51 protein-coding genes and 2 pseudogenes (2 of these 53 only partly in view) are annotated in these 57671 nt (G+C 42.1%); 26 read left to right on the top strand and 27 right to left on the bottom strand.

The window, feature by feature from the left end; translation table 11 throughout:
- Window positions 1-290: the 5' portion of a hypothetical protein gene (locus C2M33_RS15990; protein WP_063703015.1), read on the bottom strand. 4 nt of this gene lie to the left of the window's left edge; only the first 290 of its 294 coding nucleotides appear in the window; its start codon is at window positions 288-290; its stop codon lies beyond the left edge, outside the window.
- A 78-nt stretch (window positions 291-368) separates the two neighbouring features.
- On the opposite strand from C2M33_RS15990, the gene C2M33_RS15985 reads away from it, so the two are divergent.
- A complete protein-coding gene (locus C2M33_RS15985) occupies window positions 369-2873 on the top strand; it encodes an EAL domain-containing protein (protein WP_063703017.1) in 2505 nt (834 codons plus the stop codon).
- On the opposite strand, the pseudogene C2M33_RS15980 reads toward C2M33_RS15985, so the two are convergent.
- The 13 genes and pseudogenes from C2M33_RS15980 to rsmD form a co-directional block, all read right to left on the bottom strand.
- Window positions 2870-3678, bottom strand: a pseudogene (locus C2M33_RS15980) (DUF2797 domain-containing protein). The gene C2M33_RS15985 and the pseudogene C2M33_RS15980 sit on opposite strands and share 4 nt — an antisense overlap.
- A gap of 46 nt (window positions 3679-3724) precedes the next feature.
- On the bottom strand, window positions 3725-6223 hold the full coding sequence (locus C2M33_RS15975; RefSeq protein ID WP_063703021.1) for an EAL domain-containing protein: 2499 nt from the start codon (window positions 6221-6223) through the stop codon (window positions 3725-3727).
- 94 nt (window positions 6224-6317) lie between these two features.
- A complete protein-coding gene (gene purD, locus C2M33_RS15970) occupies window positions 6318-7604 on the bottom strand; it encodes a phosphoribosylamine--glycine ligase (RefSeq protein ID WP_063703023.1) in 1287 nt (428 codons plus the stop codon).
- A 15-nt stretch (window positions 7605-7619) separates the two neighbouring features.
- Complete coding sequence (locus C2M33_RS15965) at window positions 7620-8441, bottom strand: class I SAM-dependent methyltransferase (RefSeq protein WP_063703025.1); 822 nt, start codon at window positions 8439-8441, stop codon at window positions 7620-7622.
- Between the two features lie 102 nt (window positions 8442-8543).
- Window positions 8544-10130, bottom strand: a complete 1587-nt coding sequence (gene purH, locus C2M33_RS15960) for a bifunctional phosphoribosylaminoimidazolecarboxamide formyltransferase/IMP cyclohydrolase (RefSeq protein ID WP_063703027.1) — start codon at window positions 10128-10130, stop codon at window positions 8544-8546.
- 229 nt (window positions 10131-10359) lie between these two features.
- Complete coding sequence (gene fis / locus C2M33_RS15955) at window positions 10360-10650, bottom strand: DNA-binding transcriptional regulator Fis (RefSeq protein WP_002957804.1); 291 nt, start codon at window positions 10648-10650, stop codon at window positions 10360-10362.
- 21 nt (window positions 10651-10671) lie between these two features.
- Window positions 10672-11643, bottom strand: coding sequence for a tRNA dihydrouridine synthase DusB (gene dusB / locus C2M33_RS15950; protein ID WP_171038310.1), 972 nt, complete (start codon window positions 11641-11643; stop codon window positions 10672-10674).
- 268 nt (window positions 11644-11911) lie between these two features.
- Window positions 11912-12793, bottom strand: coding sequence for a 50S ribosomal protein L11 methyltransferase (prmA, locus tag C2M33_RS15945; protein WP_063703032.1), 882 nt, complete (start codon window positions 12791-12793; stop codon window positions 11912-11914).
- 64 nt (window positions 12794-12857) lie between these two features.
- Window positions 12858-14726, bottom strand: a complete 1869-nt coding sequence (gene rpoD, locus C2M33_RS15940) for an RNA polymerase sigma factor RpoD (RefSeq protein ID WP_063703034.1) — start codon at window positions 14724-14726, stop codon at window positions 12858-12860.
- Window positions 14727-14849: 123 nt separating this feature from the next.
- Window positions 14850-16601 (bottom strand): DNA primase, encoded by a 1752-nt coding sequence (gene dnaG, locus C2M33_RS15935; protein WP_105174885.1) that lies wholly within the window; start codon window positions 16599-16601, stop codon window positions 14850-14852.
- Window positions 16602-16737: 136 nt separating this feature from the next.
- Window positions 16738-17184: a GatB/YqeY domain-containing protein gene (locus tag C2M33_RS15930; RefSeq protein WP_062568695.1), complete on the bottom strand. Its 447-nt coding sequence runs from the start codon at window positions 17182-17184 to the stop codon at window positions 16738-16740.
- Between the two features lie 21 nt (window positions 17185-17205).
- Window positions 17206-17421 (bottom strand): 30S ribosomal protein S21, encoded by a 216-nt coding sequence (rpsU, locus tag C2M33_RS15925; RefSeq protein ID WP_002957797.1) that lies wholly within the window; start codon window positions 17419-17421, stop codon window positions 17206-17208.
- A gap of 145 nt (window positions 17422-17566) precedes the next feature.
- Window positions 17567-18184, bottom strand: coding sequence for a 16S rRNA (guanine(966)-N(2))-methyltransferase RsmD (rsmD, locus tag C2M33_RS15920; protein ID WP_105174884.1), 618 nt, complete (start codon window positions 18182-18184; stop codon window positions 17567-17569).
- A 209-nt stretch (window positions 18185-18393) separates the two neighbouring features.
- Between rsmD and ftsY the strand changes: the two genes are divergently transcribed.
- From ftsY to glsB, 5 genes are all read left to right on the top strand, one after another.
- On the top strand, window positions 18394-20400 hold the full coding sequence (gene ftsY, locus C2M33_RS15915; RefSeq protein WP_105174922.1) for a signal recognition particle-docking protein FtsY: 2007 nt from the start codon (window positions 18394-18396) through the stop codon (window positions 20398-20400).
- 53 nt (window positions 20401-20453) lie between these two features.
- Window positions 20454-21131: a cell division ATP-binding protein FtsE gene (gene ftsE, locus C2M33_RS15910; protein WP_054560978.1), complete on the top strand. Its 678-nt coding sequence runs from the start codon at window positions 20454-20456 to the stop codon at window positions 21129-21131.
- Complete coding sequence (gene ftsX / locus C2M33_RS15905; RefSeq protein WP_105174883.1) at window positions 21128-22114, top strand: permease-like cell division protein FtsX; 987 nt, start codon at window positions 21128-21130, stop codon at window positions 22112-22114. Before ftsE ends, ftsX begins: the two co-directional genes overlap by 4 nt.
- Before the next feature lie 387 nt (window positions 22115-22501).
- The gene (gene rpoH, locus C2M33_RS15900; protein WP_054551048.1) at window positions 22502-23365 is read left to right on the top strand and encodes an RNA polymerase sigma factor RpoH; all 864 of its coding nucleotides are present in this window, start codon (window positions 22502-22504) and stop codon (window positions 23363-23365) included.
- 80 nt (window positions 23366-23445) lie between these two features.
- On the top strand, window positions 23446-24366 hold the full coding sequence (gene glsB, locus C2M33_RS15895; RefSeq protein ID WP_105174882.1) for a glutaminase B: 921 nt from the start codon (window positions 23446-23448) through the stop codon (window positions 24364-24366).
- A gap of 6 nt (window positions 24367-24372) precedes the next feature.
- Here glsB and C2M33_RS15890 read toward each other — a convergent pair whose 3' ends face one another.
- Window positions 24373-25677, bottom strand: coding sequence for an inosine/guanosine kinase (locus C2M33_RS15890; RefSeq protein ID WP_063703044.1), 1305 nt, complete (start codon window positions 25675-25677; stop codon window positions 24373-24375).
- A 180-nt stretch (window positions 25678-25857) separates the two neighbouring features.
- Here C2M33_RS15890 and tadA point away from each other — a divergent pair, with 180 nt between their 5' ends.
- Entirely contained in the window at window positions 25858-26355 is a 498-nt protein-coding gene (gene tadA, locus C2M33_RS15885; protein WP_105174881.1) for a tRNA adenosine(34) deaminase TadA, read from the top strand.
- On the opposite strand, the gene C2M33_RS21210 is transcribed toward tadA, so the two are convergent.
- Both C2M33_RS21210 and mltF read right to left on the bottom strand, forming a co-directional pair.
- Complete coding sequence (locus tag C2M33_RS21210; protein ID WP_167350237.1) at window positions 26356-26526, bottom strand: hypothetical protein; 171 nt, start codon at window positions 26524-26526, stop codon at window positions 26356-26358.
- Window positions 26527-26628: 102 nt separating this feature from the next.
- On the bottom strand, window positions 26629-28098 hold the full coding sequence (gene mltF / locus C2M33_RS15880) for a membrane-bound lytic murein transglycosylase MltF (RefSeq protein WP_105174880.1): 1470 nt from the start codon (window positions 28096-28098) through the stop codon (window positions 26629-26631).
- A gap of 311 nt (window positions 28099-28409) precedes the next feature.
- Between mltF and purL the strand changes: the two genes are divergently transcribed.
- From purL to C2M33_RS15860, 4 genes are all read left to right on the top strand, one after another.
- On the top strand, window positions 28410-32294 hold the full coding sequence (purL, locus tag C2M33_RS15875; protein WP_105174879.1) for a phosphoribosylformylglycinamidine synthase: 3885 nt from the start codon (window positions 28410-28412) through the stop codon (window positions 32292-32294).
- 141 nt (window positions 32295-32435) lie between these two features.
- Window positions 32436-34904, top strand: a complete 2469-nt coding sequence (locus C2M33_RS15870) for a YdbH domain-containing protein (RefSeq protein WP_158685597.1) — start codon at window positions 32436-32438, stop codon at window positions 34902-34904.
- On the top strand, window positions 34897-35079 hold the full coding sequence (locus C2M33_RS15865) for a YnbE family lipoprotein (RefSeq protein WP_054551055.1): 183 nt from the start codon (window positions 34897-34899) through the stop codon (window positions 35077-35079). The genes C2M33_RS15870 and C2M33_RS15865 overlap by 8 nt, the downstream gene beginning before the upstream one ends.
- Window positions 35080-35088: 9 nt before the next feature.
- A complete protein-coding gene (locus C2M33_RS15860; RefSeq protein WP_054551056.1) occupies window positions 35089-35424 on the top strand; it encodes a YdbL family protein in 336 nt (111 codons plus the stop codon).
- Between the two features lie 75 nt (window positions 35425-35499).
- Here the strand turns inward: C2M33_RS15860 and C2M33_RS15855 are convergent, their stop codons facing one another.
- Together C2M33_RS15855 and waaA are read right to left on the bottom strand one after the other, a co-directional pair.
- On the bottom strand, window positions 35500-36042 hold the full coding sequence (locus C2M33_RS15855) for a DUF1415 domain-containing protein (RefSeq protein WP_105174921.1): 543 nt from the start codon (window positions 36040-36042) through the stop codon (window positions 35500-35502).
- Between the two features lie 50 nt (window positions 36043-36092).
- Window positions 36093-37351: pseudogene (gene waaA, locus C2M33_RS15850) on the bottom strand (lipid IV(A) 3-deoxy-D-manno-octulosonic acid transferase).
- 188 nt (window positions 37352-37539) lie between these two features.
- Here waaA and C2M33_RS15845 point away from each other — a divergent pair.
- Both C2M33_RS15845 and hldE read left to right on the top strand, forming a co-directional pair.
- A complete protein-coding gene (locus C2M33_RS15845) occupies window positions 37540-38130 on the top strand; it encodes a D-sedoheptulose-7-phosphate isomerase (protein ID WP_063703058.1) in 591 nt (196 codons plus the stop codon).
- Window positions 38130-39569: a bifunctional D-glycero-beta-D-manno-heptose-7-phosphate kinase/D-glycero-beta-D-manno-heptose 1-phosphate adenylyltransferase HldE gene (gene hldE / locus C2M33_RS15840; RefSeq protein WP_105174877.1), complete on the top strand. Its 1440-nt coding sequence runs from the start codon at window positions 38130-38132 to the stop codon at window positions 39567-39569. Before C2M33_RS15845 ends, hldE begins: the two co-directional genes overlap by 1 nt.
- A 33-nt stretch (window positions 39570-39602) precedes the next feature.
- Here hldE and C2M33_RS15835 read toward each other — a convergent pair whose 3' ends face one another.
- Window positions 39603-41177: a capsule assembly Wzi family protein gene (locus C2M33_RS15835; protein WP_105174876.1), complete on the bottom strand. Its 1575-nt coding sequence runs from the start codon at window positions 41175-41177 to the stop codon at window positions 39603-39605.
- A gap of 212 nt (window positions 41178-41389) precedes the next feature.
- On the opposite strand from C2M33_RS15835, the gene C2M33_RS15830 reads away from it, so the two are divergent.
- Together C2M33_RS15830 and C2M33_RS15825 are read left to right on the top strand one after the other, a co-directional pair.
- On the top strand, window positions 41390-42403 hold the full coding sequence (locus tag C2M33_RS15830) for a glycosyltransferase family 1 protein (protein WP_233999225.1): 1014 nt from the start codon (window positions 41390-41392) through the stop codon (window positions 42401-42403).
- Window positions 42400-43491, top strand: a complete 1092-nt coding sequence (locus tag C2M33_RS15825) for a glycosyltransferase (protein WP_105174874.1) — start codon at window positions 42400-42402, stop codon at window positions 43489-43491. Before C2M33_RS15830 ends, C2M33_RS15825 begins: the two co-directional genes overlap by 4 nt.
- On the opposite strand, the gene C2M33_RS15820 is transcribed toward C2M33_RS15825, so the two are convergent.
- The gene (locus C2M33_RS15820; protein ID WP_063703068.1) at window positions 43492-44211 is read right to left on the bottom strand and encodes a 3-deoxy-D-manno-octulosonic acid kinase; all 720 of its coding nucleotides are present in this window, start codon (window positions 44209-44211) and stop codon (window positions 43492-43494) included. It lies immediately after the preceding gene.
- A 124-nt stretch (window positions 44212-44335) separates the two neighbouring features.
- Here C2M33_RS15820 and C2M33_RS15815 point away from each other — a divergent pair, with 124 nt between their 5' ends.
- From C2M33_RS15815 to glpG, 6 genes are all read left to right on the top strand, one after another.
- Window positions 44336-45394, top strand: coding sequence for a glycosyltransferase family 9 protein (locus C2M33_RS15815; RefSeq protein WP_105174873.1), 1059 nt, complete (start codon window positions 44336-44338; stop codon window positions 45392-45394).
- Window positions 45394-45945 (top strand): D-glycero-beta-D-manno-heptose 1,7-bisphosphate 7-phosphatase, encoded by a 552-nt coding sequence (gene gmhB / locus C2M33_RS15810; protein WP_063703072.1) that lies wholly within the window; start codon window positions 45394-45396, stop codon window positions 45943-45945. Before C2M33_RS15815 ends, gmhB begins: the two co-directional genes overlap by 1 nt.
- Window positions 45946-46093: 148 nt before the next feature.
- Window positions 46094-47290: a glycine C-acetyltransferase gene (locus tag C2M33_RS15805; protein WP_063703074.1), complete on the top strand. Its 1197-nt coding sequence runs from the start codon at window positions 46094-46096 to the stop codon at window positions 47288-47290.
- Window positions 47291-47345: 55 nt separating this feature from the next.
- A complete protein-coding gene (gene tdh / locus C2M33_RS15800) occupies window positions 47346-48371 on the top strand; it encodes an L-threonine 3-dehydrogenase (RefSeq protein ID WP_063703076.1) in 1026 nt (341 codons plus the stop codon).
- A gap of 54 nt (window positions 48372-48425) precedes the next feature.
- Window positions 48426-48743: a thiosulfate sulfurtransferase GlpE gene (glpE, locus tag C2M33_RS15795; protein WP_063703079.1), complete on the top strand. Its 318-nt coding sequence runs from the start codon at window positions 48426-48428 to the stop codon at window positions 48741-48743.
- Window positions 48740-49555 carry a rhomboid family intramembrane serine protease GlpG gene (gene glpG, locus C2M33_RS15790; RefSeq protein ID WP_105174872.1) on the top strand — a complete coding sequence of 272 codons (816 nt, stop codon included), beginning with the start codon at window positions 48740-48742 and terminating at the stop codon, window positions 49553-49555. Before glpE ends, glpG begins: the two co-directional genes overlap by 4 nt.
- Window positions 49556-49596: 41 nt before the next feature.
- On the opposite strand, the gene C2M33_RS15785 is transcribed toward glpG, so the two are convergent.
- Complete coding sequence (locus tag C2M33_RS15785) at window positions 49597-49968, bottom strand: flagellar basal body-associated protein FliL (protein ID WP_370626054.1); 372 nt, start codon at window positions 49966-49968, stop codon at window positions 49597-49599.
- Between the two features lie 201 nt (window positions 49969-50169).
- On the opposite strand from C2M33_RS15785, the gene C2M33_RS15780 reads away from it, so the two are divergent.
- Entirely contained in the window at window positions 50170-50715 is a 546-nt protein-coding gene (locus C2M33_RS15780) for a chorismate--pyruvate lyase family protein (protein ID WP_105174871.1), read from the top strand.
- Entirely contained in the window at window positions 50712-51590 is an 879-nt protein-coding gene (gene ubiA / locus C2M33_RS15775) for a 4-hydroxybenzoate octaprenyltransferase (RefSeq protein WP_105174870.1), read from the top strand. Before C2M33_RS15780 ends, ubiA begins: the two co-directional genes overlap by 4 nt.
- On the opposite strand, the gene C2M33_RS15770 is transcribed toward ubiA, so the two are convergent.
- From C2M33_RS15770 to C2M33_RS15755, 4 genes are all read right to left on the bottom strand, one after another.
- A complete protein-coding gene (locus C2M33_RS15770; protein ID WP_063703090.1) occupies window positions 51591-52211 on the bottom strand; it encodes a 2OG-Fe(II) oxygenase in 621 nt (206 codons plus the stop codon).
- A gap of 141 nt (window positions 52212-52352) precedes the next feature.
- The gene (locus C2M33_RS15765) at window positions 52353-53240 is read right to left on the bottom strand and encodes a LysR family transcriptional regulator (RefSeq protein ID WP_063703094.1); all 888 of its coding nucleotides are present in this window, start codon (window positions 53238-53240) and stop codon (window positions 52353-52355) included.
- Between the two features lie 122 nt (window positions 53241-53362).
- Complete coding sequence (locus C2M33_RS15760) at window positions 53363-54889, bottom strand: response regulator (protein WP_063703096.1); 1527 nt, start codon at window positions 54887-54889, stop codon at window positions 53363-53365.
- A 51-nt stretch (window positions 54890-54940) separates the two neighbouring features.
- On the bottom strand, window positions 54941-55348 hold the full coding sequence (locus C2M33_RS15755) for a DUF2721 domain-containing protein (RefSeq protein ID WP_054560956.1): 408 nt from the start codon (window positions 55346-55348) through the stop codon (window positions 54941-54943).
- Between the two features lie 86 nt (window positions 55349-55434).
- Here C2M33_RS15755 and C2M33_RS15750 point away from each other — a divergent pair, with 86 nt between their 5' ends.
- The 3 genes from C2M33_RS15750 to tsaD all read left to right on the top strand — a co-directional run bounded on the left by C2M33_RS15750 (window position 55435) and on the right by tsaD (window position 57450).
- Complete coding sequence (locus C2M33_RS15750; protein ID WP_054560955.1) at window positions 55435-55800, top strand: putative signal transducing protein; 366 nt, start codon at window positions 55435-55437, stop codon at window positions 55798-55800.
- Window positions 55784-56374, top strand: coding sequence for a YjaG family protein (locus C2M33_RS15745; RefSeq protein WP_063703099.1), 591 nt, complete (start codon window positions 55784-55786; stop codon window positions 56372-56374). Before C2M33_RS15750 ends, C2M33_RS15745 begins: the two co-directional genes overlap by 17 nt.
- A gap of 62 nt (window positions 56375-56436) precedes the next feature.
- On the top strand, window positions 56437-57450 hold the full coding sequence (tsaD, locus tag C2M33_RS15740; RefSeq protein WP_063703101.1) for a tRNA (adenosine(37)-N6)-threonylcarbamoyltransferase complex transferase subunit TsaD: 1014 nt from the start codon (window positions 56437-56439) through the stop codon (window positions 57448-57450).
- A 7-nt stretch (window positions 57451-57457) separates the two neighbouring features.
- Here the strand turns inward: tsaD and plsY are convergent, their stop codons facing one another.
- Window positions 57458-57671 carry the end of a glycerol-3-phosphate 1-O-acyltransferase PlsY gene (gene plsY, locus C2M33_RS15735; protein WP_063703103.1) on the bottom strand. 389 nt of this gene lie beyond the right edge of the window, so the window shows 214 of its 603 coding nt (coding positions 390-603); its start codon lies off the right edge, out of view — the gene reads right to left on this strand; its stop codon occupies window positions 57458-57460.

Genomic DNA, 57671 nt, shown 5'->3' with positions numbered 1-57671 from the left:
TCTACCAGCATCGCAAAGGCTTGCGGTGGTGCAAGCCGAGTAACCTTACTTAAGCAGCACACTCCTTCTTGTGCTAGATATTCTGTCACTCTATTCGCAAGTTCAACGTCACTTAACGCTTTCACGCTTTCTCCCTGCAAGTTGACATACTGCCCTGTTGTTAAAAGCAAGATAGCTTCTTGCTGCTGCTCTTCACTCAAACCATATACAAAGCTTTCTATATCGGCTTCATCTTCTACTAATGCTATTTCATGAGCAGAAAAGATAATCTTAGGAAATGATGAGTGCATTTATTGTCCTGTGTCAAAGTTGCCAAGGTTGAAATGATTATAATTGCCAATTCATGTAAGAACTAGGAAAGTCGACTTATGAATCAACCAAGACGACATCAAAAGGTCAGTGATGTCTTTTCGCAAAAGCTGGTATCGTGTCCTGCGCATACGCCTTTGGTCGATGCGGTGAGGTTGATGCATGTTCACAATGTGACGGCGATTTTTATCAAGCATGAGCAATCCGTGGTTGGGATTTGGACGGAAGCTGATTGTTTGAAAATTGACATCAGTAGCCCGCTTTATAAAAACCTAGCCATTCACGAGGTCATGTCAGCGCCTGTTATTACGGTGCCAAATCAATGCTCAGTCAGTGATGCAACCTTGCGTTTTCAACAGCATGGCATTCGCCATTTATTGGTGATGGATAGCGAGAACCAGCCTGCAGGTATGTTAAACCTTTCAGATATTGTGCATAACCAAGGTTTGGACCACTACCTACAATTTCGGCCTATTCATGAGCAGTATCGCACTGACCTAAAGATAGTTGATGCGCAAACACCGATAGAAGAGGTTGTGCAACTGATGCGGGCAGGCCGCCTTGATAGTGTACTGGTTTATAACCAAGAGCTTGAACTGCACGGTATTATTACTCAGCGTGATATTGTTGAGCTGATCATTCAAACCGAGTGGCTAAATCCTTGTTGGCAATATGCTAGCTACCCGCTCATTGAAATTGATTGTGAAAGCAGTTTATTTGATGCGTATCGCACTATGACAGAGCGTAATGTGCGTCATTTGGTGGTCAGAGATGATGAAATTTGCGGGGTGATTTCATTTGCTGATTTGATCACTGAGATTGAATCAGCTTATTGCTGCGAACTTGAGCGGGCAATTGAGCAGCGTGATATTGCTTTGCAAAAGTCACAACGTAACTTGTTTTTGGCAAATAAAATTATTGATGCTTCACTCGATGGCATCATGCTAACCCGTAAAGACGGCACGATTATTCAAGTTAACCCTGCTTTTACTAAACTGACCGGCTTTGCCGAGCATGAAGTAATTGGTAAGCGCCCCAATATTTTAAGCTCTACAAAACATAGTCGCTCGTTTTATCAAAAAATGTGGCATGCCATTGAATACGAAGGGGTCTGGCAAGGAGAGATCTGCAATTGCAAAAAAGATGGTGAAGAGTATGTTGAGTGGCTCACCATTATTCAAATAAAAGATCCTAACTTTGATGAAGTACTTTATGCGGCAATTTTTAGCGATATTACAGAGCGCAAACGTGCAGAAGAAAAAATTGCCCAGCTCGCCTATTACGATGAGCTAACAGGCCTGCCTAATCGCCGCTTATTTCATGACAGACTCTCAATTGCTCTTAGCACCGCCAAGCGAAACCACGATCTATTAGCGGTGATGTTTATCGACTTAGACCGCTTCAAAGAGGTGAACGACAGCTTAGGGCATGACGCTGGTGATAACTTATTGCAGCAAGTGGCAGAGCGTATTTTATCAATTCTACCTGAAGGGGATACTCTTGCACGCTTAGGTGGCGATGAGTTTGTTCTTCTATGCGAAGTAAATCGGGTTGAAACACTTCTAAACTTTGCCGAGCAAGTCTTGCAGCAAGTGAGTATGCCGCTTGCTATTAACGAGCACGTGGTTGCGATTACAGCCTCTATTGGCGCGGCGGTTTACCCTGATGATGGCGTAGATAGCGCTACACTGCTTAAGCATGCTGATATTGCTATGTACCGTGCTAAGGAGGTGGGCCGTAATTCATTTCAATTATTCAAACCGGCGATGAATGCACGCTCTTTAGAGCGATTGGCTATGATGAGCCGATTACAAAGCGCCATCGAAAGCGATGAGTTTGAGCTTTATTTCCAACCTAAGCAGCAATTAAATTCAGGCAAAATTTTAGGAGTAGAGGCACTGTTACGTTGGCATGAGCCAAACCTTGGAGTGATTTCACCTGCTAAGTTTATCCCTCTTGCTGAAGAGCTAGGCCTAATTGTGAAACTTGATTTATGGGTCATCGAGCAGGCCTGTAAAGAGTTAGAAAAATGGCAGCAACAAGGCATTGAAGCAGGGCGCTTAGCAATTAATATTTCGGCTAATCACTTACGTCAGGGGCAACTAGCATCAAATGTTGAGCGCTTACTTGAGCGTTACAATGTAGACCCACACAAGCTTGAAGTAGAGCTAACTGAAAGCTGTTTTATCAGCCACTTTAGTGAGGCTAAGCAAGAGCTACTCGCGCTTAAAAAACTAGGTGTGCATATTACGTTAGATGACTTTGGAACGGGCTATTCGGCTTTAAGTTACTTAACCAAACTGCCAATTGATACGTTAAAAATAGATGCCAGCTTTATCGCAAAAGTGCCCGATGAATACGGCAATAGTGAAATTGTCACGGCGATTATTAGCCTGGCAAAAAGCTTGAGTATCCATGTTGTCGCAGAAGGGGTAGAGAAGGTAGAGCAGTTAAATTACTTACGTTCACTTAACTGCGATACCATTCAAGGCTATTACTTTTGCCGTCCAATAGCGAAGCAGCAATGGTATGACTTTTATCTTAATACCGAAACAAGTGCTTAAGCTAGGCTAATTTCGTAAGAAGTAAACTTACGAATATTAATGACGCCAGTATCAAAAATTAAGTACTGGCCCTTAATGCCTTTTAAAATACCTGATACTTCTGGTGCTTTATCAAAATTAAAAGAGCTGATTTTGCTTGGGTATTCACTTACTGGGTAGTCTAGCTCAACCACCTCTTCATCGAGCTTTTCAATGGCTGTTGCGCCAAATAGCTCTGCAAGCTCACTCAGCTTAGCATCAATTTGTGGGATCAACTCTCTGGCAGCGGCTTTTAAATCAATCGCTTCAGATTGGCCTTTTAGCATGTTTCGCCAATTGGTTTTATCAGCAATAAACTCGGCTAAGGCAACCTCAACTAAACCCGATTGAAGACGGGTTTGTACTTTGAAGATAGGTAAAGCTTGCGTCGCACCTTGGTCAATCCAGCGTGTAGGAATTTGAGTATGGCGGGTAATACCTACTTTTAGGCCTGAAGTGTTGGCTAAATACACGTAATGCGGGATCATGCAGTTTTCTTCACCCCACTGTGGCTCACGACAGGTGCCCTTATCAAAATGGCACGTTTCAGGTTTCATGATACACATGTCACAGCTAGCCAGTTTACGCATACAAACAAAACAGTGACCTTGAGAGTAGCTTTTCTTGGTTTTCTTACCACAGTTACAGCAAAAAATATTGCCGGTGAAAGTCAGCGTGAGCGGCTTACCAATATAGTCATTTAATGAAACTGCTCATCACCGATAGGTAATTGATATTCGACAGGAGAGGTCAGTGTCGACTTTAATTTTCTGATCGTACCTTGCATCTTTACATGGCCCCTAAAGATGTTAAAAAAGGCAGTGTAACACGGCCTATTTAAATTGTGAGGCAATAAAGCTTAGATACTCATTAATCGGCACCGCTTTGCTGTAATAATAGCCTTGCCCTTGATCTGCGCCCATCTTGATCAGCATTTTTTCTGTTTCTTGGTCTTCAATGCCTTCGATGGTGATATTCATATCAAGGTTATGGGCCATATCAATGGCCGTTTTTACTACCACTTGGTTGGTGGTGTTATTCACTAAATCCAGAATAAAGCTCTTATCGACTTTAATCGTGCTAAATGAATAATTTACCAAGTAGTTTAACGACGAGTAACCAGTACCAAAATCATCGAGTACCACCTTGCTACCGAGTTTATTAAGTTCGCTGATAAAGCTAACCATTTCATCATGGTTTTTTATAAGCGCAAACTCAGTTAACTCAAACTTTAACTGACTCGCAGTAATGCCATGTTTTAAAATGGTGTTTTCGACCTTTTCGACAAGCTTAGGGATCGCGAGATTCTTGGCACTTAAATTAACGCTAATGGTATGGTCGCGATAGCCTTGTCGATTAAGCTGGGCAGCGGCTAGGCAAGCCTGATCAATCACCCATAAGCTCAACTCGTTAATTAAACCAGTACGTTCAGCCAATAAAATGAGTTGCTCAATATCCAGGTATTTCCCTGCTGTAGGCCAGCGTAACAATGCCTCTGCGCCACAGATAGCACCGCTGCGTAAATTGATAATGGGCTGTAAGTAAATGGCTAAGGTATTGCTTCGCATTGCTTGTTGTAACTCGGCGGCAAGGCTGACATCCATATCGATATGCGGTGTGTTAAAGTCGATGTTTTGCTGCTTTTGTGACAGACCTAAGTAGCCACGTTGTAGCCAAATATCAAAGCCATCATCACTCACCGGTTCGGTAATGCTATGGCGGTAGTAAAGCTGCAGGTCTAAGCCTGCCACTTTATATTGCTTAGGCAGCTGTTTGCATAAGTTGCTAAGTTCTTGGTGTAGCTCTGCTTGTGATTGAATTTTGGTAGAAATAAAAGCCAGTACACCATTGCCTAAGTCAGCTATTTTTGGACTGTTATCTAACGCCGATTCTAAATTAATAAATTGCCTATTCTTATTAATTTGGTGCTCTAGCGATTGGGCAACAGTGATAATTATTTGGCTGCTTTGGCTTGGCTTTAGAATACTCATTAGGGCATTAAATTGCTCGATTTTCACTAAGCAAAGGTTAGCAAGTCTTTGCTCCGAGGTAATTGCCATATAGGCTTGTTTGAGCATTGCTTGGTTAAGTAGCTCAGTCTGTTGAGTATGGGTTGCATGATACAGCGCTTTTTCACGTTGATAACGAACGCGGTCTGCCAGCGCCATTGCCATGAGCACAATCTCACAGAGAATGGCGACTAAAAATATGTGCCTCACGGCAAAGCTGTAGGGAATAAAGCCTGTAAGTTCTAACGGCTGAATGGCTGCGCCTACAATCAGTGGCACCCACGACATGACATAAAACTTTGCCCACCGAAAACCGCTCACCAACTTTTTGTAAATCATGCAAATACATAAAATGTATAACGGCACCATGATGGCAAAAAAGATTTTTGAAGAATGGTATTCCAGCATAAAAAAGCTGATAAGACTGAGACTAAACAGCAGGGCTAAAAAGCTGATACTGAGCTTGTATAGGCGACAATTATCTTTATGGTAGCGTAAGAACATGGTGCAGAACGCGACGGTGAAAAATGCAATCGCATAGTTACTGAAGACCACTTGCTCATTAAAAAAGATTTGCCACGATAACGGCCATAAATAAAAACCAAAGCCGAGCACTGAGCCCATAAGTAGCAGTGCTGAGATGATGTAGCCTATATAAATAAGGTAGACGCGGTCACGGATCCCTAAAAATAATACCAAGTTATACAGAGCTGCCATGATCAGCACACCAATGAAGATCCCCCAAATTCCTGATTGCGAACGTAGTAGGTCTTGAAACTCTTTTTCACCATAAATATTAATAGGTGTTTTGCTAATCCCAACTGTATCTATTTTTATAATGAGGGATGTTTGTTCATAGCCCTGCATTGTAAGCATGCTGTGCGGTGTACTGTACTGAAACAAACTAAGACCAGATACTTTATCACCCAACTCGGTTGTATCTATAAGCTGCCCCTTATCATCAACATGATAAACGCTAAGGTAATCAACCATAGGGTTATCAAAGTGAATTGCCAGCTCCACAGGTTTTGCTTGGCGGTTTTCTAAATCAAGCTTTAACCAATAATCTTGCGCCGCTAAATCCCATTCAACATCTTTAAAAGGGCGATGTTTAAGCTTGTCTGGCTCTGCTAAAAACTGCTCGAGAGTCAGCGCTTTACTGGTATCAATTCGATACGCCGTATTACTGTAGATGGGGGCTGTTTTATCTATGGTGTAGCGGGTAGGGCTGGCTAAATGTGCAGCTAGGGTAGCAATGATAAAAAACAAAATTGTCAGAATAAGAAATGAAACAAAGTTATATTTCAGTGCTTTATTATTCAAAATTAGTTCTTTATCTAGGTAAATGTTCTTAACAGTGTAGCATTAAAAAAGCGCAGATAAACTGCGCTTTTTTCAGAATTAGACTGGTTTGACCTTAATTCTGTTCGCGAGCAATAGCACGGTAAGCGATATCAGTACGATATTCCATGCCTTCCCAGCTGATTTGATCAACCAGTTTATAAGCACGTTGCTGCGCTTCAGTTACTGTGTTGCCAAGTGCCGTAGCACACAGTACACGACCGCCAGCTGTTACTACGTTGTCGCCGTCTTGCTTAGTCCCTGCGTGGAATACTTTCTCACCTTCAGGGTAAGTAACTTGCAAGCCATTGATAGTGTCACCTTTCGGGTAGCTATCTGGGTAGCCTTTAGCTGCTAATACAACACCGACTGCTGCACGTGGGTCGAACTCGATTGCTGTTTTATCTAGTTCTTCACGGTTAGCCGCTTCGATAAGTTCAACAAGATCAGACTTAAGACGAAGCATCATAGGTTGTGTTTCAGGGTCGCCAAAACGACAGTTGTATTCGATTACTTTTGGCGTGCCATCAGCGGTGATCATTAAACCTGCGTATAAGAAACCAGTGTAAGGGTGGCCTTCTTTTGCCATGCCTTCAACCGTTGGGTAGATCACTTCGTTCATAATACGTTGGTGAATTTCATCAGTCACTACTGGTGCCGGTGAGTATGCACCCATGCCGCCAGTGTTTGGACCTTGGTCACCATTGTAAGCGCGTTTGTGGTCTTGGCTGGTTGCAAATGGCAGTACGTTCTTGCCATCAACCATCACGATGAAAGAAGCTTCTTCACCTTCTAAGAACTCTTCGATAACTACACGGCTACCCGCTTCACCGAAGCTGTTGCCTGCAAGCATATCGCGGATAGCTTCTTCAGCTTCAAGCTCTGTCATCGCAACGATAACGCCTTTACCAGCTGCTAAGCCATCAGCTTTAACAACAATTGGCGCACCTTTTTCTTTTAGGTAAGCCAGTGCAGGGTCGATTTGTTCAAACGTTTGGTAATCAGCTGTTGGAATGTCGTGACGTGCTAAGAAGTCTTTAGTGAATGACTTCGAGCCTTCTAGCTGTGCAGCACCTGCTGTTGGGCCAAAGATAGCTAGACCGTTTTCACGGAATGTATCAACTACACCTAAAACAAGCGGTACTTCTGGACCAACAATGGTTAATTCAACGTTGTTTTCTTTAGCAAAAGTAACTAAACCTGCTAGGTCTTCAACATTGATAGCAACGTTTTCTAGTTTTGGCTCAAGTGCAGTACCTGCGTTACCTGGTGCGACGAAAACGGTGTTTACTTTAGTATTTTGTGCAGCCTTAAACGCAAGAGCGTGTTCGCGGCCGCCACTGCCGATGACAAGTACATTCATGGCGTATAATCCTATTTATAGCGGTTTTTTAAACTTCAGCGTCATACGATCACTTTCACCAATTGCTTTATACTTCGCGGCATCTTGCTCGCCTAAACGAAGGCTTGGTGGTAGTGTCCACACCCCTTTAGGGTGATCTGCTGTATCAAGTGGGTTTGCATTAATGTCACTGCTTGCCACCAGTTCAAAGCCAGCTTGCTTTGCAATATCAACTACATAGCTTTGCTTCATATAACCTGATGATTTCTGATCTTCATCACTGCGCGCTTCAGGTAGGCGGTGTTCAACCACACCTAAAGTGCCGCCAGGTTTAAGTGCTTTATAAAATGCTTTAAACGCACTTAACGCGCCTTCTTTATCTTTACCCATGTACCAGTTGTGTACATTTCTAAATGTTAAGACAAGATCTGCGCTACCCGCTGGTGCAATATCAAGATGCGTCACTGGCGCAAACTCAGTCAGTTTTACTTCACTGAAGCGTGCGTCATCGCTCATCTTTTTCTTAAAACCAGCTAATGAACGTTGGTAATAACCCACGTCAGAATCAGCAGGGAAATGTGCCGCGTAGTAAACACCATGGCCTTTAACAGCCGGTGCAAGGATTTCACTGTACCAACCACCGCCCGGTGCAATTTCAACAACGGTCATGCTTGGCTTGAAGCCAAAGAACTCAAGTGTCTCAACTGGATGGCGATATTGATCACGTGCGCTATTTTTAGCATCACGTTCGCTTGATTGCACGGCTTGTGTAAGCGCTGATTCATGGCCATGGCTTAAAGCCTGTGCTGATGTCAGTGCGAGGCCTGCAACAAGTAACGACTTAACGGCAAATTTCATCATCTGTTCCTTCATTATATGGGTAATTATTATTATTAATCAGAATACGTGAATTTGTGGCAAACAAAAAGGGTTAAGCTATTTGCTTAACCCTTTATGTGATTAGTGGCGGAAATGGCGCATACCTGTAAATACCATTGCCATACCAGCTTCGTCAGCTGCAGCGATAACTTCTTCATCGCGCATTGAACCACCTGGTTGAATAACAGCGGTGATGCCAGCTTCTGCAGCTGCATCAATACCGTCACGGAATGGGAAGAATGCATCCGATGCCATAACTGAACCTTTTACTTCAAGGTTTTCGTCAGCGGCTTTGATACCTGCAATTTTAGCTGAGTAAACGCGGCTCATTTGACCTGCGCCTACACCAATCGTCATACCATCACGTGCATAAACAATCGCGTTAGACTTAACGAATTTAGCTACTTTCCAGCAGAATAATAAATCTTTTAATTCTTGCTCAGTTGGTTGACGCTTAGATACAACTTTAAGGTCGCCTTGCGTTACCATGCCTAGGTCGCGGTCTTGAACTAGAATACCGCCATTAACACGCTTGATGTCGTGACCTGTTGCATTACCCGTCCATTCACCACATTCTAATAAACGAACGTTTTGCTTAGCAGATACGATTTGTGCAGCTGCTTCAGATACTTTAGGTGCAATGATAACTTCAACGAATTGACGAGAAACAATTGCTTCAGCTGTGTCTGCATCAAGCTCTTTGTTGAATGCGATGATGCCACCAAATGCTGATGTAGGGTCAGTTTTGAATGCACGATCATAGGCTTCAAGAATGTTGTCACCAATTGACACACCACAAGGGTTCGCATGTTTTACGATAACACACGCTGGTACGTCGAATTCTTTTACACACTCTAATGCTGCGTCAGTGTCAGCAATGTTGTTGTAAGAAAGAGCTTTACCTTGCAGTTGAACCGCAGTCGCAACAGATGCTTCAGTTAAGTCGTTTTCAACATAAAAAGCAGCGTCTTGGTGTGAGTTCTCACCGTAGCGCATATCTTGCTTTTTAGTGAACTGCATGTTGATAGTGCGTGGGAATTTAGTCTCTTCAGCAGCTTCTTCTGTGTAGTCAGGAACCATTTTGCCGAAGTAGTTTGCAATCATGCCATCGTACTGAGCTGTGTGCTCGTAAGCTGCGATAGCTAGATCAAAACGTGTTTTATACGTTGTTGAGCCGTTGTTGCTTTGCATTTCGCTGATTACACGGTCGTAATCTTTTGCATTTACCACGATAGTCACGTCTTTATGGTTTTTCGCCGCAGCGCGAACCATAGTTGGGCCACCGATATCAATGTTTTCAATCGCATCTTCTAGGCTGCAGTCTTCTTTCGCAACAGTGTTTGCGAAGGGGTATAAGTTAACTACAACGATATCGATAGCAGAGATGTTATTCTCGCTCATTACGTCTTCATCTTGACCGCGACGCGCTAGGATGCCGCCGTGAATTTTAGGATGAAGTGTTTTTACGCGACCATCCATGATCTCAGGGTGACCAGTATGGTCAGATACTTCAGTGACTTTGATGCCGTTATCAGCAAGTAATTTGCAAGTACCGCCAGTTGATAAAATATCCACGCCTTGTGCTTCAAGAGCGCGAGCAAATTCAACGATACCGGTTTTATCTGACACACTTAATAGTGCGCGACGAATTGGACGATGTGTATCCATTGTAGTTTTGATTACCTCAATGTTTGAGCTAGCTTAGAAAGGCGGTATTTTAACTGAATATGCTTTAAAAAACGACGTTTAAAGCGTGAGGATTTTGCATAGTTTTTAACAGCTATAAAAAAAGCACCCTAAGGTGCTTTTTTCAATAACTTATTACCAGTTACTATGAAGCTGTAAGCAATTATAACGATAGTTCGTTAAACTGGTTACTGTTCCAATATAACGGGTATTAGTTCATGCCGTATTTTTTAAGCTTTTTACGTAAAGTACCACGGTTGATACCTAGTAAGATTGCAGCACGAGTTTGGTTACCACGTGTGTACGTCATTACTTCTTCAAGTAATGGTGCTTCTAGCTCAGAAAGAACAAGGTCGTACACGTCTTGTACGTCTTGACCATTAAGTTGCTTTAAGTAGTGATGAACAGCTTTTTTCACTGCATCACGCAACGGCTGTGGTTTCTCGTGTGACTGTACATGAGGGTTTGTGATAAATGGAGAAGTCACGTTTTGTTCGAACATCGTTATATGTCTCTTTCTTTCTTAGTTAGCTGCTAGTGTTTTAAAGTATTCTTCTAATGCGTCGACTTGTGCCTGTGGGTTATCTAACGCATTAAATACTCGCCTAAACTGACCGTCACTGTCATGGGTTTGCAAATACCAAGATACATGCTTTCGAGCGATACGCGCTCCCATTGGCTCCCCGTAAAACTGATGAAGATTGTCTAAATGCTCCATCAAAATGCTACGCACCTCTGCAATTTCAGGTGCTGGCAAATGTTCCCCAGTTCGCAAATAGTGGTCTATCTCCCTAAAAATCCAAGGGCGACCTTGGGCGGCTCGACCAATCATAATGGCATCTGCACCCGTATAATCCAAAACCTGCTTTGCTTTTTCTGGTGAAGTAATATCACCATTGGCAACTACAGGGATAGACACTGAACGTTTTATTTCCCTAATCGTGGCGTATTCTGCTTCACCTTTATACATACATGCGCGCGTTCGCCCATGTACCGCCAGTGAGGCAATGCCATAACGTTCAGCAATTCTCGCAATCTCGACACCATTACGGTTATCCTGATCCCATCCAGTACGGATTTTTAAAGTGACAGGGACATCAACAGCGTTTACAACGGCATCGAGTATCTCTTGTACTAATTCAGGAAACTGTAATAAGGCAGAGCCTGCGAGTTTCTTATTCACTTTTTTAGCAGGGCACCCCATATTAATATCTATGATCTGTGCACCATTGCTGACATTGAATTGTGCTGCCTGCGCCATAAGCTCAGGATCGGCTCCGGCGATTTGCACCGAGCGAATTCCCGACTCACCGCTGTGATCCATACGGTTCATCGATTTTTCGGTTTTCCATACTTTCGGGTTTGACGAGAGCATTTCAGAAACAGCTAGGCCTGCACCTAAGCGACGGCAAAGTTGTCTAAATGGTCTGTCTGTAATGCCTGCCATTGGCGCGACAATTACGTTGTTCTCAAGTTGGTATGAACCGATACGCACGTTATTCAATAGGCCTCTTTTCAAGGGGCGCTAAGTTTACGGTTTTTTTTGCAAAAATCAAAGGCTATAAATTGAACAAAAGTGACTTTTTTTTGCCCTTTTTGTATTGACATTTGATAACAGTTTGACGGAAAGGTTGATTTGTTTGATATTTGAACAAAAATATTTTTGCTGTTGGAAAAGTGAGAATCTACTAACTGTAAAAATAAGGTAAAGCCTGTTAAATACTGGCTTTACCTATTAGATTAGAGTAAATACTCTTTAGCTGTTAAGCGTGCTTAGTACCACTGACTCGGGTCCATTCACCTTCAACTGCAATCTCATCAAGCGCTAAAAATGGCGCATAAACGTCGGCTACAGACTGAGCTTGTTCTTCTAAAATACCCGACATGGCAATTTTACCATTCGGTTTTAAAAGACCTAAGATCACTTCATGTAGTTCGCGAAGCGGTTGCGCAAGAATATTCGCCACGACAATATCAGCTGTAAACTCAGGCTGATCTTCTGGTAAATAGACTTCTAGTTTATCTGCAACGCCATTACGCTGCGCGTTATCTCGGCTAGCTTCAAGAGCTTGAGGATCAATATCGATACCAATCATACGCTCAGCGCCTAGTTTGATCGCTGCTATTCCTAAAATACCCGAGCCACAACCAAAGTCGACCACGGTTTTACCTGTTAAATCTTGGCTTTCTAGCCATTTTAAACAAAGTGCAGTCGTTGCATGGGTACCGGTGCCAAAAGCAAGGCCCGGATCAAGCAATACATTTACAGCATTAGGATCGGGAATATCACGCCAGCTTGGGCAGATCCATAAGCGCTCACCGAATTGAATTGGGTGGAAGTTATCCATCCATTCACGTTCCCAATCTTTATCTTCTAGCTGTTCAATTTTATAAACAAGCTGATCGGCAAGTGTTGCTTCAGCTTTGAGTGTCTCTACAACGCTGTCCATATCGTGGTTTGCGTCATAAAGGCCAATCACAGTGGTATCAGCCCATAGTTGAACTGTACCAAGCTTTGGCTCATAAATTGGGGTATCTTTGGCGTCAACATAGGTTACTGACGCACTGCCAGTGTCCATTAATAAGTCGCTGATTAATTCTGCGTTGTCAGCGTTTGCATTGATGCGAATTTGGATCCAAGCCATGAATATCTCTCGAATAGAAAAAAGGCCGCAACAGCGGCCTTTTAGTTAATAACGCGATACTAAATTACTTAGCATCTAAGAAGCTTTTCAGTAAGTCAGAACGAGAAGGGTGACGTAATTTACGTAACGCTTTCGCTTCGATTTGACGAATACGCTCACGTGTTACGTCAAACTGTTTACCTACTTCTTCTAATGTATGGTCAGTGTTCATATCGATACCGAAACGCATACGTAATACTTTAGCTTCACGGGCTGTTAAGCCTGCTAATACGTCGTTTGTAGCGCCACGTAATGATTCCATTGTTGCAGAATCAATAGGTGAGTCGATAGTGGTATCTTCAATGAAGTCACCTAAGTGCGAATCTTCATCATCACCGATTGGTGTTTCCATTGAAATTGGCTCTTTTGCGATTTTAAGTACCTTACGGATCTTGTCTTCAGGCATTAACATACGCTCAGCTAATTCTTCTGGGCTCGGCTCACGACCCATCTCTTGTAGCATTTGACGAGAGATACGGTTTAACTTGTTGATCGTCTCAATCATGTGCACAGGAATACGGATGGTACGTGCTTGGTCAGCAATCGAACGCGTGATTGCTTGACGGATCCACCATGTCGCATAAGTTGAGAACTTATAACCACGGCGGTATTCGAACTTATCAACCGCTTTCATTAGACCAATGTTACCCTCTTGGATAAGGTCTAAGAATTGTAAACCACGGTTGGTGTATTTTTTCGCAATCGAAATTACAAGACGTAAGTTCGCTTCAACCATTTCTTTTTTCGCACGACGAGCTTTCGCTTCACCGATACTCATACGACGGTTGATGTCTTTAATACGCTCGATGCTAAGACCTGTGCTTTCTTCAATTGCACATAACTTATTAATACAACGAATGATCTCTGGCTTAACTTCTTCAAGTGCTACTGAGTATTTCTCGTTTGCAGCAATTTCAAGGTCAATCCAGCTTGAATCTGTTTCGTTGTTAGCAAAATGCTTGATGAAGTTCTTTTTCGGTAACTTCGCAATTTGTACAGCTTGCTTCATGATGATACGTTCTTGAACGCGAACGCGGTCCATCATATCGCGCATGTTGTTTACCATGCGGTCAAACTGTTTTGGCACTAATTTAAATGTTTTAAATAGTTCGCCGATTTCTGCAATAGCTGCTAGTGAATCAGGGTGTGAGCGACCTTTCTCTTCGAATGTATCACGTGCTTTATTATAAAGGTTACGTAAGTTTTCAAAGTGAATGCGGGCTTCTTCAGGATCAGGGCCTGTATCGCCGTCGCCATCACCGTCACTATCATCATCGCCATCTTCATCTTCGTCTTCGTCATCAGCTTCGTCGTCTTCGTCGTCAAGCTGTTCTTCGTTTAACTCTGAACCGATATGAGTAGCAGAAATTTGTGATTCGTCTTCATTATTAGGATCAAAGAAACCTGAAATAATGTCGCTTAAGCGCATTTCTTCAGCTTCAAATTTGTCCCATTGCTCTAGTAGATAAGTGATTGCTTCTGGGTATTCAGCAACAGAAATCTGTACTTGGTTAATACCTTCCTCAATACGTTTAGCGATTACGATTTCGCCTTCACGTGTAAGAAGTTCAACAGTACCCATTTCACGCATATACATACGGACAGGGTCAGTTGTTCGACCGATCTCTTTTTCTACAGTCGCAAGTGCAGCGGCCGCGGCTTCTGCTGCGTCTTCGTCTGTCGTTGTTTCTTGCATCATTAATTCATCAGCATCAGGTGCGCTTTCGCTTACCTGGATACCCATGTCATTAATCATGCTAATGATATCTTCTACCTGATCTGAGTCGATAATGTCTTGTGGAAGGTGATCATTAACTTCTGCAAAAGTTAAATAACCTTGCTCTTTACCTTTTTGAATCAGAAGCTTTAATTGTGACTGAGGAGTTGGATCCATAGAGATTTATTCTTCCACTCTGAAAGTTGATACAACAGGCGCCAGCTCGCTTATTAATTAAGCGACACGAAAACTAACTAGACGCAGTGAATAGCACAGTATAACAGCATTATTCAATTCTGACTAGCTGTTGCTGCCTTTTAACGCTTGTGTCAGTAAGTGGCATTCTAGCCTTTCTTCGCTGCTTAAGCCTTGGGTTTTGTCTTTTATTAATAGGGTCTCTAGTCGATAATTTAAACACTGGTCTTCAATAAATTTAAAAGTATTTTTAAAAACCGTCTCTAAACGATCGTCATTTATTTGGTGCTGCCAAGTTGCTAACTTCACTAGCGCGTCATATTCAGCGCCACCCCTAAATGACTCTAAAATTTGTGCGGTGGTGACACCTTCACGCTCTAGGGCTAAATGCTGAATGCGTAAAAATAATTCAATACCCGCGATTTTCATTTCTGCTAATTCTGGCATATAGGCTATGCTGGTCGCCAAATTAGGGTGTTGCAATAAAATCCCAATGGCTTGGCGCATCGGTGTGATTTTAAATTTTCGTTCAATAGCATGTTGCTGTTTTGGCGATTTAACGCGGTTATTTAATTGCTCCCGCGTACGACCAATTAAACGGCCAAGATGTTCCAAAATATTTTCTTGGTAAAAATCACTGGGGATTTTTTCAATTAGCGGTAGGGCATCACTGAGTAGTTTTGCTTTACCTGCATCTTGAGTGAGATCAACCTCTTGGCTGAGCTTATTAAACAGCACCTTGGTAAAATCATCTGCTTCACTTAATCTTGCTTCAAAAGCGTCTTTACCTTCTTTTTGTACTAGCGAATCAGGGTCTTCACCGTCTGGTAAAAACACGAACTTCAATGATTTACCATCTGCAAGATAAGGAAGCGCATTCTCAAGCGCTCGCCATGCTGCATCACGACCAGCGCGGTCACCATCGTAACAACAAATCACTTTATCTGTGGTTCTAAATAACGTGTGCATATGCTCTGCAGTGGTGGCTGTGCCAAGGGCTGCGACAGCATATTCAATGCCTTGCTCGGCTAGAGCAACGACATCCATGTAGCCTTCAACAATTAAAATATGGTCGAGCTTTTTGTGAGCTTGCTTTGCTTCGTATAATCCATAGAGCTCAAAGCCTTTGTGGAAGATACGGGTTTCTGGTGAGTTAAGGTACTTAGGACCTTGATCCGCCTGCATAACTCGGCCACCAAACGCAATAACTCGACCACGTTTATCGCGAATAGGGAACATGAGTCGGTCACGGAAAAAGTCAAATTGACGACCTGGCGATTTTTCAGACGCAAGCTTTAGCTCAATGAGCTGCTCTTTTTGATCTTTATTGCGGCCAAGTTGCTGGCATAGCGCTTCCCATTCGCTCGGGGCATAGCCAATCATGAACTTTTTCGCTGTTTCTCCGCTTAAGCCACGACCTTTGATATAGTCGATAACCGTTTTCGAGTTGGCATGATGCTTTAATTGATGCTGATAAAAGCGTGCTGCGTGTAACATTAAATCGTAATCAGAGCGCTTTTGTTCGGCTGTACGTTGTGGGCCTGAGCTGCCCCCTTGTTCACGAGGTACGTCTAAATTGAGCATACTCGCTAACTCTTCAATGGCATCAACGAATTCTAATTTGTCGTATTCCATAACAAATGAAATTGCATTGCCATTGGCACCACAACCAAAGCAGTGGTAAAACTGTTTATCTTGAGAAACGGTAAAAGAGGGTGACTTTTCGTTGTGGAATGGGCAACAGGCTTGGTAGTCTTTACCTGCTTTTTTTAGGCCAACTCTCGAATCAATTAACTCAACAATATCTGTGCGGGCGAGTAAATCATCAATAAACTGTCGAGGGATCTTTCCGGCCATAGCTGTTGTTTTTTCCTGCGCTATCTTTGCGTTCTAAAATAAGATTTGAACACAATTACTGTGTTTATGAAAGACTAAAAGCAAGAAACCGAGCACTAGGCTCGGTTTGCTTGAATCATACATCTGTATGTGGGGGTTAGGCAGTTAATCGTTGCTTGATTAAGCCAGAAATCTTACCTAAATCGGCACGACCTTCAGCTTTGCTTTTGATAACTCCCATTACCTTACCCATGTCTTGCATACCCGCTGCATTTGTATCAGCAATAGCCGAGTCAATAAGAGCAATGATTTCTTCTTCACTCAATTGTTGAGGTAAGAATTCTTCAAGTGCTTTAATCTCATTGGCTTCAATTTCAGCTAAATCTTCACGGCCCGCATCAATGTACTGGGTGTAAGAATCGCGACGTTGTTTTACAAGCTTCACTAGAACAGCGGTAATACCGTCGTCATCAAGTGTAATTTGCTCGTCAATTTCACGTTGCTTGATTGCTGCAAGTACCATGCGGATTGGCTTAAGACGTTCTTTGTCTTTTGCCTTCATCGCATCTTTTTGCGCATCTTTTAGCGTTAATAAAAGGCTCATTTATACAAGACCAAATACTGATTAGTATAATTTAACGCGACGTGCGTTATCGCGAGAAAGCTTCTTCATGTGACGCTTTACTGCAGCAGCTTTTTTACGCTTACGCTCAGCTGTTGGTTTTTCATAGTGTTCGCGACGACGAACTTCTGAAAGGATACCTGCTTTTTCACATGAACGCTTGAAGCGACGAAGTGCTACGTCAAACGGTTCGTTCTCTCTTACTTTAATTACTGGCATTAAAAATTCACCTACCTAAATAATGAGCGTTGCTCAAGTTGATCAAATAACGATCAAGTGGTTCAAAAATGGTGCGGTATTGTAATCCGAAGCAACACCACATGTAAAGGATAATATTAACAGAAACTACGTTTGCAAAACAGTGTTAATTTGCCTCTCGCTGATATAAGCGGCAAATCACTTGTCCGGCGGTTTTTTCTTTTAAAAGCATCCAGTTATCTGGAATGTCAAGGCTGTTTAATTCGCTTTCGACTTCAACATATATTAGCGCTTGGGCAGTTAACCAGTTATTTTCTTCGAGTAAAAAACAAGTTTTTTCAGCTAAGTTTTGTCGAAATGGCGGGTCAACAAAAACCAAATCAAATTGCTCGTTTTGCGCATTATTAGCTAATAGAGAAAGGCTATTATCTTGTTTAATCACTGCATTATCTAATTTAAGCGTGCTAATATTTTCTTTTAGCTGAATAGCGGCACCTTTATCGAGCTCAAAAAAGGTAGCGCGTTGAGCAAAGCGAGATAAAGCTTCAAACCCTAAGCCGCCAGAACCGGCAAAGCAGTCAAGAACAGCTGCGCCTCGGGTATCTTGCATTAGCCAGTTAAACACCGTTTCTTTAATGCGATCTGTGGTTGGACGTAACCCTTGCACATCTTTTACAGGGAGTTTCCTACCTCGAAATTGTCCGCTAATGATACGAATAAAGCCATTTGCTGATTTATTGTTCGTTGCTTTCACTTGGCGGTTAGCTGTTGATTTTTTTCTCATTTAATTCACTAATCATTGGTAACTGACCCCTAGCTCAGATAATATTGTATGCAATAGCTAGCGTGTCATTTTTCTACTGCGCTAAAAGTGATAGTATTGCGACCTTAGCGATAGATGGTACCTGTTTATGTTTGGCTAAAATGCTGAACTGTCACCAAACTATTATTCATGTAAGTTTATCAGATTTTTATAAGTGGTTATTAGCAAGTATGGCAAAAAAAAGTAAATTCCTGTCTTGGTTTGGTTTTGGCAAATCAGATAAGCAACAAGCAGAGCAAGCAGCAAAAGAGGCTGATAACCAGAAGCAAATAGAAGAACAACAGCGAATTGAAGCCGAAAAGGCAGAAGCTGAACGTTTAGAACAAGAACGCATTGCGGCAGAAAAGGCAGAAGCTGAACGTGTAGAGCAAGAGCGTATCGCTGCAGAAAAGGCAGAAACGGAGCGTTTAGAACAAGAACGCTTTGCTGCAGAAAAAGCAGAAGCTGAGCGTTTAGAGCAAGAGCGTATCGCTGCAGAAAAGGCAGAAGCGGAGCGTTTAGCTCAAGAGCAGCAAGCGGCAGAACAACAACGTCAAGAACAACAAGCTCGTCTTGCTGAGCAAGAAGCAGCAATGAAATTAGAGCAAGAACGTGCTGCAGCAGAACAGGCGCAGCGTGAAGCCGAGCAAATTGCTGCAGAAAAGGCAGAGGCAGAGCGTGTAGAACAAGAACGCATTGCGGCAGAAAAGGCAGAAGCTGAACGTCTAGAGCAAGAACGCATTGCTGCAGAAAAGGCAGAATCGGAACGTTTAGAGCAAGAACGTATCGCGGCAGAAAAGGAAGAAGCGGAGCGCATAGAACAAGAACGCATTGCTGCAGAAAAAGCAGAAGCGGATCGTCTAGAGCAAGAACGTATTGCTGCAGAGAAGGCAGAGGCGGATCGTTTAGAGCAAGAACGCATTGCTGCTGAAAAAGCAGAAGCGGATCGTCTAGAACAAGAACGAATTGCTGCAGAGAAGGCAGAAGCTGCTCGCCTAGAGCAAGAACGTATCGCAGCAGAAAAGGCCGAGGCAGAACGTTTAGAGCAAGAGCGTATTGCTGCTGAAAAAGCACAAGCGGAACGTTTAGAACAAGAGCGCATTGCTGCTGAAAAAGCACAAGCGGAGCGCTTAGAGCAAGAACGTATCGCGGCAGAAAAAGTGGAAGCAGAGCGTTTAGAGCAAGAACGCATTGCGGCAGAAAAAGCGGAAGCAGAGCGCCTAGAGCAAGAGAAAGCTGCTCAAGCCGCTGCTGAAAAACCTAAGAAAGAAGGTTTCTTTGCACGTCTTAAAAAAGGTCTATTAAAAACTCGCGTTAATATCGGTTCTGGTTTTGCGTCTATATTTAGCGGTAAGAAAATTGACGATGAGTTATTTGAAGAACTAGAAACACAATTACTGACAGCCGATTTAGGTGTTGATACAACAATGAAGTTGATTGATAACCTAACCGATGCAGCCGATCGTAAGCAGTTAAAAGATGGCGATGCTTTATACGAGTTAATGAAGCAAGAAATGGCAAGTATGCTTAAAACCGCTGAGCAGCCGTTGGTTGTAAGCGGTGAGAAAAAGCCATTTGTTATCTTAATGGTGGGTGTAAATGGTGTAGGTAAAACCACCACGATTGGTAAATTAGCGAAGCAGTTCCAAAACGAAGGTAAGTCAGTGATGCTTGCTGCGGGTGATACCTTCCGTGCTGCAGCGGTTGAACAGCTGCAAGTATGGGGTGAGCGTAATAGCATTCCTGTGATTGCTCAACATACAGGTGCAGACAGTGCGTCAGTGGTTTTTGATGCATTTCAGGCGGCAAAAGCCCGTAATGTTGACGTGTTAATCGCCGATACAGCAGGGCGCTTGCAAAATAAAGATAACTTAATGCAAGAGCTTGAAAAAATTGCCCGTGTAATGAAGAAAATTGACCCAGATGCACCGCATGAAGTTATGCTAACTATTGATGCAGGTACAGGTCAAAACGCAATTAGCCAAGTTAAATTATTTAATGAATGTGTTGGTTTAACGGGCATTACTTTATCTAAACTAGATGGTACCGCTAAAGGTGGTGTGATTTTCGCCGTTGCAGATAAATTTAATATCCCAATTCGTTACATTGGTGTTGGTGAAGGTATTGATGATTTACGTACCTTTAATAGTAGTGACTTTATTGATGCACTATTTAGCCAAGACGAGGATGACGCATAATTAACTAAAGGGAGCTTGCTCCCTTTTTCGCTGCAAGATGATTGATAACTAAAATGATAAATTTTCAGCAAGTCAGTAAAACATACCCAGGTGGCCATCGTGCCCTTGAAAAAGTCAGCTTTCATATTAAGCCTGGCGAATTGGCCTTTTTAACCGGGCACAGTGGTGCAGGTAAAAGTACCCTATTGAAGCTTATTAGCTTGATGGAGCGCCCATCGGCAGGGCAGGTGCTTATAAATGGTGTTGATTTGAATGCGGTTAAATCACGCCAGATCCCATATGTACGCCGCGATATTGGTATCATCTTTCAGAATCACCGCTTACTAGAACGCTATTCAGTGTTTGATAATGTTGCCTTACCTTTAATTATTGAAGGCACGCACCACAAGCAAATAGCTAAACGTGTTCACGGTGCGCTTGATAAAGTTGGGTTACTTGATAAAGCGAAGTGTAATCCAGCAACCTTATCAGGTGGTGAGCAGCAGCGTGTTGGTATTGCTCGTGCTATCGTCAATTCACCGCCAATTCTATTAGCTGATGAGCCAACCGGTAACTTAGACCCTGAGCTTTCAATGGACATATTACGTTTATTCGAAGACTTTAATAATCATGGCACAACCGTACTGATTGCAACCCATGACATTGGCTTAATTGCGCGTATGCGTTATCGCAGCCTAACACTGAAAGATGGCCGTATGATTGACGATCCGTTAGCTGAGGGGGCACTATGAGTTTATTGTTTAAAAGCCGCAACAGCCAAAACGAACGTCAGAAAAAGTCATTTTTAGCAGCGCCTTATTTCTTCTTTATTAATCTTATTCGTCAAGGTGTGCATAGCTTAGGTGAAATGTGGCGAACACCTCTTGCTTCATTGATGACCATTGCCGTTTTAGGATTAAGCTTAACGCTGCCAGCGACACTTTATTTAGTGGTTAAAAATGTATCGCAAGTAAGCACTGGCTTTGAAGATGCAGCAGAGATTTCGTTGTTCGTAAAAGAAACTATGAGCGAACAACAAACACAAACCTTGGTTAAGCGTTTAGCACTCTACCCTGAAGTAGATAAAGTGGAGTTTGTATCAAAGGGCGACGCCCTCACTGAATTTAAACAAGTATCAGGATTTGGCCAAGCACTTGAATATTTAGATGCGAACCCGTTACCAGATGTTGTTATTGTTACACCGACAGCACGATACCGTCAGCCAAATACGGCAAAACAATTACTGCAAAAGCTTGAAGCCGAAAGAGAAATTGATTTTGGTAAACTCGATATTGCTTGGCTTGAGCGATTAAATGCACTTTTAAGTTTATTAAAAGAAAGCGTGATCACCATTGCTCTACTATTATTAACCTCCGTCACCCTGATCATTGGTAATACTATCCGCTTATCAATCATGGATAAGAAAGATGAAATTCAAGTGATGAAGTTAGTTGGGGCGACAAACACCTTTATTCATGCACCATTTTTATGGACAGGGATTTGGTACGGTATTATTGGCGGTTTGTTCTCTTTTATTTGTGTTGCATTAATGATGTGGTGGCTTGGTGCTGCTGTAAGTGATGTTGCGGGTGTTTATGAAACCAGCTTTGATTTAATTGGTTTAACACTCTCAGAGTTTGGCATTTTAGTCGCGCTTGCAACAGGCTTAGGATTTGTTGGTTCTTACTTATCAGTTAACCGCTACATAAAAGAAATTGAACCCGATAAAGTGTAATACCAATCGACTTAAGTATTTAACCAATCTAGCGAGCTAAATAAAGCGCTAACTGCGTTATAAATTTTTCATGTAGAACTACTATATGTCAAAATATATGCCTTGTTATCACTTCATTTATCTGTCGCTATAATTGGTCAGTAACTTAACACGATTGGTATGAATTTTTTGTTACACTGCTCTTTTAGCGATAAAATAGTAGTCGCTGTTAATTTATCAAAATATCACTCCAAGCTAGAATTCATCTCTTATTCAGCGTGTTAGCGTAGACTAAAAATAGATACAAAAACCACTTGATTTGAACTTTAAAAAAGTTTTTAATTGAAGTTAGCACTCTCGCTTAAAGAGTGCTAAGATGGTTTCAAATGTTTATCACTGAGGTGAAAAATGAGTAAAGATTTATACGCAATGGCACTTACTGCAGGTCAACAGAGCGCAAGTATGGACGGCTACCTTCAAGCGGTTAGCACTATTCCTATGCTTGATGCAGAGAAAGAAAAGCAGTTGGCGACACGTCTTCAGGAAGAAGGTGATCTTGAAGCTGCGAAGCAACTCATTATGTCGCATCTACGCTTTGTTGCTCATATTGCGAAAAGCTATTCAGGTTATGGCTTACCGCAAGCTGATTTAATTCAGGAAGGTAACATTGGTCTGATGAAAGCGGTAAAACGTTTCGACCCAAGTGTAGGTGTTCGCTTAGTTTCATTCGCAGTACACTGGATCAAAGCCGAAATTCATGAATACGTACTTAAAAACTGGCGTATCGTGAAAGTTGCAACAACAAAAGCGCAACGTAAATTATTCTTCAACCTACGTAAAAACAAAAAGCGTTTAGGTTGGTTTAACCAAGCAGAGGTTAGCACCGTTGCTAATGAGCTAGGTGTAAGTGAAAAAGAAGTACGTGAGATGGAATCACGTATGAGTGGCCAAGATATGGGCTTTGACTTAACGGGCGACGACAATGACGACGCACCGACAAGCACATACTCGCCAGTACAGTATTTAACAGATGGCAGTGCTGACCTTGCTGATGATATCGAAGAGCAGCAATGGCAAGAACAGTCTCATGCACGTTTATTCAGCGCGTTAAAAACCCTTGATGAGCGCTCACAAGACATCGTAAGTGCGCGTTGGTTAGCTGACGACAAAGCAACACTGCAAGAGCTTGCTGAGAAATATAACGTTTCTGCAGAGCGTGTTCGCCAGCTAGAAAAAACAGCGATGAAAAAGCTGCAATCAGCAATGAGCTAATAGCAATCGCTATAGCAAACCATCTTTAGTAGACTACAAAGCCTCGCAAATGCGGGGCTTTTTGTTTTAAAGGACGCGGTATGTCACAGATTGATTATCAACAAGTATTAGATGAAATCACAAGAGAAGTTCAACCATTACTGAGCCAAGGTAAGGTTGCTGATTATATTCCTGCGCTTGCAGAGGTTGAGCCAAACCAGTTCGCTATTGCGATTCATACAGTGGATGGGCAAACCTATTGTGCGGGTGATTGTGGTGCGCGATTCACGATTCAATCTGTGTCTAAGGTAATGACCTTAACCTTAGCACTTCAACGTTATGGTGATGAGCTGTGGCAACGAGTTGGTAAAGAGCCTTCAGGCACTGCTTTTAACTCTCTTACACAGCTTGAATTTGAGCAAGGCATACCACGCAACCCGTTCATCAACGCTGGTGCGATTGTTACCTGTGATGCTTTATATAGCCGTTTATCTGCACCGATGCATTCAATGCTTGAGTCATTTCGTCAGTTATCAGGGAATGCTCAGGTTGTTATTGATAAGAAAGTGGCAAATTCTGAGTATGAGTTTCGTCATCGTAATGCCGCGATGGCGCATCTAATGAAGTCATTCGGCAACTTTAATAATGAAGTGGATGATGTGTTATGGGCCTATTTTAACTTCTGTGCTATTGAACTGAACTGTTTAGAATTAGCAAAAGCTTACAATTACCTTGCTAATCAAGGCAAAGATGCCAACGGCAATAAAGTGTTGAGTGCAAGACAAAATAAACAACTAAACTCGTTATTGTTTACCAGTGGTTTATACGATGCTGCAGGGGATTTTGGCTACCGTGTTGGCATGCCGGGTAAGTCAGGGGTGTCGGGTACCATATTAGCTGTGCTACCGAATCAATTTACTGTGGCTGTTTGGGCGCCAAGACTTAACTCGTATGGTAACTCAGTAGCTGGGATAGCGGCCCTTGAGCGTTTATCCCAGAAACTGGATATTTCGATTTTTTAGTGGAGATTACTGATCCCAGTAAACTTGCTCTAAACAATCTTCACGTTCAGGTAAACCACGCGATAAACGTGGCGAATGCTGAACAAGTACTTCATAACTTGCACGGTTAGCGTATTTACTAATTTGTGCAAGCGATGAATACGTCATAGCAGGCTGCTGATGTTTCGCTGAGTTTGCCACATTAAGTTTGTGATAAACGTTTGCTGATAAGTCATGCAGTACCGCAGCTAGCGCACAGTCGCCTGCACCATTGGTATTTTTAATGCTGTCTGGACCACCCATAAACGGTGCGGTGTGGCTGTATGCACGAATTGGGTGTTGGCAGTCCTCTTTACGCATTGCGCGCGAAAATTCATAACGGTTAAAGTCAGCAATAGCGCCTGGCAAGAGCGGGTACTCTGTCTCACGCTTGAAAGATTCGTCTACGTAACCGGCCATAAACAAGCCTTTTTCGCCGGCCGTACAAATAACTAAATCAGTCCAGTCTAGTGCTTTGTCAGCAGCTAGAAGTGGATCTTCAAAGCCAGTGATAGCTAAACCTTCTTCTTCGTTCATCGCAAGAATGTCGACATGCTTTTTGACAAACTCTGCCCACCAAGTTGGGTCTTGTTCAATCAAGAACTTAGTACCGAGTGTTAAAACCACAGGCACACCGGCATCATTGGCATATTTCACTGCCTGCATGGTAGCTTCAGTCATGGTTTCATCACCTTGCGTACGCATTAAGTATGCGCTGATCACCAATGCTGAAGAGTTCTCGATGAGTTCTTTATCGATAGATTCAGGACGAAGGTGATTCATAAGCCCCGCGCTGATCGCGAAGGTACGTTCACCGGTTTCGTCAATAAGAGTAAAACAGCGACCAATTGGGCCATCGACAGGTTGAAGATAATCAAGATCAACGCGGCTAGATGTATTACATAAAAAACGATATGCATAGCTGCCGATTTTGATATTTTCACTCATTACCCCTAACAGCACCGAGCGGTCATCAGCTAGGGTTGAGTAGTTGTGCATGGTGTTACCCACCGTACCACCGGCAAACTCATAGTCGATCATGTTGTCGAGTTTCAGTCTGTCGTATAACGCATTGGTAATATCGCTATCGATCACTTGCGACATGCCACGGCGCAATTGAAATTCATCTAGGAAAGCTTGATCAACTTTCGCTTCAATATCCACCACAATTTGGTCGATACCCGTAATATAACTACGTTGTAGTCGTTCGGTTGAGTTAAGTTGATTTGTTAGTGGATCTTTGGCTTCCACCGGAAAATAATGTTTATGCCTGCGGCGTCCAGGAAATTTCATTTGCTACCCGTGTTGTAAGCTAAATAAAAAAAGCGCGAGATTATAGCGCAATATGGGTCCATTGAGCCATGAAAAAGCCGCTAAAATTTGCGTTAATTTTTTAGTGTAGCAGTATTTATTGCCCTTTTTATTTACTAACTAGGTATAATTACTCACAGTTTTACAAGATTTGTGTGATATATGAGCGAACAATTTAGCGACGAGTATTGGATGGAAAAAGCATTAAACTACGCCAATGAAGCGGCTGCGATTAATGAAATTCCGGTTGGTGCTGTGCTGGTAAAAGACAATCAACAGATATCTTATGGCTATAACCGCTCAATTACCGATAACGATCCATCTGCTCATGCTGAAATGATGGCAATCCGCGAAGCAGGTAAAGTACTTAATAATTATCGACTAATAGATTGCACCTTATATGTAACGTTAGAGCCCTGTTCGATGTGCGCAGGCTTGTTGGTTCATAGTCGTATAAAGCGACTAGTGTTTGGTGCCAAAGATGCAAAAACGGGATCGGCAGGATCAATTATGAATTTGCTACAAGAACCCAGACTTAATCACCAAGTTGAAGTAACCAGCGATGTTATGGGGGAGCAGTGTGGGGCGGTGATATCTCAGTTTTTTAAGCGTCGTAGAGAAGAGAAAAAGGCGGCAAAGCTGGCAGCTCGCAACGCCTAGTTATACAACCGGCGTTGCAGGAATTTGAGCTTCCATTAACTGCATCGCAAATAAGCGGCGACGCCAAATAACTTTTTTATGCGTGTTACGCAGCATGATACGACGGCGTGTCGCTGTCGAGTAAATAACATTACGCTTGAACTTGTGTGTCTTGCGTCTTCTTTTTAACATGTGTGCTCCTTAAGTGAGAGTAAAGCATGGCATGGTCCATTCCATTTCTACTAGAAGATAATGATCATTTGATGACAAGTAAACAGATTTCGGTGCTTGAAGTTAGTTGTTTTCTGACTTCTGTTGCTCTGTGTTGCTTTGTTGAGTGTTGTCGCTTGGTTTTTTTTCGCTCGCCTCTGTTGCAGGTTTTGCTTCTTCAGCGGTTTGTTGCTCGCTCTCGGGATCCGCAATTGCATCATTTTCGTCAAGCCAAACCAAGGCATCGTAATAACGACGAATGTTATCAACATACTGTACAGCAACATCGCCCCGAGCATAACCATATTTGGTTTTACGGTAATAACGTTTTTTAATTAAAAGCGGTAAGCGTTTTTTTACATCAGCCCATTTGTCGGGGCTTGCCCCTTCTTGTTCGGTAATAATCCGCGCGTCATTGACGTGTCCCCAGCCGACATTGTAAGACGCTAAGGCAAACCAGGTTCGATCGGGTTGCGGAATACGGTCTGGAATGCGAGAAATTAATTGTTCTAAATACTCAGCCCCCCCTTTGATATTTTGCTCTGGAGCTAGGCGGTTGCTTACACCAACATGTTTTGCCGTTGCTTGAGTGAGCATCATTATGCCACGCACACCCGTTGGTGACTTCGCTTTTGGGTTCCACATTGATTCTTGGTAGCTCAGCGCGGCGAGTAGTCGCCAATCTATGTTACCTGCGTATTGCTCGAACCAAGGTTGGTACTTAGGTAAAGTGTCTTTTATTGCTTCGATATACGCTAGCGTATTCACATAATTGAATTGGCGAACATGACCGAAGTATTTTTCTTCTAGCACATAAAGCTGGTTGCTTTGTTTTACATCGCCAAAAAATGGCACCATTAAGGCATATAATGAGTCGTCACCATCTTTTCTAAGTAGCCAAGCGATAGGGTCATTGCGGGTAACCGAGAAACCTATACTCAAATTTGGGTGATAGCGGCGAAATAGTGATAGGGTGTGTGAATCTGCTAAGGTGTAATCAATTTCACCGTCGATGACAGCTTGTAAAAGCTCTTCTTCATCCATGTCTTCTGTTTCGTTCCAGCTAAGTTCTGGATTGAGCTGTTTTAATTGTTGTAGTGCCAGCGAGTGACTGCTTTTGGCTAGAACAGTCAGGTTGCCTGTTAAATCTGCAAACTCACGTGGTCTATTACGGCCTTGTTTATAAACTAGTTTTTGGCTAATGCTACGATAGGTGGGGCCAAACCGATAATGCTCAGCACGAATTGTATTATAGGTAAGACCCGAGGCAATAAGATCTAAATCACCACTTTCTAAACGCGCAAACATATCGGAGAGATTGAAAAAAGGCACCATTTCGAGTTCAACACCGACATAGTCAGCAAATTCTTGCGCTAACTCATATTCAAAGCCTTGCACACCTTGTGGTGCTTGATAGTAATTACTCGCGCCAGCTAATGTGCCGACTCTAATTTTGTTCTGTGCCTTGATATGTGCAAGCTGCGAAGATTGCTGTTGCATATCGCACGCACATAACATGAGCACTAAACTAAAAATAGCGAGTAACTTTTGCATAGATTATAAATGCCCCTTAAACCATTACCTTACCGTTATAGCAAAACTTCAAAGCCGCGTCACTTGGCGAATAGTTTTAGTTATCTATTTAAAAATTAATAACAATAACAGGGTTGCTGAGAGATAAGTCATACAGAACAAGAACCTGCAGAGAAATAAAGAGTACTAAGTTGGTTAATTGTTGCGACCATAATAGCGGTTATGAAGATTATTTAAATAAAAGCGTAATTTTGAGTTAAATCTAGACGTTATTTGCACTATAATATGCGCCTAAAATATCGTTCAATCCCTAACCCCGGATGAAAATACCTATGTTGATCCTTCGTGGTGCACCAGCACTTTCCGATTTTAGAGTTCAGAAAATTTTAGCGCGTTGCCAACAGGCACAACTTCCAGTCACTGACGTTTACGCTGAGTTCATGCATTTTGCTGATCTTACAGCTGAGCTTTCAGCTGATGAGCAAACAAAGCTTGAAAAGCTGCTTACTTATGGTCCAACGATTGCCGAGCACACCCCTGCTGGCACGTTAATTCTTGTAACGCCGCGTCCTGGTACTATCTCGCCTTGGGCATCAAAAGCAACTGATATCGCACATAACTGTGGCTTAAGCCAAGTCCACCGTGTTGAGCGTGGTATTGCATACTACGTTGAAGGTAATCTATCAGCTGAGCAAACAGCTGAAGTTGCAGCGTTATTACATGACCGTATGACTGAAGCAACGCACGCGGATATGGCTGATGCAGCTAAATTGTTCCGTCACGACGAACCACGTCCAATGTCATCAGTTGACATTTTAGGTGGTGGCCGTGAAGCGCTTGCAAAAGCAAACGTTGAGCAAGGTTTTGCGCTTGCAGAAGACGAAATTGATTACTTGGTAGAAAACTTCCTAAAGTTAGGGCGTAACCCGAACGACATCGAATTATTCATGTTTGCACAAGCAAACTCTGAGCATTGTCGTCATAAAATCTTTAACGCTGATTGGACAATCGATGGCATCGAACAGCCAAAATCATTGTTCAAAATGATCAAAAATACCTATGAGCAACACCCTGAAAACGTGTTATCTGCATATAAAGATAACGCTGCGGTAATGAAGGGTTCTGTAGCGGGTCGTTTCTTCCCGAATAGTGAAGGCGAGTACGCATACCATCAAGAGAACATCGAAATCTTGATGAAAGTTGAAACGCACAACCACCCAACAGCGATTGCGCCATTCTCAGGTGCATCAACAGGTTCTGGTGGTGAAATTCGTGATGAAGGTGCTACAGGCCGTGGTTCTAAGCCTAAAGCTGGTTTAGTTGGTTTCACTGTATCTAACCTACGAATTCCTGGTTACGAGCAACCATGGGAAAGCGATTTTGGTAAGCCAGGTCGTATCGTTAATGCACTGGATATCATGACTGAAGGTCCATTAGGTGGCGCGGCATTCAATAACGAATTTGGTCGTCCTAACTTACTTGGTTACTTCCGTACATACGAAGAAAAAGTATCAAGCCATAATGGTGAAGAAGTACGTGGTTACCACAAGCCAATCATGCTTGCAGGTGGTTTAGGTAACATTCGTTCTGAGCATGTTCAAAAAGGTGAAATCCCTGTAGGTGCAAAACTTATCGCACTAGGTGGTCCGGCAATGAACATCGGTCTTGGTGGTGGTGCTGCGTCTAGTATGACATCAGGCCAATCAAACGAAGACTTAGACTTTGCATCGGTACAACGTGAAAACCCAGAAATGGAACGTCGTTGTCAGGAAGTTATCGATAAATGTTGGCAGCTAGGTGATGCAAACCCAATCGCTTTCATCCACGATGTGGGTGCAGGTGGTCTTTCAAACGCATTCCCTGAGCTTGTAGACGACGGTGGTCGTGGTGGTAAATTCCAACTTCGTGATATTCCAAACGATGAGCCGGGTATGGCACCACACGAAATTTGGTGTAACGAATCTCAAGAGCGTTACGTATTAGCGGTTGCTGCTGAAGACTTCGCGCGCTTTGAAGCAATCTGTAAACGTGAACGTGCACAATATGCGGTTATTGGTGAAGCGACAGAAGAGCGTCACTTAACGGTTGAAGATAGCCACTTCGGTAACAACCCTGTTGATCTTCCGCTTGATGTTTTACTTGGTAAAGCACCAAAAATGCACCGTGAAGTGGAATCTAAAAAAGCGCAATCACAGCCATTAGACGTTGCTAACATTGATGCGGCAGATGCTGCACAGCGTTTATTACGCTTACCAACGATTGCTGAAAAAACATTCTTAATCACCATTGGTGACCGTACGGTAACGGGTTTAGTTGCGCGTGACCAAATGGTCGGTCCTTGGCAGGTGCCAGTAGCAAACTGTGCGGTAACAGCCGCTGCGTTTGATACTTACCACGGTGAAGCAATGTCACTAGGTGAACGTACACCAGCTGCACTTTTAAACTACGGTGCTTCTGCTCGTTTAGCTGTGGCTGAGTCACTAACGAACATCGCGTGTGCGAACATCGGTGGCCTTGAAAATATCAAGCTATCTGCAAACTGGATGGCCGCAGCTGGTCACCCTGGCGAAGATGCAGGTCTTTACGAAGCTGTTAAAGCGGTGGGTGAAGAGCTTTGTCCGGCGCTTGGTTTAACTATCCCTGTCGGTAAAGACTCAATGTCGATGAAAACTCAATGGGATGAAAACGGTGAGCAAAAATCAGTTACTGCACCATTATCACTGATCATTACTGCTTTTGGTCGTGTTGAAGATGTGCGTAAAACAGTGACACCAGAACTTCGTACTGATAAAGGTGAGTCATCACTACTATTAGTTGATTTAGGTGCGGGTCAAAACCGTATGGGTGCATCAAGCCTTGCACAGGTTTATAAGCAACTAGGTGATGTGACACCTGATGTTGATAACCCAGCACTATTAAAAGGTTTCTATGAAGCAATGCAAGCGCTTGTTGCTGATAACAAGTTACTTGCTTACCATGACCGTTCTGATGGTGGTTTATTCACGACTATCGCTGAAATGGCATTTGCTGGTCACACGGGTGTAACTGTTGACCTTGCTGGCTTAACAGGTTCAGACATCGAAGCGCTTTATAATGAAGAGCTAGGTGCAGTTATCCAAGTGGCAAACGCTGACTTAGACGCAGTGAAAGCAGTTCTTGCAGATCACGGCTTAGCAGCTATCAGCCATGAAATTGGTGCACTAAACGCTGATGACCGCGTGCTATTCACTCGTGGTGATGATGTGGTTCTTAACCATACGCGTACTGAGCTTCGTACGATTTGGGCAGAAACAACTTATCAAATGCAGGCACGTCGTGATAACCCTGAGTGTGCTAAGCAAGAGTTTGACGCTAAATTTGACGCAAAAGACCCAGGTCTTAACGTAAAACTAAGCTTTGACTTAAACGAAGATGTTGCAGCGCCTTACATTGCAACTGGTGCGAAGCCGAAAATGGCGATTCTACGTGAGCAAGGCGTTAACTCTCACTTAGAAATGGCTGCGGCATTTAACCGTGCAGGCTTTGCAGCGGTTGACGTGCACATGAGCGACATTCTTGAAGGTCGTTTAACACTTGAGCAATTTAAAGGCTTAGTGGCATGTGGTGGTTTCTCTTACGGTGACGTATTAGGTGCAGGTGAAGGCTGGGCTAAGTCAATCTTATTTAATGAGATGGCGCGTGAGCAGTTCCAAAGCTTCTTCCACCGCGAAGATACATTCAGCTTAGGTGTGTGTAATGGCTGTCAAATGCTTTCAACATTGAAAGAATTGATCCCAGGCACTGAGCATTGGCCACGTTTCGTAACGAATAAGTCAGAGCGTTTTGAAGCTCGCTTTAGCCTTGTAGAAGTGCAAGAAAACCCATCGGTATTCTTTAATGGTATGGCTGGTTCACGTATGCCTATCGCTGTTTCACATGGTGAAGGTCATGCTGAGTTCGCAAACGCTGATGCAGTTAAAGCAGCGCTTGAGTCAGGTACTGTGGCAGTGAAGTTTGTTGATAACTACGGTAACCCAACAACGCAATACCCAGCTAACCCGAATGGCTCACCAGAAGGTATCACAGGTATTACTTCTACTGACGGTCGTGCAACGGTGATGATGCCGCACCCAGAGCGTGTATTCCGTACGGTTGCTAACTCATGGCACCCAGATGAGTGGCGCGAAGATAGCCCATGGATGCGTATGTTCCGCAACGCTCGTAAAAACGTTGGCTAGAACTTAGTTATGTACCTAGCTATACAAGCTAGGTTCATACAAACCGTTTAAACTAAAAAGGCTGCACTATCATGTGTGGCCTTTTTGTTTATAATGACGCTAGTTGCTAGTAAGTGTAAGTTCAAAGGCAAGGAGAGTTTTTTGAGTTTTAAGCGAGCGTGTATTGGGTTGCTAGGGATCGTGCTAAGCATGGCACTGCTGGCGTATCTGTTCAGACTGCCACTGACATCGTGGTACTTAACGCCTATGCTCAGTAAAAATGGCGTTGCGCTTCACTGTGTTGATTGGTCATTAACTCGCAAGCTTGATTTGAATATCGAGAAATTATGCTTAACCTACCAAGGACAGCAAATTGAGTTAGCTGGCATTATTGCGAATAAGCAACAGGTTAGTGTTTCTCGCGCTAACCTCATCGTTAGTGACCTTATAAATAAACAACAACCAGACGCTTCACAGACTGAATTTAAAAAGCTTGCCTTGGTATTACCCGAGCAAAGACCGCTAATAAACATTGAGCAGCTTGATGTAGTCTCACCGTTTACCGACACCCCTGTTAGGTTGGCGATACAAGAAAAACGCCTAAACCATTTTACGATTTCGCGGGATCTTAATGCAGACGTTGCAATATCTAATTATGAAGTCAAAGCCAACATCACGTTTGATGAGCAAGTGGCAGAGCGATTCGTAACATTGCCAACAAGCAGCCATTTTACCACTCAATCACAGATTAAGTTTGATGGAATTACAGTTGGAATTGAAAGCTCAATCAATGCAAGTTATCAGCATGCTCTAGCGCAATGCGACTTAGGTTTTGCTAGTGAAGGGCAATTGAGTGCTAAGTATCAATTAAATCAACAGCATTTATACGCGGATTTATCAGCTTTACAAAATCAACTTAGTGCAAACCGAGACTGCTTAAACACCATCGCAGACCAGCAGCATCAATCATTTGTTGAAGCGCAGTTACCGCTTACTTGGCAGTTACACATTGAAAAACCAGTTAGTGTAGAAGGTAAGTTGCTATCAATCCCAACTGTAAAGCTGCAAGCTATAGAAGGGCAAAGTGAGGTGACAGTCAGTAATACGACCCTTTCTTTACAGGATCCGCTGGCATCACTTAATAGCCAAGTTAGCATTGATTTTAATAGTAAAGATATTGATGAGCTTAAGCTAAACGCACATTTGCATGAAGAGAACGTCAGCGCTGATTTTCAACTGTCGTTGGATTCACTCCCTGCATTTTTAGATTTTCAGGCTGATGGCGCTCTGGTTAAGGGGATTGGGGCTAAAGGAAAGCTAAATATCGATGACTTATTTACTAGCCCTACAGCTAAACTGAATACTAATATCAGTGTTAAAAATGCCCTAATATCGGGTGCACAGATAGCTGATTTTACCAGCGTAATTGACGCTGAGCATAATGCCCAGCGGCACCTAGTTGTTAACGCTAATAGCAAAGTTAAATCATTAACTTATGATGATATGAATGCAGCAAAAATCAGCAATGAGCTTACTCTTAGTACAGATCTCAGTGTGGGGGAGTTATTTGTTGATATTGATGCCAAAACCACGGCCGCTAAATTATCAACAGCAGAGCTCACCTTAAATAAGTTGTCAGTCGTTTCAAAGGCTCTTCAAAGCCGCGCCTTGCAGGCAACGCATCATGTATTTGCAGATGGTTTTGAAGCACTTGTTAGTCATCATATGTCTGAGGTTGCGCACCCATTTGAATTGGTGATACCAGAGCAGGCAGTATCCAAGCTAAACCCGATAATTGCTCAGTTTGAGCCGCTTGCTACCGTCACTGATGGGGTTGTTTCAGGCATTATAAAAGGGGATGTAAATCTTCAACAAGCACAAGGGCGCGTGCAAATAAGTAAATTCAGTGCGCTTTATAATGATTACCTAGCGAATGATTTTGCAGTGAATTTGAACGGCACGTTTAATTCAGGGCAGCTTAATATTGCAGCGACTAAATTTACACTCAATGAACTGCGCGCAGGTGCCGTGGTCAAAAATATACAAGGTCAGTTGCAGGTAACGGCTAATCAGCCTTGCGCAGCTAATCTAACTGGTCAGGTTATGGGCGGGGCATTTGTGGTGAATAAGTACTGCCCACTCAGTGATAACCAAACAGCGACTGTTAAATTTGAAAATATTGATGCCAGCAAATTGGTCACCCTTGATGCTGAATCAGGGATTAGCTTAAGTGGGCGCTTAGCAGGCACCTTACCCGTAGTAATAAGTAAACAGGGCATTGAGGTAAAGCAAGGGCAGTTAGTTAATCAGGGTGATGGTAAATTACTGATCACCAATAATGCGGGTTTTGACGCTGTAAAAGCGCAGCAACAGGAACTGAGTACCACGCTGAGTTTACTCGAGAATTTAGATATTAAAAAACTACGTAGCAGTGTTAACCTCAAACCGGATGGATGGTTGCATTTAGGTGTTAATTTAGAGGGTTATAATGAAGCCCAGCAGCAAGCAGTGAACTTTAATTATAATCATGAAGAGAATGTATTTACTTTACTTAGAGCGCTGCGTTTAAGTGATGAAATTACTCAAAGAGTTGAGAAAGAGTATGCAAAAAAAGGAAGCAATGATGGCTAAGTGGTTAGTAATGCTGACGGCAGTAGGCATGCTGAGTGCCTGTACGCACCGTGTTGAGGTGGCAGCAAAAGAGCCGATTACAATCAACTTAAATGTAAAAGTTGACCATGAGATCCGCGTAAAAGTGGATAAAGAACTTGATACCTTATTCAGTGATGACAGCGAATTATTCTAAGGAGCACACATGCGTAAATTACAACTTAAAAAACTAAATGTGATCACCTTGATCAGTGCTGTTTGTTTATCTTTCTCTGCTTGGGCTATCAGCCTTGATGATGCAAAAAGCCAAGGCTTAGTAGGTGAAGACAGCTCAGGCTATTTAGGTTTAGTGGTTAATAACAGCGAAGCAAAAGCGGTCGTTGATGAAATTAATGCAAAGCGTAAAGAGCAATATTTAAAACTTGCGAAAAAGAACAATCTTTCGTTAGCGCAAGTTGAAGCCCTTGCAGCTGCTAAAACTATCGAAAAAACGAAGCCGGGTCACTACATTGAAGTGAACGGTGAGTGGGTAAAAAAATAACTCACTAAATTTAATCGCTATAAAAAACAAAAAGCCAGCATTGCTGGCTTTTTATCTTTATAACGCCGGTAGGTGTTAGCGCTTATCGATGCAGTTTTGCAGCAGCTGCTGCCAAAAGTCGATGCCTTTGCGTCTTGCAAGTTTAATATTGTGCTCTGGGATCGATTCAGGTTCATCGTAGTTATCTAACGCTTCGCTCATACTGGCTTCGCGGATCAGATGCAGTGTTGGGTAAGGTGCACGATTCGTATAGTTTGCAGCATCGCTGTCATCGCTATCAGCAAATACATAGTCAGGATGAAAGTTGGCTATTTGATACTTACCTTCATAGCCTTGTGCAGCTAAAAGCGCATTGGCTAAATCGACTAAATCTAAGAACTCTTCAAAATCCTTAAAGCCTTGCTCAAACATTAACAAAGTAGTTTCGCGCTCTGCAAGTTGGTCTAATGCGCTACACTGCTCAAGCATATCCATTACTGCATCATCAAGCGTAATAGACTGACTGATTTGATAATGAATGCAATTGCTTTCAACTTCTTTACGGGCAAACGGGCAGAAATTGTATTTTACGATTACGCTTGATACCCATTCGCGCATTTGTATTTCTGGGCGATTCATCGCTTGCTTTGAAGTCACATTATTTCTCTATTCTATTTTACTTTTCTATCTTACTTTTCTAAGTAATGCTCAATTAAATTAACCGTTTTACTGATGGCGCCTTGATTGTTAGCAACGCATTTCTGAGCTTGCTGACCGAGCTTAATCGTCTTTTGTACATCAGTACTCAAAGCGATAAGTGTGTCAGCAAGGTGATTTTCATCGGTAACGGTTTTAGCTCCTTGAGCACTAATCAGCTCAGGATAAATATGGTCAAAGTTATAGGTATGAGGACCTGCTACTACGCCAACAGAAAACGCTGCTGACTCTAACGGATTATGCCGCCTCGCTCGATTAAACTACCACCAACATAGCTGATGTTTGCCACACCATATAAGCATTGTAACTCACCTAACGTGTCAGCTAACACAACTTGTTGGTTGTTATAGTTATCTTCACTGCGACGACTAAAGCTCAAATTTGAGTTTTTTAATATCTCCGCGACTTTATCAAATTGCTCTGGGTGACGTGGAGCAATAATCAAAAGTGCGTGGGGTAACGCTTTTAACAGCTTTTCATGAGCAGTTAAAATAAGCTCATGTTCAACAGGGTGAGTGGAGCCTGCAACCCAGATAAAGCGCTCGTTGTTATACTGTTTTTTTAGTGCTGCAACTTTATTTAATTGCTCTTCTGTAGGTGTGATATCAAATTTAATTGAGCCAAATACGCGTGCCTTTTCAGGCTTTAAACCAAGTTCAATAAAACGTTTGGCATCATTTTGATTATGACTAGCAAGATCGCTAATAGACTGCATTATCACCTTAGTTAAAGGCATTACCTTTTGGTAGCCTTGCTGTGATTTAGCTGAAAGCCGGGCATTTAGAACAAGTACTTTTGTACCGGTGTTGTTGCTTTGTGCCATAAGGTTTGGCCAAAGCTCAGTTTCTAAAATACACAGTACCTTTGGCTGGATACGTTTTAAAAATCGATTCGTAGCGAAGAAAAAATCAATCGGTAAATAACAGCAGCTAACTGCATCTTTAAAGTTATTTTTTATTTGCTCGCGACCCGTTGGGGTATTACAGGTTACTAAAATAGTAAGTGTTGGATTTTCTGATTGAACGGCCTTAATAAGCGGCGTTGCTGCTAACACTTCCCCTACAGAGGCACAATGGAAAACAACATCGTGATGTGACAAATTCGAAAAGCCAAAGCGCTCAGCAAAATGCTCACGGTAACCCTTATTCTTTTTGCCACGTAAAACATACAGGTAAAAAACAACCAGTGGGCTTAGTAGGTATAAAAGTAAAGAGTATAAAATGCGCGCCATAATTTTTAATATACAGAGTTTTAGGGTAGTTTAACGTTAATCGAGCTGTTGCCAATAGTTAGTCTGCAGATAACTGTAATTATCCAGTCGATATTCATAAAAGTACGATAAACTGAACACAAAGAAATAAATCTGTGGAATAATAACATTATTACTCCTGCCAAAGTTTGTTCCAAAGAGGGATATTCATGCCTGAATTAGATTCTGTAGCAGCAAGCTACTTAGAAAGTTTGAACCGCCATCAAATGTTATTTGAAACGATGGATACTTATCACCCAGAAGTGATGCAATTACTTGAAGCATGTCACAGCGCTTTGCAAGCAGGTGGTAAGGTAATTTGGTTTGGTAATGGCGGTAGTGCGGCTGATGCACAGCATTTAGCTGCTGAGTTTGTCGTGCGTTACAAATTGGAGCGCGGTCCACTAGCTTCAATCGCATTGACAACAGATACCTCAATTTTAACCGCTCACAGTAACGACTATCATTTTGATACTGTATTTGAGCGCCAAGTGCAGGCGTTATGTAAACCTGAAGATTTAGTGATTGGCTTAACCACCTCTGGTACTAGCCCTAACATCAACCTAGCACTGGCAGCTGCAAATGAAATTGGTGCCTTTACAGTGGCATTAACAGGCCGAGATGGCGGTAAGGTAAAAGATATCGCTAAGCTACCAATTATCATTAAAAATGATGAAACAGCGCGTATCCAAGAAGCGCATATGTTCATCGGACATTGGTTATGCGAAGCCATCGATATGGTTGTAGCGGAGCAAAAGTAATGGATTTAGCGTTACTAAAAAACCTTTCAAAGGCACGTATTTTGGTCGTTGGTGATGTCATGCTAGATAGATACTGGCATGGCGATTCAGGACGTATTTCGCCTGAAGCCCCGGTACCTGTTGTCAAAGTCAGTAAATTTGAAGACAAAGCTGGTGGTGCAGCAAACGTAGCAAAAAATATTGCTCGTTTAGATGGTAAAGTAGGCTTATTAGGTTTAGTTGGTGAAGACGAAAGCGGGCAAATCCTCGAAACAATTTTAAGTTCAGAAAAAATTGATTCGCAATTAGTGAGTGTTTGCGATTTACCGACTATTTCAAAAATGCGTGTAATCAGCCGTCATCAGCAAGTTGTTCGTTTAGATCTTGAAGAGAACTTTACTGAGCAACACAGCCAATTGTTATTAAACCGTTTAGAGCTGGTTTTAGATGACTACGATTTTGTGTTGTTTTCTGATTACAACAAAGGCTCTCTGAGTTTAATTCAACAAATGATTCAGGTTGCAAAGAAAGCGGGTAAAACGGTACTTATCGACCCTAAATCATCTGATTTAAGCTTATACCGTGGTGCTGATTACATAACCCCTAACTTAAACGAGTTTAAGCTTGCTGGTGGTAAAACTGATTCTGAGCAAAGCTTGACCCAAAGCGCTCGTAAGCTAATCAATGAAGCGGGTATTGCTGCTATGCTGTTAACTCGCTCAGAGCAGGGGATGTCGTTAATCAGCCAAGCAGAAAAACATGATTTTGCAGCCCAGCAGCTTGAAGTTAGCGATGTTACTGGCGCTGGCGATACCGTAATCGCGACGCTTGCAGTGATGCTTGGTGCGGGAATGGCTGCAAAAGATGCGGTTGAAATTGCTAACCTCGCTGCTGGTATTGCAGTGAGTAAACTGGGTGCCGCAACTGTGTCGCCAGAAGAGTTGAGCCGTAAGCTTGGTCAATACTTGCAGCAAACCGGCGAGCACTACCAAACGCCGTTTGAGGATGTGCTTCAGCATATTGAGTTTGCTAAGCAAAATGGTGAAAAAATAGTTTTCACTAATGGTTGTTTTGATATTCTTCACGCAGGCCATGTACGCTATCTTGCTCAAGCTAAAGCGCGAGGTGACAGACTTGTTGTTGGCTTAAATAATGATGAATCAATCACTCGCTTAAAAGGTCCAGAAAGACCGATTAATCCATTGGATGAACGTGCCATGGTATTAAGTGCACTGGCGTCAGTTGACTGGGTTATTCCATTTGGCAGCATTGAAGAAAATGACACGCCAGCTAAGCTTATTGAGCAAATTAGCCCTGATGTACTTGTAAAAGGCGGCGATTACACTGTCGATCAAATTGCCGGTGCCGATCATGTTCTACGCCATGGCGGAAAAGTCGAAGTACTTGAGTTTCTTAATGGTTGCTCAACATCAAATGTAATTAGCAAAATTAAAAGTTAATAAAAAAGCCAACATTTGTTGGCTTTTTTGATTCTAAAAGTTCATTTCATATTTCATAAATGCGGAGGTTTCAGTGTCTGATTCCCCCAATGATTTATTTTTAGCAGCAAGAGCACCGAAAGAGATTCTTCCTTGTAATGCTAACATTCTGTAGCGCAGCTCTAATTGTGTGCTATCAATGGCATTTTTAGTGATTGTATGCCCTAAATCTGGGTTGCTAGGGTAAAGATCTACATTGTCGTTGTTGTAATCAACCTGACGCAGTTTAACTTGCCAATCGTTACCATTTCTATGCTGCCCAAGCACTGTGAGTACCAGGGATTCTGTGTCGTTATCAAATGTAGAACCAATTGTTCTCCCTTGATAGCGATAACCAGAATTGTATTTACCATGCTCGTAATAGCAGTTATAGGAGATCACAGCGCCAGGCACAGATTCATCACCAGAGCATGAAACTACAGTATCAATGTATTCAATGTTTACTTTGATATTTTGCTCTGCAAATGGAACTGTTGTCTCTACACCCGCTAAATACGCTCTGTCTGCGGGCTTAAAGTAGCTACTAGCATCTTCGCCAATCGTACTTACATAAATAGCGTACGGGTATGAATAGAGAGTATCTGACCAGCGTAAATCAATACCTGCCAGTTGGTTGCCTAATTTTGACTTCTCAGCTTCAGTACAGTCTTGCGACCCATCAGGGCAAGTACTTTTACCTGTAACCATATCAAAAAATTCTGAGATAGATTGGGGTTCACCATCCCCGCCCCATTGTGCAGACCAGCTTAGAGCAACCTCAAGTTGCTGAATTGGTCTAAAGTTCACTCGGCTACTCCAAAGTAGCGCATCAGGGACTGCTCGGGTAGATTCAAGCTTAGCCATTTGAGTTGTTAAGCTCCAAGGACCAATCCAACTCAACCAAGCTGATTCAAAAGCAGTGGCTTTTTCACGACTAATGCTGAAAGCTTGTAAAGGTTTACTATTCGCTGTGAGAATTAGACTGTTGTCAACACCAGGTCCCCAGAATTGTTCAACTGCACCTGCACGAAAGACCCAATTGCCAATTTTATAGGCAAGGTAACTATGGTCAAAAGTAATATCATCACAATCAGTAAGCGCTTGATGATCTTCAGCTATATCTGATTGAACCATGCCCTCTAAGTAGCATTTTCGACCATCAGAACGATAATTAACTGCTAGTTTACCAGCTAAACTTTCACCTAAATAACTATAAGCGACGGTCGCTTCTGATTTTTGTGTGTTGGTAGCGCCAAAACTCGTGGCTGGTAATGTATCTGTTGATAGAAAAACTTCGCTATGGAAATTGTGCTGTTCGGTATTTTCGGCTTTATATCTGTGCTTTACACGAAGTAAAGCATCTTGAACAAAACTAGGTAATTGCTCTAATGTGGTGTCATTTAGTTCATCAATAAAGCTATTCCACATTAGTGGATATGTAGTTACAGGGGCTTTAATTACTCCTGTATCCGCTAATAATTGAATGTCGGCTCGTAAGCCATAATCGTCTGGTTTAACCCAAGGTTCAGCAGCTAGAGGTAGACTAAATGCGCTAGCAAGAGCGAGTAATAAAAGTGTTTTTTTAGGCAATGCTTAATTCTCGGTTTGTTTTTTGGGACTAGAAGTCTATCAACCCTACATGATGATTGCAGTAAATAATTCACAACGAGCAATTCGTCTAGGTATCGTAAAAGGAACTCAATTTGATGTATAATCTGGCAAATTTTATAATTTAAAGTGTAATGGAAAAAAAACGCCTTTTATTTATCCCCGTGTCATCATCTGAAGGAATAGGTGAATACATGCGTTCGTTATCATTTGCTCATTATTTAGATGAGTGTTTTCCCGATCGTTTAGACATCCACTTTTTATTAAATAAACATACAAATTACGCCCTTGATTGCCCATTTGATACAACACTCATAGAGCAATCAGCGACAAAAGAAACACGTAAGGTTAATCAATTAATTGAAGCATTTAAGCCTAACTTGGTGGTTTTTGATTGTGCAGGTAGAGCCGCCCAAATGAAAACAGCAAAGCGTGCTGGGGCTAAAGTGGTGTTTATTTCACAGCATAATAAAAAAAGAGCGAAAGGCTTAAAGCTAAATCGTTTAAATTTAATAGATAGACATTGGGTTGCCCAACCTGATTATTGTATTGAAAAAATAAGCTTCAGTGAGCGACTAAAGCTCAAGCTTTTTCCTTTGTCACCTCCGGTAAATGTGGGTCCTTTTTTCTCTCAATCATCAAGTTCCGAAACGTACCAATTGTTAGCTCAGTTAAATCTTACGAATGAAGCTTACTTTTTAGTCAATGCTGGGTCAGGTGGGCACGGTGAAAAGAACCAGTTATTTGCTGATGTTTTTTATCAAGCAGCCAAGAAAATAGCGACAGAAACAGGGCTTAAAGGTGTTGTTGTTTTTGGTTCAAACTACCCAAATAATCTACCCGAAGATGATAACCTGATCATTTTAAAAAGTTTACATGCAAGTGAATTTGTTGGTGTATTAGCAAATGCTAAATTTGCAGTGTTATCAGCAGGGGACAGTTTATTACAAGCTATTTCACTTAAAGTCCCGACGGTTGCTGCAGCAATTTCAAAAGACCAACCGAAACGTTTGCAAAACTGTGTAGACAGTAACTTAACCTTAGCTGCAGATCCAACGTTAGCCAGTTTGAGTGATGCTGTTAAGCAATTATTGGTACCAGCAACGTATCAAGCAACTAAAAACGTTTTGGCGAAAATAAAACCTCATAATGCCAAAAAAGAAATGCTGCAAGGGGTGTCTGAGTTATTGTTTGGGATTTCTAAATGAAGGTTGCCATAGTTATTGATTCTTTGGTTGGCGGTGGGGCTGAGAAAGTTATGCTGACGCTGGCTGGCGAGCTTTTGGCTCAACAACATGAAGTTGTCATGCTTAGTTTAGCGAACTCGATTGAATATACCTTACCATCACAGCTAAATGTTGAGTGTTTGTTTGACCATAAAGCAAAAAAAGTTGATAGGTTCTGGCAACTAAAAAAAAGCGTAAAACGTATCGAAAATTGGTTTGCACAATACCAATCTAAAAACGGGGAATTTGATCTCGTTTTATCAAATTTAGATCGCAGTAATAATTTGCTAATTTGCAGTACTATTAAACATGTTTTCTATGTCATTCATAACTCAATTTCGGCTGAGTTAAATAGACAAAAGAAACTTGGACCATTTGCTTATCAATATTTACTGAAAAGTAAAAAGCGCTTGTCAGGACAAAACTTAATTTGTGTTTCTGAAGGTATTGAAAGTGAAATTAAGCAGCAAAAGTTGATTGCTCCCCAAAGTATCACAACAATTTTTAACCCGTTTAATGTTCAAAGCATAGTCAAAAAAGCGAGTGAAACTGAGTTAGGATTACCACGTGAGCCCTATATTATTCACGTAGGTCGTTTAGCAAAACAAAAAAGACATGATGTTTTATTTTCAGCATTTGCTAATTTAAATACATCCCATAAGCTTGTTTTATTGTGTAATAAAGTTAATAAAGCCGCCAAACTTGGTCGCCAACATGGTATTGAAGATAGGCTTATTTTGCCTGGCTTTCAGCAAAACCCATATGCTTGGATTAAAGGTGCTGATGCTTTGGTACTGAGTTCTGATTATGAAGGATTACCTACTGTTCTCATTGAGGCGCTCATACTGGGTACGCCAGTTGTAAGCACCGATTGTACTCATGGACCAAAAGAAATCTTAACGGGTAATTTAGCCAAGTATTTAGTTCCTACAAATAACCCTGAGGCTTTAACCCAAGCTATTGAATCTGTGTTAAACGATAAGCCAGAGGTTATTGATGCAGAAATACTATCAAAAATATCAGCAACACAAGTTGCTGAAAGTTATTTAGCATTGGCCCAAAATCGATAATTAGTTCAGCAATGCTTGGTAGTCACACACCAGTGACTGCCAATCACTTTGCTGCCAATGCATCACTTCATTACGGCCTTGCTCTTTCGCAAATGAACGGGCAAGGCGTTTGATATTCTCTGTTTGCCAGCTAGCATGTGGCTGTTTGATTTCACCGCGGTCAAAGTCGATGATAAACACCTTACCTGTATCATCGAACAAGATGTTATTGATGTTTAAATCTGCGTGATAGACGCCATGATTGTGAAACTCGCTGAGGGTGACTGCAATCGCTTTGAGTTCAGATTGGTTAAGTGGACGCGTGATTAAAATATCTAACACGCTTTTTGCGCCTGTTACTGCTTCGGTGATGATATCGCCGCGATAGATTAAGCCGTGGGTGGTCACTTTTGCCGCAATGGGTGTCGGCACGTTTAGGCCAAGCTCAAGTAAGCGCATCATCAGTGTAAACTCTTTATAGACACGAGTTTGCTTTAAACCAACATATAGGTACTGATCGCTCAGTAACTTACCTACTAACCCACCGCGCCAATAGTGACGCAGAACTCCTGTAAGCTGTTGATGTTTAAAAAACCATGCTGTTGCGCGGCCTTTTTTTGCGCCAACTATTTTATCTTGTTGTTGCCAATAATTGGCATCGAACCACTGTTGCGTGAGCTCATCTTTGTAAGCTGGGTGACACAAAAGGGTGGTGTTTTGCAGATGCTGAGTTTCAAACATAACAACTTCAAGATTAAATAAAATTAGCGCTATCTTACCGTATTTTTAGCTTTTCGCATAAGTGCTTGCATTAGCATCAAGTTAATTTAAGATCGCATATTATTTGCTGTAGCTAAGGGCGCACGTGACTCAAACAACCTCCTATTCAGATATTTGTATTTTAAGGCTTTCGGCTATTGGTGATGTATGTCATGCCGTATCAGCAGTGCAAGCAATTCAAAAGGCACATCCGAAGGCAAAAATTACCTGGGTGATTGGTAAAGTTGAGGCCATGTTACTGGCCGATTTACCCGGTGTTGAGTTTGTTGTATTCGATAAAAAACAAGGCAAACAGGCTTATCAGCAACTAAAAGACACGTTCAAGGGGCGTAAATTTGATGTGCTCTTACATATGCAAGTCGCACTCAGAGCGAATCTAGCAGCCCGCTGTATTCCGGCAAAGGTCAAAGTGGGGTTTGATTGGGCTCGCTCAAAAGAGTTACATAGCTTGTTTATTAATAAGCGTATTGCCCCGCAATCTGAAGCGCATGTATTAGAAGGCTTTAAAGGCTTTGCTCAAGCAATTGGGTCGCCTGATTACAAACCTCAATGGCAAATGCCAATTACCGAGCAGCACCAACAAGCAGCCGATGCGCTATTAGGTGAAGAACGTTTAGCCGGGCGTATTTTTGTTATCTCGCCTGCGGCAAGTAAAAAAGAGCGTAATTGGTTACCCGAGCGTTATGCTGCACTTGCTGAACATGCTCATCAACAAGACTTTTCGGTAGTTATTACTGGCGGTCCAACTCCTTTAGAAATTGAACTTGCCGAGCAAATTATCGCGCATAGTTCGGCACCTGTGCTTAACTTAGTAGGGAAAACTCAACTAAAAGAACTGTTATGTGTTTTGAAGCGTGCGGCGTTAGTGTTAGCTCCAGATACTGGGCCTGCGCATATGGCTGTAACGGTTGGAACACCTGTTATTGGTTTGTATGCCCACTCAAACCCAAAACGCACAGGGCCTTATTTGTATCAAGAGTATGTTGTTGAGGTATATCACCAAAACTTACGAGAGCAAACAGGTAAAACGGCGCAAGAGCTGCCATGGGGAACACGTGTTAAAGGGGCTGACCTAATGGCGCAAATCAGTGTTGAAAAGGTGATTTCGATGTTTGACCACGTGGTAGATAAAGAGCAATTGTAATGAGCAAAGTTTTATTTTTAGACCGTGATGGTGTGGTCAATATTGATCATGGCTATGTATACAAACCCGAAGAGTTTGAATTTGTACCCGGTGTATTTGAGGCGTGCAAAGCTTTCACTGATGCCGGTTATAAAATTGTGGTGGTAACTAACCAGTCAGGTATTGGCCGTGGTTATTATTCAGAACAAGATTTTTCCAACCTCACTGAGTGGATGAAGGGCGAATTTTTACGCCATGGCGTTACTATTCTTGATGTCTATTTTTGTCCGCATCATCCAAGCAAAGCAGAACCTGCTTATTTGCAAGAGTGCAACTGTCGCAAGCCTGCCCCGGGTATGCTTTTACAAGCCATTGATGAGCATCAAATCGATCCATCTCAAAGCATTATGGTTGGTGATAAGCTTGGCGACCTTATTGCCGCTGAAAGAGCCAACATCGCGACCCGCGTTTTAGTTCGCTCAGGGCAAAGTTATGCCGAGTCAACAGAACAGCACGCCGATGTAGTTTGTGAGTCTTTAGCTGAGTTACCAGCTTTAATTTTACAGTCTTAGCAGGTAAGACCAGTTTATTTCGCAACCCTTACGGTCTGCGACGAACTGCAAACAGTGCAATTGTTCGGCTAAGCTTTTACAATAGGCGCAAAATTTAAAGTCACGCTAATCATTTCTGGTTAGATACAAGAATATGTGGAGATTACAGATGAGAGCATCTGCGTTTTTTAATCAATTGCAGCAGCAAATTGATGAAGTGAAAGCTGAAGGCTTATACAAAAGCGAGCGTATTATAACGTCACAGCAACAAGCTCAAATTGAAGTTGCCTCTGGTGATAAGGTTATCAACTTTTGTGCTAATAACTACCTTGGCTTAGCAAATAGCCCAGAGTTAATTAAAGCTGCTCAACAAGGCCTTGACGATCACGGTTTTGGTGTTGCCTCTGTACGCTTTATTTGCGGTACTCAAGATATTCATAAAACTTTAGAACAAAAGATCTCTGAGTTCTTAGAAACAGAAGACACTATTCTTTACTCATCATGTTTTGATGCCAACGCAGGTTTATTTGAAACAATCTTAGGCCCAGATGATGCAATCATCTCTGACGCGCTAAACCACGCTTCGATCATTGATGGTGTGCGTCTTTGTAAAGCAAAGCGTTTCCGCTATGCAAATAACGACATGAGCGACCTTGAAAAGCAACTTATTGCTGCTGATGAAGCGGGCGCGAAAACTAAGCTAATCGCTACTGACGGCGTTTTCTCAATGGACGGCGTAATTTGTAATCTTGAAGCGGTTTGTGATCTAGCTGATAAATATGATGCATTAGTGATGGTTGATGACTCTCACGCTGTTGGTTTTGTTGGTGAAAATGGTAAAGGTACGCCAGAGTACTGCGGTGTACTAGACCGTGTTGATATCATCACAGGTACCCTTGGTAAAGCACTTGGTGGCGCATCAGGCGGTTACACATCAGGTAAAAAAGAAATTGTTGAGTGGTTACGTCAGCGCTCTCGTCCTTACCTTTTCTCAAACTCACTTGCACCATCAATTGTTACTGCATCAATTAAAGTACTTGAGATGCTAAGCAATGGCGGCGAGTTACGCGCTAAACTTTGGGATAACGCAAAGTATTTCCGTGAACAAATGGAAGCTGCAGGATTTACCTGTGCAGGTAAAGACCACGCTATTATCCCTGTCATGTTAGGCGATGCTAAAATTGCCTCAGCCATGGCTGACAAATTACTTGCTGAAGGTATTTACGTAACAGGTTTCTCATTCCCTGTAGTACCTAAAGGCCAAGCACGTATCCGTACGCAAATTTCTGCGGCGCATACAAAAGAGCAATTAGATACCGCTATTGCTGCCTTTACCCGTATTGGTAAAGAAATGGGTGTTATCTAATTTTATTCCCTAAACCGAAGCTTTTGCTTCGGTTTTGTTTAATTGAGTGTAAATCATGAAAGCATTATCTAAATTAAAAGCAGAACCAGGGATCTGGATGACTGATGCGCCAAAGCCTGAAGTTGGCCATAACGATCTGCTTATTAAAATCCGCAAAACAGCAATTTGTGGTACAGATGTCCATATTTATAAATGGGATGAGTGGGCACAAAATACAATTCCTACGCCAATGGTTGTTGGCCACGAATATGTAGGTGAAGTGGTTGATATGGGTCAGGAAGTACGTGGTTTCCAAGTGGGTGACCGTGTTTCTGGCGAAGGCCATATTACCTGTGGTCACTGTCGTAACTGTCGCGCTGGTCGTGTGCATTTATGTCGTAATACAACAGGTGTTGGTGTAAACCGTGAAGGTGCATTTGCTGAATACCTTGTGATCCCAGCTTTCAACGCATTTAAAATTCCAGATAACATTCCTGATGAACTAGCATCAATCTTTGACCCATTCGGTAATGCAGTACACACAGCATTGTCGTTTGACTTAGTCGGTGAAGATGTATTAATCACTGGTGCTGGCCCAATTGGTATTATGGCAGCCGCTGTTGCTAAACACGTGGGTGCACGTCATGTGGTTATCACAGACGTGAACGAATACCGCCTAGATTTAGCGCGTAAAATGGGGGCGACTCGTGCCGTCAACGTAGCGAATGAAAAGCTTGAAGATGTTATGAAAGAGCTTGGCATGACAGAAGGCTTTGATATCGGTCTTGAAATGTCAGGTGTGCCGGTTGCATTCAACAGCATGTTAAACAACATGAATCACGGCGGCAAAGTCGCTATGTTGGGTATCCCACCTTCTGATATGGCGGTTGATTGGAACCAAGTTATTTTTAAAGGCTTAATCATTAAAGGGATTTACGGCCGTGAAATGTTTGAAACCTGGTACAAGATGGCGAGTCTAATTCAATCAGGCCTTGATCTGAACCCAATTATTACTCACCAGTTCTCTGTGGATGACTTCCAAGCAGGCTTTGATACAATGATTTCAGGCCAATCAGGTAAAGTAATCCTTAACTGGGATTAATACTGAGTTATTTGATAGGGCGGCTTTGGCCGCCTTTTTAGTTTAGAGAGTACTATGTCGTATAAACATATTTCAGTGAGCGAGACGTTTGCGCTGTTAGACAAAGAAGAGGTTGTGATTGCCGATATTCGCGATCCTAACTCATTTCAAACGGGGCATATCCCAGGCGCTGAGCATTTATCAAATGCCAACATCAGCGAATTTATGATGCATAAAGAGTTTGATCAGCCAATCATCATCGTTTGTTATCATGGTGTGAGCTCTCAAGGTGCTGCTAGCTATTTAGTTGAGCAGGGTTTTGAAGACGTGTACAGCATGGATGGTGGCTTTAGTGCTTGGCAGATGCAACTTCCGGAGCATATTGAACGATGATTGAGTTGGGTAGCATAAATAATCCTCGCGCCGCACAAGGCTTTATAGATTTCATCAAAAGTAAGGGCTTACATGGTGAGTTACGCTCTCAAGATGGGCAAACTGTGATTATTTGTGTTGCACCAGAGCACTTTCATCAAGCTCAACCACTTTGGCAGGAGTTTGCTGCTAACCCTCATGACGAAAAATACCAACAAGCTTCATGGCAGGTAGGCAGTACACAATCGCCTTTGTCATATCAAGGCCAATCACTTAATTTAAAAGCTCGCTTTAAAGCATTAAGCTGGCTAAACCGTACGGTTACTATAGTTTCGATAGCTATATTTGTTGCTTTCTTGCTAGGTGGTTTTGAAACTATTTACAGTATGTTGCAGTTTAATCCAGCACAGCCACTAACTTGGTTTACACCTGCCATTGTGCACTTTAGCGCTATTCATCTTATTTTTAATCTGATCTGGTGGATGACGCTGGGTAACGATATAGAAAAACGCAGCGGTAAATTAACCTTAGTGGGTTTATTTTTAGTGACGGCATTTATTAGCAATTGGGCGCAGTTTTTACTTGTAGGGCCTAACTTTGGTGGCTTAAGCGGCGTTGTGTATGGCTTACTTGGTTTTTGTTGGATCTTCAGTGCAATGAGACCTTCAGAGCCGCCATTGGTGAGTAATAGCATCGTTGGTTTTATGCTGGTTTGGCTTATTCTGGGCTTTGTAGATATGTTGCCGGTGAGTATGGCAAACTGGGCGCATTTAGCGGGGTTATTGGCTGGTATGGCTTATGCTGTGTCAGACAAGCTTCTTTCACGCAAATAATCGCGTAAATAAAAATGGCGGCTTATGCCGCCATTTTACTTTTAATGATATAAATACTTAGTAAATAACACTTCTCTGACAATCTCTTGTCCTGTTTCTTGTTTTAGTAGTGCTTTTAGCTTTTCGGTGCAGCGCTTTCTGATTTCTTCGCGGCCGGTCAGTGATTTAATGTTTTCTTCAGGCTCTTTTGAGAGTATTTCAACAATCGCATCACGCAATAGTGGAGTGTGGTGTTCTACCACTGCAATATCAGCCATATCATTGAGCATGAGATCCACCGTAATACGAACATAGCCAAGCTTTTTATTACCTTGACCTATATAGTTAGTGATGATGTCAGGCTCAAAACCAAAGTAGCCAACATTTGATTCAGCGCGTACAGACCAACTTGTTGTAGCGCCAACAAGCAGCATGCTTATCAAGTAAATTGATAACAATGATTTTTTCATAGTTAAGAATATTCCACCCTTTCAATGATTTTTAGTCTATACCCAAATTCACTTAAGATACAGGCTGTTCTGCGTTTTTTAACCCAGCTTGAGATTAAATCATGACTTTTTCGAAACGTGCAGCAGTGATATCATTTGCACGGTTTTTAAAAATAATGAGTCGTTGTGATCACATTCCCAGTTTCATTAGCTGCAAATTGGCAGCCTGCTTCAGCATTTCCAAATTTGACGCAACAAGAGCAAGGTTGGCTGCTTGAGGCCGGGTCATTAACGGCCAAGCTTAAAAGTCACTGTCAGGCCTTTTCAGTTAAAGTTTTAAACGAAGCACCCTTTGACCTAACCTGCGAGCAACAAGCATTACTCAATACATCGCTAAGTCAGGCTTTAAACCGCGAAGTGTTACTTCTATGTGACGGCAAACCAATGGTTTATGCACAAAGCTGGTTGCCGGCAGATGATACATTAAAAAAGCAGCAGTTACTAAGTATGGGTACAAGGCCGCTGGGTGATGTTATTTTTCAAGACCCAAGCTTATCTCGCACAGAAATCGAGGTTGCTGAGTTTTCGCAGCAGCACGCCATTCAGGCATTAACAGCTGAGCTAGGCTTACCATCTAATTCATTGTGGGGAAGACGCAGTGTATTTAGTTTATCTAATGCTCATTTTTTAGTAGCAGAAGTTTTCTTACCTGGAGCTTATATATACCTATGAAGCTAGCTGCATTACAGGTCGCACATATTCCTTACTATAAGCAATTAATGCGTACCGATAAGCCAATTGGCACTTTATTGTTATTGTGGCCTACTTACTGGGCACTATGGCTGGCTGAGCTTGGTACCCCTAGCTTATTAAACTTTGTGGTATTTAGTTTGGGCGTCTTTGTGATGCGTAGTGCTGGTTGTGTAATTAATGACTTTGCCGATCGTAAAATAGATGGCTCAGTTAAGCGTACAGCCCAGCGACCGCTAGCCGCAGGGTTAGTTTCAAGTGGTGAAGCTCTAAGCTTATTTGTACTGCTTATTGTGGTGGCGTTTGGTTTAGTGTTAACGCTCGGGTGGTCAACGATATTACTGTCGTTTGGTGCTTTAGCACTGGCGTTTTGTTATCCATTTATGAAGCGTTATACCCAATTACCGCAAGTTGTGCTGGGTGCTGCATTTAGTTGGGCTATTCCGATGGCCTATATGGCATCAATTGGTTCTGTACCATTAGAAGCCTGGCTACTATTTACCGCGAATCTTGTTTGGACTGTGGCTTATGACACCATGTATGCCATGGTTGATAGAGATGACGATTTAAAAATAGGGGTTAAGTCAACGGCAATCTTGTTTGCAAGCTATGACAGACACATCATCTTTTTACTCAATGCTTTATTTATCGCAATTCTTGCTTACATTGGCATGAGTCATCAACTTGCCTTGCCTTATTGGCTGGGGTTAGTGGCAGCGGTTGGGTTTTTACTTTATCAACAAATGCTTATTCATAAACGAGAACGAGATCCTTGCTTCAAAGCATTTTTGAATAATCACTATGTGGGGTTAGTGATTTTTATTGGTTTAGCAGCATCCTTGCCACTGCCATTTTAATTATCTAGGTGGGTCGATAATACCGCTGATCGACGCATTTTTTCTGAACCAGCCCGCAATAGAGTAGCGAACATCATTTGCGGGTAATACTTCATGCATAAATCGTTCGCTTTCAAACATAACCAGCATGCCGGCTTGAGGTTTTACGACAATCTCAATATCTTTACTTTTCGGCTTGTAAATCACCAACTCACCGCCAGATTCTGGCGTATTTAAGTAACAAACCGTTGTGAAAATGCGATTCGAACGACCTTTGAAGGCATCATAGTGCTTTTTATAAAAGTCACCTTGTTGATACTTTGCATAATGGCATTCATAGTCAAACAACCCTAAATAAAAACTACGGTTTAACTGTGTTTTTATCGCTTCCATGGTCGCAAGATATGTAATTTGTGCTTGGCTTGAACTATCAAACCAGTAGGTTTTATCTTTACGAACGGTTTTATCTATTTGTTGGTCGTTCAAACGGCCAATGCCAGCAGTATGGAAATGTGGGTTAATACGATAACAATCAGCCATTAAATCAGCGATTAAGCTTTCATCAATCGCGTTTTCAACAACGGCATAGCCAGCACGTTCGATGGCATCTAAATAAGTGTCGGAAATAAGCTGCGCGGTCATTCATGTGCACAATCAAAAAAAGGTGCGTAAGTGTATATGAAAAATTGTGCAATGCACGCTTTTTATGCAGTAGATAGTGTGAAAAATAAAGGCGGATTAGCTAGCCTGATTTATTTCAGGCTAGCGGTAATTAAACGGCGCTTAGCCTTGGCTTGCTAATGCTGTTTTTTCAATGAGATCAAGTAAATGACTAACGTGAGAGTTCTCATTGATTTGTTGGTTTGTTTGGATCACAAGCTGCTCGTGTGCGATGCCTTTATTGGTTTTCAATAATAGTAATTCTGGGTCTGAAGAGACAATATTTGTGTGTTCAATACTGGCAATGGCGATGTGATTCGACTTTTTAAGGCCATCCATTACTTGTTCAATGCTACCTACTTTGATACTTGATGTTTTATCAAAAGATTCGATTGCATCGTTTAGCATAGACTGTACTTGTTTTGACTGTGAAAAGCAGCTGTACATTGGGTAATCTGCAAAGTCGCGTTTGCTAATGTCGCTTTTATTTGCAAGCGGGTGGTTTTTAGCCACGAAAATGATCAGTTGATCAGGTAAATGAATATCACTGCCAATGCTGTTCATCGCTTGAGAACATACACTGATATCAATTTCACCTAATTGTAGTTTACGTACAAGCTCACTTTGCTCTTGTAACTGCATCTCAATTTTAACGTGTGGATACTGCGCTAAAAACTGACCGCAAGATACTGGTACTACCGTGCTTGCTTTGTTGGTATAGCCAATAACTAGCTTCTCGTTAGCACAGCCATTTAATGACTCGAATAAACGTTTTTTAGTTTCTTCAAGGTTGTCGAGGGTTTGTTTAGCGTACTCTAGGAAAAGTTCACCTTCTTTGGTTAACTTTACAGAGCGAGTAGAGCGGGTAACGAGTTCATAGCCAATTTCATCTTCAAGCGTTTGGATGCTGCGAGTTAACGCTGAAGTGCTAATTTGGGTTTTTTCTGCAGCTTGGCGGAAATGCCTCAGCACGCCTAGTGCTACAAATTGTTCAAGTTGTTCAAATCTCACTTTAATAGTCCCTTGTTATAAGTAAGCCCTTTACGTCCAGGCGGTATTATTATACTTCACGGTGGGCATAGTAAATTATTGTACCCTTTTTGGGAAGTGTTTGTTTTACAGAAAAGTTACAATTAATCAGGGTAACGGTCTTTAATCTCTAAGAAAAGTGGTAAATTTTCAAGTAGTAAGTCGACTAGAATTGGATCAAAATGTTTCGCGCGCTGGTCTTTTATTAATAATAGTGCCTCATCTAATGGCCACGCTTTCTTATAACAACGGTCGCTACAAAGCGCATCAAACACATCAGCAAGGGCGGTAATGCGGCCAACAATATTAATATCGTCACCAATTAAACCTTGTGGATAGCCTGAACCGTCCCACTTTTCATGGTGTTGATAAGAAATTAAAGCGCCGCATGTCAATATCTCGTTACTTGAATTTTTTAATATTTCGTAACCAATTTCGGCATGGGTTTTCATTATTTCCCATTCATCATCAGTCAGTTTGCCCGGTTTATTCAATATGCTGTCGGGAATGCTAATCTTACCAATGTCATGCAGTGGTGAAGCAAGCTTAATGATTTCACATTGAAATGGGTTAAGCTCTGAAAGCTGTGCCAGTAACTCGCTGTATAATGCAACACGCTTAACATGAGAGCCTGTTTCTTTAGAGCGCTTTTCAACCGCCTCACCAAGAATATAAGACAACTCTTTTTGCGACTCTTTCACCATTTCTCTGAGCTTTAAGTTGTCGTAGGCGAGTGCAATATTGTTGGCATAAAACTCTAACAGCTGATGCTCTGTTGGCTGTAACTTACTGCCTTTGTGAACATAGAGCATGGTTTCAAGACCCGCTTTGGTAGGGAAGTAACCAATATAATCATTACTTGTTTTCAGTGATGATTTTCGCTCGTGGGCATCTATAAATAAGTTTTTTACTTCGTCAGGAATGGTGTTTTGCTTTGGTGTAGGACCCACGCCAGAGGCGGCAAGCAATTGAAAATCTTTTGCTGGTGACGATTGTAGATTAACGGCCGCAGCACAATAAATTTGCGTGTCATTAATCCCCATCACATTAGTCACATGACTTAAAATTGTTGAAGCAAATTCATGAACACTGTCACATTTTAAAAAGTTAGCAGATGCATTAATGATCTGTTCAAGGCCATGTTTGTGGCGGTCAATAATTTGAATATCGCGGTGTGCTCTTAACGCCGAGTAGAGCAGGGTTTTAATTTTAATCGCGGTGAGCTCAGTTTTGTTTTTATAATCATTGATGTCGTAATCGCGGATAATCGCTTCTTCAGGGGCTTCACCTGGCTGACCTGTGCGTAGTATTAAGCGAATATCGTGGTTTTCTATTTCATCGCGAATGTATTGAATAAGTTCAAGACCAGCATGGTTGGTTTCCATGACTACATCAACAAGAGCGACAGAAAATGGAATGTCTTTTTTTAGAAACTCTTTTGCTTCGGCAGCAGAATAGGCGTCATAAAAGCGCAGACTTTTATTTTCAAAAGTAAACCCAGCTAATACTAGTTTCGTAACTTGGTGAATATCTTCTTCATCATCAACAACAAGAATATGCCAGTATTCAGGTTCTTCAGTTTGTACATTATTTTCTTCTAACTGTTCTTCAGAAAATAAGAAATCATCCACAAAAACACCACTTATTGTTGTATCTCATACAATAAGTATAGAGGCAGAAATTTACTCTGCCTTATCTGAAACTGGTTTTTTTTCGATATTCTTCAATTCGATTTCAATAGCATCACATGAAATGTGAATCTCATACAAAGAGGTGAGAAGCGACAAGGCTAAGCACGCGAGGCTGATACCAAATAAAATGATACCTGTGGTATTAAATTCGATGAATAATGCAAACATTGATAAGGTACACATTAAAAAAGAGGCAACACCATAAACCTGCATTACGCGAATTAATTTAATGCGTTTTCTTAAATTGGTAATTTGCGCAACAACCAATGGGCGGATACTTTCTCCTTCACGTGCATTGAGTTCTCGAATAAGCTGAGCAAGCACTAAAAAGCGATTAGTGTAAGCAAGTAACAGTAAAGAGATCGCAGGGAATAACAATCCCGGTGTTGTTAAAGTCATGTGGCTACCTTGAAATAAGCATTGCAGCGAAGTTAGTTGCTATCGTAGTTTAGGATTTAAAGATAGAAAAGTAAAAGGGAAGTGATTTGCAAAACAATAATTTAAATCAACCAGCCAAGCAGGACCCATTCGCTTGGGTGAAAGTGTTTCAGGCTGAAAACGGCTTAGAAGCAAACATTATTAAAGGGCTTTTAAAAAGCAAGGGAATTGAATCGCAACTACAAGGAGAGCTTTTACAAGGGGCGCTTGGGGAAATCCCATTTGAACAAACAGGGGTTGATATACTTGTTTACGCATTAAAAGAGCGCCAGGCGCAAGAAATATTGCTAAACTACCGGCAATTAAAACAATCGGCTCCTGACTGGGTATGCCCAAAATGTCATGAGCTTAACGGAGCAACATTTGAAATATGTTGGTCTTGTGGGACTGTAAAGAATGACGAAAGCGAATAATTTTCAACGTATTAGAGAATTAAACTATTTGCAAAAAGCGGTGTTAGGCGGGGCATTACTTGAACGTATGCTGCCTAACTATAGCTTGTTTAGTGAAGCAACTGGGTTTGGTGATGCCGCGGTATTTCGTAGTGCACTAAATGTGTGCTGGGAAAAAATCTTACTGCCAAAAAGTAAGATTAGCCTTGAAAAGCAGATTGAGAAAATTGAACCAAATGTACCGGAGCTGAGCGACTTTGATATGTTTGGGACTTATCCAGCAATCGATACAGCAACCGCTTTATTAGGTATGTTGCATGGGTTGATTGCAAAAGATGAACAAGAGTTCTTGAGCATCAGTAAAATTTCACAGGCCTCGGTGGCACGCTTCATAGAGTACCAACTAACGGTTGATGGTGAAGTAGCAGATAACAAAGCCGTACGTGAACACCCTTTAATGCAATACGAAATTGATGTACTTGCTGAGCTTATTGATTTTGTAGAGCAAATGGGCCGAATTACCTCAGAGAACGTAAAAGAGCTTAAGCAGCTGGCGGTATCTGACGGTCAAACCAACATTGGTATTGCAATTTAATATTTAGTAATGCGTGTTTTCGCTGTAAAATGCGCGTTTGTTTTTTCTTGGCGGAGTAATTGATGCGAATTTTAGGTATTGAATCATCATGTGATGAAACAGGTATTGCCATTTATGATGATGAACAAGGCTTATTAGCACATCAACTGTATAGCCAAGTAAAAGTACATGCTGATTACGGCGGTGTGGTACCTGAACTTGCTTCACGGGATCACGTGCGTAAAACCTTACCTTTAATTGATGCCGCCTTTGCACAAGCGGGCTGTGGCCCAGAAGACTTAGATGGTATTGCTTACACCGCAGGCCCTGGACTTGTTGGGGCGCTCCTTGTGGGTACTTCTATTGGTCGCTCATTGGCCTATGGTTGGAATATTCCAGCCGTTGCTGTACATCATATGGAAGGTCACCTACTTGCGCCAATGCTTGAAGAGGACAAACCTGAGTTTCCGTTTATCGCACTATTAGTGTCAGGCGGTCATACTATGATGGTTAAAGTATCTGGCATTGGTGAATACGAAGTATTAGGTGAGTCAGTTGATGACGCCGCAGGTGAAGCATTCGATAAAACCGCGAAGTTATTAGGTCTTGATTACCCTGGCGGCCCACGTTTAGCAAAACTTGCAGAGCAAGGGTCGCCTGAGCGTTTTGTTTTCCCGCGCCCGATGACTGATAAACCAGGCTTAGATTTTAGCTTTAGTGGTTTAAAAACAGCGGCATCCCTTGCGATTCGTGATAGCGATGATGATGAACAAACTAAAGCTGATATTGCTCATGCATTCCAAACAGCAGTTATTGATACCTTAATCATTAAATGCAAACGTGCATTAAAACAAACCGGTATCAAACGTTTAGTGATTGCTGGTGGTGTGAGTGCTAACGTGCAACTGCGTGCGCAACTTGAACGAGTAATGCAAGGCATGAAAGGGCGCGTGTATTACCCGCGCACTGAGTTTTGTACAGATAACGGTGCAATGATTGCTTACGCTGGTATGCAGCGTTTGAAAGCCGGTCAATTTGCAAGCCTCGATATGAAAACTAAGCCGCGCTGGCCTATTGATTCACTCGAAGCCTTATAACTGCTCGCTATTCTTGTTCAGGGGCTTTTTTCTTAGCCCCTACTTTAGGTTCTTCCCCTGCCATCAAGCGAGTAATATTTGCTCTGTGACGGAAAATTATCAGTATGGTTAAAAAGGTAACAGGCAAGGTATACAAAGGTTTTATCCACCACGTATAAAGAGGTGCTAATGAAACCGTAACCAGAGCCGCAAGTGATGAATAACGCGTGATAGCAACAATT

Source organism: Pseudoalteromonas sp. T1lg122, assembly GCF_002964825.1.
Lineage (GTDB): Bacteria > Pseudomonadota > Gammaproteobacteria > Enterobacterales > Alteromonadaceae > Pseudoalteromonas > Pseudoalteromonas gelatinilytica.
This window is presented reverse-complemented; position numbering and strand designations above follow the sequence as displayed.

Coding starts and splice junctions, on each gene's coding strand:
- C2M33_RS15985 (WP_063703017.1), top strand. CDS start 369: ATGAATCAACCAAGACGACATCAAAAGGTCAGTGATGTCTTTTCGCAA.
- purD (WP_063703023.1), bottom strand. CDS start 7,604: ATGAATGTACTTGTCATCGGCAGTGGCGGCCGCGAACACGCTCTTGCG.
- C2M33_RS15965 (WP_063703025.1), bottom strand. CDS start 8,441: ATGAAATTTGCCGTTAAGTCGTTACTTGTTGCAGGCCTCGCACTGACA.
- purH (WP_063703027.1), bottom strand. CDS start 10,130: ATGGATACACATCGTCCAATTCGTCGCGCACTATTAAGTGTGTCAGAT.
- fis (WP_002957804.1), bottom strand. CDS start 10,650: ATGTTCGAACAAAACGTGACTTCTCCATTTATCACAAACCCTCATGTA.
- prmA (WP_063703032.1), bottom strand. CDS start 12,793: ATGGCTTGGATCCAAATTCGCATCAATGCAAACGCTGACAACGCAGAA.
- rpoD (WP_063703034.1), bottom strand. CDS start 14,726: ATGGATCCAACTCCTCAGTCACAATTAAAGCTTCTGATTCAAAAAGGT.
- dnaG (WP_105174885.1), bottom strand. CDS start 16,601: ATGGCCGGAAAGATCCCTCGACAGTTTATTGATGATTTACTCGCCCGC.
- C2M33_RS15930 (WP_062568695.1), bottom strand. CDS start 17,184: ATGAGCCTTTTATTAACGCTAAAAGATGCGCAAAAAGATGCGATGAAG.
- rpsU (WP_002957797.1), bottom strand. CDS start 17,421: ATGCCAGTAATTAAAGTAAGAGAGAACGAACCGTTTGACGTAGCACTT.
- rsmD (WP_105174884.1), bottom strand. CDS start 18,184: ATGAGAAAAAAATCAACAGCTAACCGCCAAGTGAAAGCAACGAACAAT.
- ftsY (WP_105174922.1), top strand. CDS start 18,394: ATGGCAAAAAAAAGTAAATTCCTGTCTTGGTTTGGTTTTGGCAAATCA.
- ftsE (WP_054560978.1), top strand. CDS start 20,454: ATGATAAATTTTCAGCAAGTCAGTAAAACATACCCAGGTGGCCATCGT.
- ftsX (WP_105174883.1), top strand. CDS start 21,128: ATGAGTTTATTGTTTAAAAGCCGCAACAGCCAAAACGAACGTCAGAAA.
- rpoH (WP_054551048.1), top strand. CDS start 22,502: ATGAGTAAAGATTTATACGCAATGGCACTTACTGCAGGTCAACAGAGC.
- glsB (WP_105174882.1), top strand. CDS start 23,446: ATGTCACAGATTGATTATCAACAAGTATTAGATGAAATCACAAGAGAA.
- C2M33_RS15890 (WP_063703044.1), bottom strand. CDS start 25,677: ATGAAATTTCCTGGACGCCGCAGGCATAAACATTATTTTCCGGTGGAA.
- tadA (WP_105174881.1), top strand. CDS start 25,858: ATGAGCGAACAATTTAGCGACGAGTATTGGATGGAAAAAGCATTAAAC.
- C2M33_RS21210 (WP_167350237.1), bottom strand. CDS start 26,526: ATGTTAAAAAGAAGACGCAAGACACACAAGTTCAAGCGTAATGTTATT.
- mltF (WP_105174880.1), bottom strand. CDS start 28,098: ATGCAAAAGTTACTCGCTATTTTTAGTTTAGTGCTCATGTTATGTGCG.
- purL (WP_105174879.1), top strand. CDS start 28,410: ATGTTGATCCTTCGTGGTGCACCAGCACTTTCCGATTTTAGAGTTCAG.
- C2M33_RS15865 (WP_054551055.1), top strand. CDS start 34,897: ATGGCTAAGTGGTTAGTAATGCTGACGGCAGTAGGCATGCTGAGTGCC.
- C2M33_RS15860 (WP_054551056.1), top strand. CDS start 35,089: ATGCGTAAATTACAACTTAAAAAACTAAATGTGATCACCTTGATCAGT.
- C2M33_RS15855 (WP_105174921.1), bottom strand. CDS start 36,042: ATGAATCGCCCAGAAATACAAATGCGCGAATGGGTATCAAGCGTAATC.
- C2M33_RS15845 (WP_063703058.1), top strand. CDS start 37,540: ATGCCTGAATTAGATTCTGTAGCAGCAAGCTACTTAGAAAGTTTGAAC.
- hldE (WP_105174877.1), top strand. CDS start 38,130: ATGGATTTAGCGTTACTAAAAAACCTTTCAAAGGCACGTATTTTGGTC.
- C2M33_RS15830 (WP_233999225.1), top strand. CDS start 41,390: ATGCGTTCGTTATCATTTGCTCATTATTTAGATGAGTGTTTTCCCGAT.
- C2M33_RS15825 (WP_105174874.1), top strand. CDS start 42,400: ATGAAGGTTGCCATAGTTATTGATTCTTTGGTTGGCGGTGGGGCTGAG.
- C2M33_RS15820 (WP_063703068.1), bottom strand. CDS start 44,211: ATGTTTGAAACTCAGCATCTGCAAAACACCACCCTTTTGTGTCACCCA.
- gmhB (WP_063703072.1), top strand. CDS start 45,394: ATGAGCAAAGTTTTATTTTTAGACCGTGATGGTGTGGTCAATATTGAT.
- C2M33_RS15805 (WP_063703074.1), top strand. CDS start 46,094: ATGAGAGCATCTGCGTTTTTTAATCAATTGCAGCAGCAAATTGATGAA.
- tdh (WP_063703076.1), top strand. CDS start 47,346: ATGAAAGCATTATCTAAATTAAAAGCAGAACCAGGGATCTGGATGACT.
- glpE (WP_063703079.1), top strand. CDS start 48,426: ATGTCGTATAAACATATTTCAGTGAGCGAGACGTTTGCGCTGTTAGAC.
- glpG (WP_105174872.1), top strand. CDS start 48,740: ATGATTGAGTTGGGTAGCATAAATAATCCTCGCGCCGCACAAGGCTTT.
- C2M33_RS15785 (WP_370626054.1), bottom strand. CDS start 49,968: ATGCTGCTTGTTGGCGCTACAACAAGTTGGTCTGTACGCGCTGAATCA.
- ubiA (WP_105174870.1), top strand. CDS start 50,712: ATGAAGCTAGCTGCATTACAGGTCGCACATATTCCTTACTATAAGCAA.
- C2M33_RS15770 (WP_063703090.1), bottom strand. CDS start 52,211: ATGACCGCGCAGCTTATTTCCGACACTTATTTAGATGCCATCGAACGT.
- C2M33_RS15755 (WP_054560956.1), bottom strand. CDS start 55,348: ATGACTTTAACAACACCGGGATTGTTATTCCCTGCGATCTCTTTACTG.
- C2M33_RS15745 (WP_063703099.1), top strand. CDS start 55,784: ATGACGAAAGCGAATAATTTTCAACGTATTAGAGAATTAAACTATTTG.
- tsaD (WP_063703101.1), top strand. CDS start 56,437: ATGCGAATTTTAGGTATTGAATCATCATGTGATGAAACAGGTATTGCC.